The following is a 55064-nucleotide window of genomic DNA, read 5'->3' on the forward strand; positions in this document are numbered from 1 at the left end:
TGCTCCAGATCACACTCGACATCTTCCTCGCAAGAAAACGCCTCGCGAGTCCAACATGAACACTCCCCTCAAGGGGGGGGGGAGATTGAATCGTGGCTGCGTCCCGCCTCTCGCTACCGTTGCTGATTTAGCGATGCCCGCGCCCCTAGCCGATCTCCCCCCTTGTGGGGGAGATGTCCGGCAGGACAGAGGGGGGTATCTCCACCCGCCCCGTTGCCAATTCCCCCCAACCAATGCTACCCATACGCCCAGTTCGCAACACGTAAGAGAGGGGCTGCGCGTGAAGATCGACTTCCTGCCTAATCGCACGCATGGCCCTGGTCATGCCCTGCAGATGCGTTTGCAGGGCTGATCGGAACGAACACTTTTCCTTCTGGTCTGCCTTTCCGGCGACGCGGTTTGCCGCGTCATTTTCCCCTGAGCCTTTGTGCGTGACTGACGGCTGAATGCCGCGCCGCCCGAGGCCCTGAAAGACCAGAGAACTCCCATGTCGCTCATCACCATCCGTGCGCTCGGCGTCACGCTATCCACCCCCCTCTTTGCCAACCTCACCCTCTCCGTCGCCGCCGGAGACCGTATCGGGCTTGTCGCCGCCAACGGGCGGGGCAAATCCACGCTGCTGAAATGCATCACCGGCGATGTCGAGCCGACGACCGGCGAGATTTTTCGCGCCCGCGGGCTGACGCTCGGCCATATGGAGCAGAACCTGCCCGCCGGGCTCGACGGCCTCACCTTCCGCGAGGCGGTGCTCGCTGCCCTTTCCCCGGACCAGCAGGAAAGCGAAAGCTGGCGGGCCGATGTGACGCTGGAAGAGCTGGAGGTGCCGGAAGAATTGCGCGAACGCCCGCTCGGAAAACTCAGCGGCGGCTGGCAGCGCATTGCGCTGATCGCCCGCGTGCGCGTCGGCGAGCCGGACGTGCTGCTGCTCGACGAGCCGACCAACCATCTCGACCTCACCAAGATCGCCCGTCTGGAGGCGTGGCTGGCCGCGCTGCCGCGCGACATGCCGGTCGTCATCTCCAGCCACGACCGCGCCTTCCTCGATGCCGTGACGAACCGCACGCTGTTCCTGCGCCCCGAGCGCTCGCAGCTCTTTGCGCTCCCCTATTCCCGCGCCCGGGCGGCGCTGGACGAGATGGATGCGGCGGAAGAGAAGCGCTTCGAGAAGGACATGAAGGCGGCACAGCAGCTTCGCCAGCAGGCGGCCAAGCTCAACAATATCGGCATCAATTCCGGCAGCGACCTGCTGGTGGTGAAGACCAAGCAGCTCAAGGAGCGGGCGGAGCGGATCGAGGATGCGGCCAAGCCCGCCCATCTGGAGCGTTCGGCCGGCGCGATCCGGCTTGCCAACCGCGGCACCCATGCCAAGGTGCTGGTGACGCTGGAGGATGCTTCGGTCGAGACGCCAGACGGCACGCCGCTCTTCCGTACCGGGCAGAAATTCATCTGCCAGGGCGACCGCATCGTGCTGCTCGGCCCGAACGGCGCCGGCAAGACGCGGCTGGTGCGGCTGCTGCGCCAGGCAGTCGAGGCGGCGGGGGCGAGCCATCACGGCATCAAGGCGACGCCGTCGCTGGTGCTCGGTTATGGCGACCAGGCGCTTTCCGACCTCTCCGACAGCGAGACGCCGCATGGCACGATCATCCACCGCTTCGATGTCGGCGACCAGAAGGCGCGCAGCCTGCTTGCGGGTGCCGGCCTTTCGATCGAGATGCAGGGGCGGCCGGTCGGGCAGCTTTCCGGCGGGCAGAAGGCGCGGCTCGGCATGCTGGTGCTCAGGCTCACCAATCCGAACTTCTACCTGCTCGACGAGCCGACCAACCATCTCGACATCGAGGGGCAGGAAGCGCTGGAGCGGGAATTGACGGCGCGCGAGGCAAGCTGCCTGTTCGTCTCGCACGACCGCGCCTTCGTGCGCGCAGTGGCGAACCGCTTCTGGGTGATCGAGAAGCGGCGGCTGATCGAGGTGGAGGGGCCGGAGGAGTTCTTCGCCGAGGCCGCTTTATCCGCGTGAGGCGATGCGCGGGTCGGCGCGAAAATCTTCGCGGGAAAAGCCGATGCGGCGTGGCGGGTGATCGCACAGCGCCTGCACGCCGAGCGCCGACAGCCGGATGCGCCAGGTCTGGCGCTCCACCGGTTTCGGCTGGGCGAAGGCGGTGGCGGTGAGCAGCGCCATGTTGGTGCCGGCCGCAGGGTCGCGCACCGAGCGGTAGAGGATGGCGGCCACGCCCGCCGCCCGCGCGCCGTCCGCCAGCGACTGGCAGGCGGCGTAGTCGGTCGGGTGCGTCCAGAGCGTCGCATCGCGGTCGAGCGGCGGGGTAGTGAGGTCGATGGCGTGCTCCGTGCCGATCGCGGCGGAAAAGGCGGTGTAGTCGGCGGCGTTGGCCGGCAGCGGCGTCGCGGGCGATTCGGCGAAGAACAGCAGGCGGTAAAAGGCCATTTCGGAGAGCGCCGTCTCCACCGACAGCGCGGCATAATAGACGCCGAGCGTGCGCCCTGCCCTGCGGAAGCGCGAGCCGTGCGGATAGACCGCGCCGTAACGAAAGGGCGTGGCGAGCAGGTAATCGAGGCCGGCGCATTCCGGTGGCAGCACCGGCTTGCTTTCCTCCAGGATGTCTTCGAGCAGCGCCTGCTCCTCCAGCGTATCGACGAGTTTCAGCGTGGAGACGCGGTGCTGCGCCTCGACGAAACGCCAGACGGGGCCTGCAAAGGGCCGCGCCTCAGACGAGAGCGCGGCGGGCGTCCAGATAGGCAAGGACATCGACAAGACCGGAAATGGAGATGATACGATCGACGGGGCGGGCACCGAGTGCTGAATTCTCCGCCGCCATCCACGCACGCGCGACACCCTCGTCGCCGCCGGTAATGGCATCGAGCGAGCGGAACAGGCGCACGAGCAGGACGGCCAGCTCGAAGGGCTTGGTGCCGCGCTCCAGGAGCACATCCTGCCGCTTCAGCCGCGACACCGTCGCCTCCGAGACGCCGATGACCGCCGAGAGGATGCGCGCCGTCAGCCCCAGCCGGTCCGCCGCGCTGACGGCCGCCTTGGTGAGCACGGTGCCTTCGGCATTGGCCTGCGGTATGGGTTTGCGCTGCATGGGACCATTTCCTTTCATGAGAAAGAATATAACCTATATTTTTCTAATGACAAGGAAAAACGGCAGAAGGCCCGGAGGCTGGGGCTCCGGGCCTTCGCACAAGGTCTGTGCCTGGGACGCTTACTTGCAGACCTTGATCTTCTTGATGATGACGTTGCCGTAGTAATCGTAGGACTTCACCTTCTTGATGAAGCAGTGCGGCTTGTAGCCGTAGCTGTAATAGCCGGCCTGGGACGGGGCGGCGAAGGAGATGGCGGCGACGGCTGCGATGGCGGCGGAAATGATGATCTTGCGCATGAAAGTTTCTCCTGATCTCTGAGGGATGAGCCTCTCTCATCCAGTGATCAGACTTTCCCACATCGCAGGGATACGCGCTGTTCCGGATGGAACAGGCCTGCGCAAGGCATCCGCACCCCTCGCCTTTCTTCCAAATAAAAAGCCGCCCGGATCGCTCCGGGCGGCTTTTTCATTTCTGCCTCGTGACGATCAGACCACGGTGGTCTTGACGTCGAGGTTGTTGCGGGTGGCGTTGCTGTAGGGGCAGACGACGTGGGCCTTTTTGGCGAGGTCTTCGACCACGGCCTTGTCGACGCCGGGCACGGAGATTTCCAGCGAGGCTTCGAGGCCGAAGCCGCCGCCATCTTCACGCGGGCCGATGCCGACGGTGGCGGTGACCTTGGCGTCGTCCGGGATCTTTACCTTTTCCTTGCCGGCGACGAACTTCAGCGCGCCGAGGAAGCAGGCGGAATAACCGACCGCGAAGAGCTTTTCCGGGTTGGCGCCCGTGGCGCCGTCGCCGCCGAGTTCCTTCGGCACAGTCAACGTAACGTCGACGGTGCCGTCCTCGGTTGCGCCATGGCCGGCGCGGCCACCGGTTGCGGATGCTTTGGTCCTGTAGAGAATGGGCATTGGAATGTCTCCTTCCGAGTTTCGTTGATGATGGAAACTAGATAGCGTAAAATTAGATTGTGCGCAATATGATTTTGCACATTGCAAAAATTTTGTTTTCTGCGATACTGTCACCATGAGCGACAAACGTGACGAAGCTGAGACGGATGGCATTCCGGCAGGTACGCTGGCCCTCGACCAGCAGCTCTGCTTTGCCGTCTATTCCGCGGCCCATGCGCTGAACCGCACCTACAAGCCGCTGCTCGACCCTTACGGCCTCACCTATCCGCAATATATCGCGCTGATGACGCTGTGGGAGAAGGACGGCCGCACGGTGAAGGCGCTCGGCGCCAAGCTGGGGCTCGATTCCGGCACGCTTTCGCCGCTTCTCAAACGGCTGGAGGCGGCCGGCTATATTCACCGGGCGCGCGACAAAAGCGACGAACGGCAGGTGCTCATCACGCTGACCGAAAAGGGTCGCGCGATGAAGAAGGATGCCGTGGCGATCCGCATGGAGATCGGCAAGGCGACCGGCTGTTCGATCGAGGCGCTCCAGGCGCTGACCGTCGACCTGCAGGCGCTGGCCGGGCGGCTGGAGGCCGACCAAGCGCATGACGACGCCGCCTGAAAAAGTCGGATTTTACCGGATGCTTTCCCTGCGGGACCTGTTCGCCATGCAACCTTCGCGCTAACGTGCACGCGGCGGAACGGAACGCCGAAGGGGACAAGCTTGAACCTCACATGGTCCTGGCAGAAGGCGAACGTTGCGGCGAGCCTTTGGTGCATCGCCGTGGGCGTGGCGATGATGGCGCTCTGGCTGGCGGAACCTGCCGGCCTGGCGGCGCGCGCACCCTGGCTCTTCGGCATGAAGTTCAATGCGGCGCTGGCCTTCGTCGTCGTCGGCGCGGCGCTGGCGCTTTCCGCCCGCGGCGTGCGTACCCTCCCCGCGGCTCTGATGGTGCCGGTCTTCGTCTACGGCACGCTGGCGCTCTCCCAGCACCTCTTCGGCATCGATGCCGGCATCGACACGCTGCTCGACACGCCCTTCGTCGATATCGGCACCAGCCTGCCGGGGCGGATCGCGCCCAATACGGCGCTGTGTTTCATGCTGGTGAGCGCGGCTTTGGCGCTGCGGGCGCTCAGGCAGAAGAACGACATCCTCCAGGTGGCGCTCGGCTTCGCCACCTTCATCACCGCCGCGGCCGCCCTCATCGGCTATGCGATCGCGCTCGATTTCGCCCATGACTGGATCCGCTTCACGCGCATGTCGTTCCAGAGTGCGAGCTGTTTCGTGGCGATCGGCATCGCGCTCATCTTCGTCGGCACGGAGGCGATCAGCTACCACCGGCTGACGCTGGCCGGCGTGCTCGGGCTCGTCACCTACCTCATCCTGCTGACGATGGCCTATTACGAGCTGTCGCGCTACGAGGCGGCCTTCGGCATCACCTTCTCCTCCACCGGCCCCGATGCGCGCTCCACGCTCTCCTCGCTGGTGCTGATCTCCGGCACGCTCTATGGCGCGCTGATCATCCATCTCTACTTCTCCTCCCGCCGCGCGCGGGACATGGCGGCCGATCTCGCCGAAAGCCGCGGCCGGCTCGGCGCCATCATCGACAATGCGGTGGACGGCATCATCACCATCGACGACCGCGGCTTCATCCTCTCCGCCAACCCCGCCTGCACCCGCATCTTCGGCTACGCGCCCGCGGAGATGGCCGGACGCAACGTGAAAATGCTGATGCCGGAGCCCTATCACAGCGCCCATGACGGCTATCTCGGCAACTACAACCGCAGCGGCGAGGCCAAGATCATCGGCATCGGCCGCGAGGTGGAGGGCCGGCGCAAGGACGGCTCCGTCTTCCCGCTCGACCTCGCCGTCGCCAAGGTGGAGCTGAACGGCGCGACGATCTACAGCGGCATCGTACGCGACATTTCCGAGCGCAAGGCCAACGAGCGGGCGCTGATCGAGGCAAATGCGGAACTGGAGGAATTCGCCTACCGCACCTCGCACGACCTGCGCTCGCCGATCGCCTCCTCGATGGGCCTGCTCACCATTTCGCGCGAGATGCTTTCGGAAGGCGATCTCCCCGCGCTCGGCCAGACGCTGCAGCGAATGGAAAAGAATTTCCGCCGCCTCGACCACCTGATCCAGAACATTATCACCATCACCCGCACGCGGCTGATGGAGGAGGACGACCGGCCGATCGACCTTCGCGCGCTCGTTTCCGAGGCGATCGACGCGCTGTCGCATCTCGACGATACCAAGCGCATCCGCATTGAAAATCATGTGCCTGCGGAATTGACAATCGTCAGCAAGCCGTCGAAATTCCACGTCATTGTCGGCAACATGCTGTCCAACGCGGTGAAATATCATGATCCGAAGGAGGCCGAGCCGGCGATCGACGTCCGCGCCTTCCGCTATGCCGGCAAGATGCGGCTGTCGGTGGAGGACAACGGCCTGGGCGTTCCGCCCGCAAGCCGCCATTTGTTGTTCAAGATGTTCAAACGGCTGCACCCGAACCGGTCCTTCGGCAGCGGGCTCGGCCTCTACATATTGAGAAAGAGCGCGGAAGCCCTTGGTGGCGCCGCCCTTTATGAAGCAAGAGATAAGGGCAGCCGGTTCATCATCGAACTGCCCGATGGGGACCATCATGAAGATCAACTCGATCCTGGTCGTCGATGACGACGAGAACGACCAGTTCATCTGCGAATACACCATCCGCAAGTTCGACCCGACGATCCTTATCCTGAAGGCATTCGACGGCTCGGAGGCGCTCGACATCCTGCACCGCGAGACGCCCAACGCCATCATCCTCGACATCAACATGCCCGTGATGAACGGCTTCGAGTTCCTCGACCGCTATGCGCAGGAATTCGAGGTCCACGCCCCCGTCGTCGCCATGCTGACGAGCTCCCATCTCGGCAAGGACCGCGAGCGCGCGATGCAGTACAGCTTCGTGAAAAGCTATTTCGAAAAGCCGTTGCAGGCCGACCACCTGCGCGTCATGGCGGATCTTTTGCGGGGCTGAGGCCGGCCTTCGCGGTGTCGACCCCGTTTGCATACAATTCCGTCACCGTGTAGCGCTTTCGCCTCTCCCATTCCGCAAATCCTTCGCCATAGTGGCGCGCATGTCCACGATTCGTCCGCTGATTCCCCTTCTCATCACCGCAGGCATCCTGATCGGAGGGAACGGGCTGCAGGGCACGTTCATCGCGCTGCGCGCCTCGCAGGAAGGGTTTTCCACCTCCGTCATCGGCTTCGTCGGCGCGGGCTATTCGATCGGCTTTGCCATTGGCTGTATCTATGTGACGCGCGTGCTGCGCGCCATCGGCCATATCCGCACCTTCTCCGCCATGGCGGCGATCGCGTCGGCGTCCGCGATCGCCATGGTCCTCATCATCGATCCGATCTTCTGGTTCGCCATGCGGCTTGTCGCCGGCATCTGTTTTGCGAGCCTGTTCGCCACCGTCGAAAGCTGGCTGAACGCGTCCGTCACCAATGCCAACCGGGCGCGCACGCTCTCCGTCTACCGCCTCGTCGACCTCGGATCGGTCACGGCCGCGCAATATCTCATTCCCGGCATCGGCATCGGCGGTTTCGAGCTTTTCGCCATCGTCGCCATGGCGCTGTCTCTCTCTTTGGTGCCGATCTCGCTTGCCGACCGCTCCAGCCCGACCGTGCCGGAGGCGATCCGCTTCGACGTCAAGAAGCTCTGGAACATCTCGCCGCTCGCCACCATCGGCTGCATCGTCGTCGGCCTCACCAACGCCGCCTTCCGTAACCTGGGACCGATCTATGCCCACGATATCGGGCTGTCGGTGACGGCGATTGCGAGCTTCATGAGTGCGGGCATCGTCGGCGGCGTGGTGCTGCAATATCCGCTCGGCATCTATTCGGACCGGCTCGACCGCCGCCTGATCATCCTCGTCGCAACCTTCGGCTCGGCGCTGGCCGCCCTCTACCTCGCCTTCTTCGCGGGCGGCGACGAGCTCAAGAACCTCATCGGTATCTTCGTCTTCGGCGCCTTCGCCATGCCGCTCTATTCGCTCTGCTCGGCGCATGCCAACGACCATGCCGGCGAGGGCGAGCATGCGCTGGTGTCCGCCGGCATGCTGTTCTTCTGGTCCTGCGGGGCTATCATCGGCCCGCTCTTCGCCTCGGTGCTTTTGCAATTCTTCGGGCCGCAGGCGCTGTTCCTCTATACGGCCGTCATCCTCGTCGCCTTCATGGTCTATACCGCCGTGCGCATCAGCGCGCGCGCCGCGGTGCCGGCCGGCGCGCGGCGCAGCCGCTTCCGCAACCTGCTGCGCACCTCCTTCTTCTTCAACAAGCTCGCCGACAAGGACCGCAACGGCGAGCATTGATCTGCGGCAATCTGGTCGCGATGCCCTTATTGCTGAGCGCGCGCCTCAGGTTTAGAAGCGGGTGATGCACCGGAGGGACCGCCATGCTGACACGTCGCACGCTGATGAAGGGCGCACTCGTCGCCGGCGCCTATGCCGGCGGGATCGGCCTTGCGGGGCGTTTTGGCGGATCGGCGAGCGCGCAGGCGGCGACGACGCTGGTGGCCCGCCCCGGCGAGGCGATGATCACCGACAAGGGGCCGACCAGAGGCATCATGACCTATGGCGACGGCGAGGTGCCGCCGGTGCTGCGCATGCGGCGCGGCGAGGCCTTTGCGCTCAGGCTCGACAACAAGCTCGACGAGCCGACGACGGTGCACTGGCACGGGTTGCGCATCGACAACAGGATGGATGGCGTGCCCTTCCTAACACAGCCCTATGTCTATGGCGGCGACGGTTTCGACTATGCCTTCACCCCGCCCGATGCCGGCACTTTCTGGTATCATCCCCATTGCAACACGCTGGAGCAGATGGGCCGCGGCCTTGCCGGCGTCATCGTCGTGGAGGACCCGGCGGACCCCGTTTTCGACGCCGAGATCGTGCTCAACCTGCGCGACTGGCGGCTTGGCGGCGATGGCCAGTTCATCGCCCAGTTCAAGCCCCGCGATGCCGCCCGCGCCGGCACCTTCGGCACCGTGCGCACCGCCAACTGGCGGCAATCGCCGCAATATGACGCGCCCGCCGGTGGCCTCGTGCGGCTGCGGCTTGCCGCGACCGACGTCACCCGCATCCTGACGCTGCAAATCGAGGGTGCGGAGGCCGAGGTCATCGCGCTCGACGGCAATCCGGCGGCGACACGCTTTGCGCTCGACCACCTGATGATCGGCCCCGGCCAGCGGCTCGACATCGCCCTGCGCATGCCCGATACGGAAGGCGCCGTCGCCATGCTGAAGGACCTGCGCGGCACCAAGCCGGCCACGCTCGCCACCTTCCGCGCCGTCGGCGCCTCGCTGAAGCGCAACGTTGCCGACCTACCGGCGCTGGCGGCAAATCCCCTGCCCGAGCCGGACCTTTCGGCGGCGACCGAAATCCCCTTCATCCTCAGCGCCTCGGCGGAAGAGCGCCCGAAGGACGGCATCTGCGGTTCGCTCGGCTATAATTTCTGGGCCATCAACCGGGTGCCGTGGGCCGACGACAGCGGCGACCCGACAGCACCGCTCGCCGAGATGAAGGCCGGGAGGACCTATATCTTCAACGTCGAGAACCCGACGCCGCAGGTCCACCCCCTCCACCTGCACGGCCTCGCCTTCCGGCCGATGAATTCCAGCAAGCAGGCGATCCGCCCGCATTTTTCCGACACCTACCTCATCCTGCCCGACGAGAAGGTGCAACTGGCCCTCGTCGCCGACAATCCGGGCGACTGGGTGTTCCACTGCCACATCATCGAGCACCAGAAGACCGGCATGACGAGCTATGTGCGGGTAACGTAGGGCTTTTTCGGAGAGCGGGGTGCGGCCCCCACCCTCTGCGTCATCCTCGGGCCTGACCCGAGGATCCATCGGTCATCCGCGGCATGGATGCTCGGGTCAAGCCCGAGCATGACGGAGGAGAGGGAGTGCCGACCTCCAAGGTCAAGTTTTCGATTGTGGCAAAACCGTGGAACGTCTAAAGCTGCCCGATCAAAAATTTCAAGAAAAGCCCGCCCGAGTCCATTATGCAGATCATCGAGACCACCGCAGCCCTTCGCGACGCCTGTGAGACGCTTGCCCGTTCCGAGTATCTGACGATCGACACGGAGTTCCTGCGGGAGACGACCTTCTGGCCGGAACTCTGCCTTGTGCAGCTGGCCGGGCCGGAGCTGGAGGTCATCGTCGATCCGCTCGCCAAGGGCCTCGACCTCGCGCCCTTCTTCGAGCTGATGGCGAACACCGCGGTGCTGAAAGTCTTTCACGCCGCGCGGCAGGATATCGAAATCATCTTCAACCGCGGCAATCTCATTCCGCATCCGATCTTCGACACGCAGGTCGCCGCCATGGTCTGCGGCTTCGGCGACAGCGTCTCCTACGACCAGCTCGTGCAGAAGATCAAGGGCGTGCATATCGACAAGTCCTCGCGCTTCACCGACTGGAGCCGCCGGCCGCTGACGGAAAAGCAGCTCGAATATGCGCTGGCCGACGTCACCCATCTGCGTGATGTCTACCTCGCGCTGAAGGAGAAGCTGGACGAGGCCGGCCGCTCGCTGTGGCTGACCGAGGAAATGGCGGTTCTCGAATCGCGCGAGACCTATGACCTGCACCCGGACGACGCCTGGAAGCGGCTCAAGATGCGCGTCAAGAAGCCGATCGAACTGGCCGTTTTGCAGAAGGTCGCCGCCTGGCGCGAACGGGAAGCGCGCAATCGCAACGTGCCGCGCTCGCGCATCCTGAAGGACGACACGATCTACGAAATTGCCCAGCAGCAGCCGGCCGACGCCGAAGCGCTCGCGCGGCTTCGCACCATCCCCAAGGGCTGGGAGCGTTCGCAATCGGGTGCAGCACTTCTTGAAGCGATCGGCGAGGCGCTGGCGATCCCGAAGACCGACCTGCCGCGCCTGCCTCGCCAGAGCCATGTGCCGGAGGGGGCTGCCGCCGCCAGCGAAATGCTGAAGGTGCTGTTGAAGATCGTCTCCGAGCGCGAAGGGGTGGCCGCGAAAATCATCGCCAACACCGACGACCTCGAAAAGATCGCCGTCGATGGCGAGTCGGCCGAAGTCGCCGCCCTCCATGGCTGGCGCCGCGACCTCTTCGGCGACACCGCCCTCAACCTCATCGGCGGCAAGGTGGCGCTCCGCTTCGTCGACAAGAAGATCGAGGCGGTGGAGCTTTAAGCTCCTTCAAGCGTGTAGCTTCGCGCCCTTGGTGATGCGGTCGACGGTTTTCTTGTCGGCATGTAGCGCGATGCCGACGACCTTGGCATTGTCCGGGCCGAACTCGGCGAAGACGGCGCGGTTGGCGGCGTCGTGGCCGGTGGAAAACATTTCCTCGATATAGACGGAGGCCGCGACCTCGCGTTCCAGCACGCGGGCATGGATCTTCGACAGCGTCGCGCCATCGGTGGAGAGCACGATGATCGGCTGGATGCTCAAGGCATTGTAGACATTGCCGGTGGCATCGCGGTAGGATTCGCCGATCAGCTCCGGTTTCTGGCCGATGATGCCGCTCGACAGGAATGCGGTGACATTCAGCTTCTGCCAGACCTCCAGATCCTCGCGCAGGACCACGGCGAACTTGGTATCGAACATGCAGGTATACTCCCGGGAAACGACTGCGGATCATTCCGCGGCCAATGCGATAGCAGGCGCGGTCGAGACACCGCTTGAACGTTCGTGCGCCGGGCAGGACCGCATCGTCGTGGCGCCGGAGCTTGCCGGCATCGAGCGCATCGAGGCGCGGTTCCGCGGCAAGGGCTTCGAGCCGCACCGGCACGATACCTATGCGCTCGGCGTCACCATGGCCGGCATCCAGACCTTCCGCTATCGCGGTGAGGCGCGCTTCAGCCCGCCGGGCAACGTCATCGTGCTGCATCCCGACGAGGTGCATGACGGCGGTGCCGCCACCGACGACGGGCTGACCTACCGCATGATGTATATCCCTCCGGAGCGCTTCCTGCCGGCGACGGCGGCGCGCGGGCGCACGCTGCCCTTCGTCGCATCGCCGGTGGTGGACGACCCGCGGCTGGCGGGGTTGTTGCTGGAAGCCATCGGCAGCCTGGACGAGACGATCGAGCCGCTGAAATTCGACGAGCTGGTGGGCGAGATCGCCACCGCTCTGCTCGACCATGCCGGCGCGCCGCAGGCCCGGGCGGGACGGCTGGCGCGGCCGGAAGTGCTGCGGGCTTGCGATTTCCTGCGCGAAAACCTCTGCCGGCAGGTGAGCGCGGGCGACCTTGAAGCGGTGACGGGGCTCGACCGTTTCGCCTTGGCACGCCAGTTCCGCCAGCTTCTCGGCACCAGCCCGCACCGCTACCTCGTCATGCGCCGGCTGGAGCGGGCGAAGGGGCTGATTTCCGCCGGCGAGAGCATTGCGGAAGCCGCCTTTGCCAGCGGCTTTGCCGACCAGGCGCATCTCAACCGGCACTTCAAGAAGGCCCTCGGCATGACGCCCGGCCGCTTTGCCGCCCTTTCGGTCGCCTGAGCCGGAGCGTCACGAAAGCTACAAGCAACTGTCAAGCGACGGTCATCTCCGCCGCCTATCAACTGGCATCGTTTTGCCAATTGAGGGGCCGATCATGACCAAACACCTTTTCACCACCGCAGCGCTCGCGCTGCTGATGACGACCGGCGCAATGGCGCAGGAGAAGGAATTTCCGGCAACGCTGAAGGCCCATGCGATCCTCCCGGCCAACATGATCATCGCCGCCCCGGCGGATGCGGCCGACTACCTCAAGACCTCCGGCAAGTTCTCGACCGCCGACCGCAAGCGCGTCGAGGCGCTCGGCACCGTGATGGGCAAGGACGGCGTGCGCGAGACCGGTCTTGCACTGCCCTTCGACGGCCAGCCAATGCAGGGCTTTTCGGGCATCAAGTCGATGGAGGACGGCACGTTCTGGTCGCTCTCCGACAACGGCTTCGGCGCCAAGCTGAACTCGACCGATGCCATGCTGATGATCCACAATGTGCGCTTCGACTGGGACAAGGGCACGCTGGAGCCGGTCAAGACCGTGTTCCTTTCCGACCCGGACAAGAAGGCGCCCTTCCCCATCGTCATGGAAGGGGCGGCCACGCGCTACCTCACCGGTGGTGACTTCGACGTCGAATCCATCCAGCCGGTGGCCGATGGCTTCTGGATCGGCGAGGAATTCGGCCCCTACATCCTGAAATTCGACCTCGACGGCAAGCTGACCGACGTGATCGCCACGCAAGTCGATGGCAAGCCGGTGACCTCGCCGGACAACCCGACGCTCGCCGTCCAGGCCGATCCATCCAAGAAGATGCCGGCCTTCAACGTCAAGCGTTCCGGTGGTTATGAGGGCCTCGCGCTCTCGAAGGACGGTTCGAAGCTCTACGGCCTGCTGGAAGGCCCGCTCTGGGTGGACAACGAAACCGTCGAGCAGGCGGATGGCCGCCCGGCGCTGCGCATCATCGAGCTCGACGTCGCCTCCAAGGCGTGGACCGGCCGCAGCTGGCTCTATCCGCTGGCCGAAGGCGGCGAGGCGATCGGCGACTTCAACATGCTGGACGGCACGACCGCGCTGGTGATCGAGCGCGACAATGGCGTCGGCACCGCCGACAAGGCCTGCGCCGACCCCAAGGACCCGAAGCCGGATTGCTTCGCTGTGGCCTCCAAGGTCAAGCGCATCTACAAGATCGCCATGACCGACGAGAATGTCGGCAAGGCCGTGCGCAAGATCGGCTATATCGATCTCCTGAAGATCGCCGACCCGGACAACAAGAAGCGCCAGGGCGGCGGCGAAGGTTTTTACGACATGCCGTTCGTGACGATCGAAAACGTCGACCGCGTCGACGAGACCCACATCATCGTCGGCAACGACAACAACCTCCCCTTCTCCGCCGGCCGCGCGCTGGACAAGGCTGATGACAACGAGTTCGTGCTGATCGAAGCGGGCGACCTGCTGAAGGCCGAGTGATCAACTGCAAAAGGGGCGGCACAAGCCGCCCCTCCAGACGGCTCGAATAGGCGACCAACCTCTCCTCCGTCATGGTCGGGCTTGACCCGACCATCCACGCCCCGGGCGCCGGTGGATCCTCGGCTCAAGGCCGAGGATGACGTCGGGGATGGGGTGAGGTTTTTCAAAGCCAGGGGCGGCCTCGTGCTGCCCCTTTTGTATGTCCGGCAGTTTCAAAGAATGAAATCGCCCGCCTTGAAGCTGATGCTCGCGTCGACGAGGATCGAGAAATCGGCCTTGCCGTCGCCGTTCACGTCGCCGTGGATCAGCGTATCGCCGCCCTTCTTTTCGAAGCGCAGTTCGCCGGCCTTGTTGTGGAAGGCGTCCGTGCCGATGAACTTGAAGGCCTGATCCCCGCCGGCCTTCGTGCTGGCGTCGATGGCCGCGAGGTCGATCTTGTCCTTCTGCGACCGGCTGAAATCGAGGATCGTGTCGCGGCCGCTTGCCGCGACCGTCGAATCCTTGATCGACTCGAAGATGAACGTATCCGCGCCGCTGCCGCCGGTGAGCCGGTCGCCGCCGGCCCCGCCGTAGAGTTTGTCGTTGCCCGCGTCGCCCTTGAGAATGTCCTTGCCGCCGCCGCCGGACAGCAGGTCGTTGCCCTTGCCGCCCATCAGGACATCGGCATATTTCGTGCCGGAAATCTTGTCGTTGCCGGCGAGGAAATAGGCGAGCGCGCCCTTCGAATCCCCGTTGATATAAAGATCGAAGATCTTTTCGGCCGAGAGCTTCAGCCCGCTTGCGGCGAGCAGCTTGACGCCGTTGATCGCGATGTCGATCTTCGTGACGATGCCCGCCGTGACGTCCTGCAAGGCGCCGCCCGGCGCGTCGTATCGAATGCCGCTGCCGGAGAAGCTCGTATAGTTGCCGTCGTCGTTGTAGAGCCGGACGGAGGACCTATCCGCGCGCCAGAATGAATAGTCGCCGAGTGCGGCAATATCGATTGCCGAGAGGTCCACGCCACCCCCGCCAACCGGTTGCGTCTTGAAAGTCGCCATGTCGAACTGTCTCCCCAATAATGCGCGGAGACACTACCTGAGATTGCGCGGCAAATACATCCCCGCAAAGGGAACGTTCAGCGTGGATCGACCAGTTGCAGGATGAGCTGGTGCACGTTGCCGCCGTCGGTGAGCTCGACCTGGTCGAAATCGCGGCTGCGGGCGCGTTGCGCATTCGAGAGTTCGCCGAGCTTCGTCTGGAGTTGGCTGCGGATCTGCTTGCAGTTCGGATCGTTTTCGACCGTCAGGCCGACGCTCATCGTCTCGATCTGCCGCACCATCTCCTTGATGAAATCGCCATGGACCTTTTCATGCGCGGTGACGCCGATGATGAAGGTGTCCCAGCGGCCTTTCAGCGGCTCGGCGAGCTTCGATTTCAGCTTGGGCAGCGTGTAGGTGATGATGAGCTTCGGCTTGTTGACGGTGATGACGCAGGCATCGCCCTGGCGCTCGTATTTGCGCGTCCAGGTGAGCTTGAAACCCGTATGGGCGATGACGCGGCCAAGCCCGAGTTTCGGGCCGCGCGCGCCGATCGACTGGTAGATTTCAAGACCGGTCGAACCCTGCACGGTGTAGGGCTCGACGCGCTCCACCGCCTGCCAGTCCTGCGCCGCGGCATTGCCCGCAAAAAGCAGGCCGGCAAGGAGCAATGCGGCTTTCATCGCCCGCCTCACAGGAACCGGAAGGCGAGTTTTTTGCCGGTCAGCCGTGCGAGCTGCTGGAGGCGGCCGTCGAGGCGTTCGCCGGCAAGCTCGGCATAGTCCTGCGGGACAGCCAGTTCGAGGTCGGTGTCCGGCAGGGTGGACTTGCGGAAGGCGAGATGCGGCACGACACCGGGCATGGAGGCCGAGAACGGATAGACGACGCGCAGCAGCGCGCCGACGAGCTTTGCCAGTTCCCGCAGGCGCGGGGTCGCGATGCTGGCAAGCGAGCTGCTCACTGCATCGTCATTGAGGCCTTCGAAACGGTAGTAGTTGGTGAGCGCGATGAAGGCCCGGCCGGGATGCGTGATGCCGATGAAGGTGCCGTGGGCAATCAGGTTCAGCGCCTGGAGGCCGCGGTAATCGGGATGCGCGCGCCAGCTTATATCCGCGAGCAGGCAGGCAGCCTCGCGATAGCGGCGCTCTTCCTCGGTCTCGGTGATGCCGAAGAGCGGCATCATGCGGCCGGTCCATTCGGCAAGCTCGCGGGCGTGCTCGGGCGAGCGGGCGCGCAGGATGGCGAGTTCGCTTGCGGCGGCCAGCAGCGGGTCGCGCGCCTTTTCGCGGTCGGCCAAAAGCGAATAGAGATAACCTTCGCGCACGCCCTGGGCGGAGAAGAACACCCGCGACGGCTTCATGATGGCGATCGTCTCCTGCATGGCGACGGCGCCGAAGGGCAGCAGGTTGCGGCGACCCTTGGAGATCGCGGAATAGGCCGGATCCTTCTGGTCCTTCGCCGTCACGATGTCGGTCAGGAAATCCATCGCATCGGTGAAGCTGAGCTCATAGCCCTGGATCATGTGCAGCGGATAGTTCTGCATTTCCATGTGCAGGGCGCCGATGGAGCGCCAGGTGCCGCCGACGGCATAGAAGGCGCGGCCCGTGCCGTTCTTCAGGAGGTTGGCGGTGCGCAGGTATTTGCGGGCGACGATACGGGCCTGGGCGGGCGAACCGCCGGAGGCTTCCGACAGGCGGATGCCGCCGAGCGGCAGCGTGATGCCCTTGCCGATCGTGCCGCCGACCACGTCGACCAGTTCCAGCGAGCCGCCGCCGAGATCGCCGACGATGCCGTCGGGATCATGGAAGCCGCTGACGATGCCGAGCGCGGAGAAATAGGCTTCCTCCTCGCCGGTCAGAACGCGGACCTTCTGGCCGAGGATCATTTCCGCCTGGTGGATGAAATCGGGGCCGTTTTCCGCCTCGCGCGCGGCCGCGGTCGCCAGCGCGAACATGGTGGAGGCGCGGGCCTGCGCGGACAGCGCCTTGAAACGGTGGAGGGCTGCAAGCGCCCGCTCGACGCTCGCCTGGTCCATGCGCCCGGTCTTGGCAAGGCCCTTGCCGAGGCCGCACATGACCTTCTCGTTGAACAGCATGGCCGGCGAACGGCTCATGCCCTCGTAGATGACGAGGCGAATCGAGTTGGAACCGATATCCACGACTGACACCGGGGCAATTCCAGGCAACCGCCCCTGCGCTTCAGATTCGACCATGTATATCCGTTTTATTTCTTCCGGCGGCCTTGCCAGCCCGCGATCGCCTTCGGTGCGGAGGACTTCAGGGCTTCACCCCGGCCGGAGAGGCTGGGATTGGTCATGAAGTAGTGCTGAGCGTTGAACGGCTCGGCTCCGGGCTGCACTTCCATGCGCCGGGACGTTCCATCCGGAAGGATTTCGTAGCTCTGCTGGTTATCGATGAGATTGCCCAACATGATCTGCGAAATGACCTGCTCATGCACCGTCCGGTTGATCAGAGGCACAAGTGTCTCGACCCGCCGGTCCAGGTTTCGCGGCATCATGTCCGCGGAGCCTATATAGACCAGCGCTTTATCGGAGGGAAGCCCGTGGCCGTTGCCGAAGCAGAAGATGCGGGAGTGTTCGAGGAAGCGGCCGACGATGGATTTGACGTGGATATTGTCCGAAAGGCCCGGGACCTGCGGGCGCAGGCAGCAGATGCCGCGCACCACGAGGTCGACTTCCACGCCCGCCTGGCTCGCGCGATAGAGCGCGTCGATGATGTCGGGATCGACCAGCGAATTCATCTTCATCCAGATCGCCGCCGGCGCGCCGTTCCGGGCATGCGCGATCTCCTCCTCGATGTGGCGGATGATTCGCGGGCGCATCGTATAGGGCGAGAAGGCGAGCTTCATGCCGGCTTCCGGTTCGCCGTAGCCGGTGATGAAGTTGAAGATGTTCGCCATGTCGCTGGCGATCGTCGGGTTGCAGGTGAAGAAGGACAGGTCCGTGTAGATCTTCGCGGTGATCGGGTGGTAGTTGCCAGTGCCGAGGTGGCAATAGGTGCGAAGCCTGCCCTCCTCGCGGCGCACCACCATCGACATCTTGGCGTGGGTCTTCAATTCGATGAAGCCGAAGACGACCTGCACGCCGGCGCGCTCCAGGTCGCGCGCCCAGCGGATGTTGGCCTCTTCGTCGAAGCGGGCCTTGAGTTCCACCAGCGCCGTCACCGACTTGCCGGCCTCGGCCGCGTCGATCAGCGCGCGCACGATCGGGCTGTCGTTGGAGGTGCGGTAGAGCGTCTGCTTTATCGCCAGAACGTCAGGATCGCGCGCAGCCTGGAGAAGGAACTGGACCACCACGTCGAAGCTTTCGTAGGGGTGGTGGACGACCATGTCCTTTTCGCGGATGGCGGCGAAACAGTCTCCGGCATGCTCTCGGACGCGTTCGGGAAATCGGGCGTTATAGGGCTCGAACCTCAGATCGTCGCGCGGCGCCTTGGCGATTTCCGACAGCGTGTTGAGCGCGAGCAGGCCCGGCAGGATGGCGACGCGGTTGTCCGGCACGCCGAGTTCGCCGACGACGAAACGGCGCAGCGATTCCGGCATTTCCGAATCGGTCTCGATGCGGATCACCGAGCCGCGGCGGCGGCGCTTCAGCGCGGTCTCGAAGAAGCGCACGAGGTCTTCGGCCTCTTCCTCCACTTCGATATCGCTGTCTCGAATGATGCGGAACGTGCCCGAGCCGCGCACGATGTAACCGGGGAAAAGCTTTCCGATGAAGAGGCCGACGGCATCTTCCAGCGTGATGTAGCGGATCGCGCCCTTGGAATCCGGCAGGCGGACGAAGCGGTCGAGCGCCACAGGCAAGCGCAGCAGCGCCGTCATCGGCTCCTTGCCCGTCGTGCTGTCGAGCTGGAGGCCGATCGAGAAGCCGAGGTTCGGGATGAACGGGAACGGATGCGCCGGGTCGATCGACAGCGGCGTCAGCACCGGGAAGATCGACTGGGTGAATTCCTGCTGCAGCCAGATCTTGTCGTCGCTGGAGAGCGCCGTCGGGCGGACGATAAGGATGTCTTCCTTGGCGAGATACTGCTGGAGCACGGCAAGCGAGGCCTGCTGCTCCATCTGGAGATTGTCGATCTCCTTCAGGATGTCGTCGAGCTGCTCGGCCGAGGTTTTTCCATCGGGGCTGCGCACGCCAACACCCTGGCGCACCTGGCCTTCGAGACCGGCGACGCGCACCATGAAGAATTCATCGAGGTTGCCGGCCGAGATCGACAAGAAGCGCACGCGCTCCAAGAGCGGATGGGCGGTGTTCAGCGTTTCTTCGAGGACGCGGCGGTTGAACTGGAGCCAGGAGAATTCGCGGTTGATGAAGCGCTCGGGGCTCGCCATCAGGGCCGTAACATCGATGGTCGCGCCTTCCGGCAGCGGGGCGTGCTCGACAGGCTTTTCCTGGGAGAGGCCCGTCTTTTCCTGGGAGAGGTCCGTGTTCGCAGTATCCATTGGAATGTCCCGCCCCCTTTGCCGTCAGACCCGCCGCATGTTCGGCGCGGTCTCGAACGGAAGAACAATTTTCACTTTAACGCGAAGCGCTTAGCGCAGTTTGACGACAGAACTGTGACAGTCAATCCTTGGGCTGAAAACTAGCCGGAAGTTTCCTCCCCGCCCACCATTTCGCCCAGAACCTCCTGCGCAAGCGCGCGCGTGATGCGGCTGCCGCGGGCGAGCGCCAGGCGATCGAGGCGTTCCACGAGCGTCTGTGCCGCCTCCAGCGAGCGCTCCATGCGCGCCACCATGTAGGCCACCAGTTTCTCGTCGACGAAGAGCTGACGATCGGCGAACAGCTTAACGATGACCTGTGACAGCAGTTCGTCATCCGGCTCGCCGATCTCCACCACCGTTGCGGCCTTGAGGCGCGAGCGCAGGTCCGGCAGGTCGACCGCCCAGGACATCGGCCAGAGCCGGCTGGTGATGAGCAGCGTGTGGCCGTGCTGGCGCACATTGTTGATGATGTGGAAGAGCGTGCGCTCGTCGAAGCCGTTGCGGTCGGCATCCTCGATGAGCACGGGGCCATGCTCGGCCGCTTCCTCGGCGCCCATGCCGGCCTTCGCCTCGACGGCAATGGCGCCCGCCTTCTCGCGCCAGATGGCGGCAAGGTGGGATTTTCCCGAGCCGACCGGCCCGGCGATGATGACCACGGGTGCCGGCCACTGCGGCCAGGCGTCGATCATCGCGACGGCGGCGTTGACGGGCTCGGCAACCAGCAGGTCGTCGCGGCCCGTCGCGGGGTCGTGCCTGAAGGCCAGCGGCAACTGTTCGGCGGTCTTGCGCGATGTCATTGGTCTACTCGGGTACTAACTCTTTGTTCTGACGCGCTTTCGGGTGGAAGGCGCGCCATCGTCAGGCATGCTTTCTTCCAGGAGAACCGGCTTGCTGGTGCCGTGATAGAGGTCGCTGTCAAGGTAGCGCTCCAGGCCGAAGCGGACAAGCACGCCGACGGCGGCGGCGGCCGGCACGGCGATCATCAGCCCGACGAAGCCGAACAGCGCGCCGAAGGCGACCAGCGCGAACATTAGCCAGACCGGATGCAGGCCGACGCGCGAGCCGACGAGCTTCGGCTGCAGGATGTTGCCCTCGATGAACTGGCCGACGAAGAAGATGCCGGCGACGAGGATGACCATCCAGTAATCCGGCCAGAACTGCACCAGCGCCACGCCCACCGACAGGGTGAGGCCGACCAGCGAGCCGACATAGGGCACGAAGCTGATGAGGCCGGCGAAGAGGCCGATCAGCAGGCCGAAATTGAGCCCCGCGAAGGACAGGCCGATGCCGTAGAACAGGCCGAGGATGATGCAGATGGAGCCCTGCCCGCGCACGAAGCCGGCGACGGAGGCGTTCATTTCCGAGGCGAGGCGGCGCACATTGGCGACATGGTCGCGCGGCACCCAGCTATCCACCTTGGCGATCATGCGGTCCCAGTCGAGCAGCAGGTAGAAGGCGACGACCGGCGTGATGACGAAGAGCGAGGCGATGTTGACGAGCGCCATGCCCGAATTCCACACCTGCTTCATGACCGTGCCGAGCAGGCCCGCGCCTTCCGCGAGGATGGCGGAGAAATTCGCCTTGATCGTGTCCATCTGGCTGCTGATCCAGGAGGGCAGCAGGTCCGGGTTGAAGCCGGCGATCTGGGCTTGCAGGCTGGTGATGTAGCCCGGCAGTTTTTCAAAGAAATCCGCGGCCTGGGTGGCCAGCAGCGGAATGATGATCATCAGCGAGAGCGCGAGCAGGATGACGAAGACGATGAGGATGACCACCGTCGCCATCATGCGGCTCAGGCCCCAGCGCTCCAGCCGGTCGGCCACCGGATCGAGGAAATAGGCGAGCGCCATGCCGGCGATGAAGGGCAGCAGGATATCGCTGAACACCATGAGGAAGAGCACGAAGAAGCCGAGCGCGATGAGCCAGAAGACCACCTGCCGCTTCAATCCCGCGCCGCTGATATGGGCTGCCATAACGCTCGTTCCCTTTATTCCTTCGGTGCAGAGGAGATAGGATGCCCGTGGGAGACAGGTCAAGGCTCGGCGGCCGCAAGCGCCGGCATGACGGGTAAATCGGTGAAAAAATCCCGGTTTTCCCGGCATTGCGCTTGCACTTGCCGGCCCATCATGCCAATCGGGCGCGAACAGCGAGAAGTCGGAGACGAGAGCCATGAGCCAGTCGGAAAAGAACGGTCTGACCTACAGCGATGCAGGCGTCGACATCGACGCGGGCAACCTGATGGTGGAAAAGATCAAGCCGGCCGTGCGCTCGACGCGCCGCCCGGGCGCGGATGGCGAGATCGGCGGCTTCGGCGGCCTGTTCGACCTGAAGGCCGCCGGCTTCACCGATCCGGTGCTGGTCGCCGCAAACGACGGCGTCGGCACCAAGCTGAAGATCGCCATCGACGCCGACCGCCACGACACCGTCGGCATCGACCTCGTCGCCATGTGCGTCAACGACCTCGTGGTGCAGGGTGCCGAGCCGCTCTTCTTCCTCGACTATTTCGCCACCGGCAAGCTCGATCCGGACCAGGGTGCCGCCATCGTCGAAGGCATTGCGGAGGGCTGCCGCCAGGCCGGCTGCGCGCTGATCGGCGGCGAGACGGCGGAAATGCCCGGCATGTATTCGCATGGCGACTACGACCTCGCGGGCTTTGCCGTGGGTGCCGCCGAGCGCGGAAAGCTGCTGCCGGCCGGCGATATCGCGGAAGGCGACGTCATCCTCGGCCTCGCCTCCTCCGGCGTGCATTCCAACGGCTATTCGCTGGTGCGCAAGATCGTCTCGCTCTCCGGCCTCGCCTGGGATGCCGAAGCGCCGTTCGATACGTCCAAGAGCCTTGGCGAAGCGCTGCTGACGCCCACCAAGATCTATGTGAAGCCGCTGCTGAAGGCGATCCGCGAGACCGGCTCGATCAAGGCGCTGGCGCACATCACCGGCGGCGGCTTTCCGGAAAACATTCCGCGCGTGCTGCCGAAGCACCTTGCCGCCGAAATCGACCTCGACGCCGTCAAGGCACCGGCCGTCTTCTCCTGGCTCGCCCGCACCGGCGGCGTGGAAGCCAAGGAAATGCTGCGCACCTTCAACTGCGGCGTCGGCATGATCGCCGTGGTGCCGGCCGACAAGGCCGACACGGTTGCCGCCGTGCTGGCCCGTGAAGGCGAGACCGCCTTCCGCCTCGGCCGCATGGTTGCCCGCGAAGAGGGTGCCGCCGGCACGATCTACAAGGGCACGCTCGCCCTATGAGCCAGACGGCACGCAAGCGCGTCGTCGCCTTCATATCCGGCGGCGGCTCCAACATGCTGGCTTTGGCGAAGGCCGCGGAAAGCCCGGACTTCCCGGCGGAGATTGTCGCGGTCTTTTCCGACAAGGCGGAGGCCGGTGGGCTACAAAAAGCCGAGGCGCTCGGCATCCCGGCCCGCGCCTTCCTGCGCAAGGATTTTGCCAGCAAGGAAGCCCACGAGGCCGCCATCCTGGAGGCACTCGACGCACTGTCGCCCGACCTCATCTGCCTCGCCGGCTACATGCGCCTGCTCTCCGGCACCTTCATCAACCGCTACGAAGGCCGTATCCTCAACATCCATCCCTCCCTGCTGCCGCTCTTCCCCGGCCTGCACACGCACCAGCGCGCCATCGACGCCGGCATGCGCATCGCCGGCTGCACGGTGCATTTCGTGACCGAGGGCATGGATGAGGGTCCGGTGGTGGTGCAGGCCGCCGTGCCGGTGCTGCCGGGCGATACGTCGGATACGCTGGCGTCGCGCGTGCTGACTATCGAGCACCGCAGCTATCCACTGGCGCTGCGGCTCGTTGCCGAGGGCAAGGTGCGCATGGAGGGCGGCAAGACCGTCTCCAGCGGAGATCTGCCGCAGATCGATGGTGCGCATCTGATCTCACCGGCGGCGGTTTAACGCCCTCTTTCGGCCCAGACCTTTACCCACCCACCAACGTCATCCTCGGGTTTAACCCGAGGATCAATCCGCGCCCGGAACATGGATGGTCGGGTCAAGCCCGACCATGACGGAGGAGAGGTTGGCGGGAGACGGTGTCAGTGATCAAATGACGAGAATCGGCGCCTTGCCCTTCACGCGGTCGTAGAGGTCCATGACATCCTGGTTGAGCATGCGCACGCAACCCGATGAGACGGCTTTGCCGATCGATTTCCATTCCGGCGAGCCGTGCAGGCGGTAGAGCGTGTCCTCGCCGTTCTGGAAGATATAGAGGGCACGCGCGCCGAGCGGGTTGTTGAGGCCGCCGGGCATGCCGCCGTTGGCGCCGGAATATTTGACCAGTTCCGGCTGGCGCGCGACCATCTCGTCCGGCGGCGTCCATTTCGGCCAGGCCTGTTTCCACTGGATGACGCCGCGGCCCGACCAGGCAAAACCCTGCCGGCCGATGCCGACGCCATAGCGCATGGCGCTGCCGTTCGACTGGATGAGATAGAGGAAGCGGTTGCCGGTATCGACGATGATCGTGCCCGGCTTTTCGGCAAACGGGCTCTCGACCTCCTGGCGGTAGAAGCGTGGATCGATCTGCTGGTAGGGCACGGCCGGCACCTGGTAGCCGCCGTCCGAAACCGAAGCGTAGATCGAGGCGTAACGGGAGGATTCGGGCAGCAGGCCCGAGGGCGGCGTCTGGCCGTAAATGCTGATGGGACCCCTGCCGTCGATATACTCCGGACGGCCTTCCAGCGCGGGATTGCGGAAATAGGGCCGCGTCTCCTCGCGGAAACGGTCCGTATTCATGGACGAGGTGCAGCCGGCGAGACCCGTCGCCATGGCAAGGCCGGAGAACTGCAGGAAGCGGCGGCGGGAAAGCGCGGTGTCGGTCATGGGGGGCGTCGATATCCGTTTTGCGGAAGCCTAGAATGGCGCGAGAGGCTGAATCACTAACTAACGAAATGCCAATTAGGTCCACAACCCTGCCCCAATTGTGGCAATTGCGGCTGACCTCAGGCTTACGCGCGTTGTTTTCTTGCCGACTGTGGCTTGCCGCCACTCTACCAAAGTGGCGCTTTACGCTGTATCCCCGATGGATAGGAATGCCGGGACAGGGGAGTGCGCGACGGGATGGACGCGAGCATCTTGAAGAAAGCGGGGTTTGCGCCCGTGGACGAAGCGGCCTGGCGCAAGCTTGCGGAAAAGGCGCTGAAGGGCGCGGATTTCGAGGCGACGCTGGTCTCCCGCACCGACGAGGGCCTGGAAATCCGGCCGATTCATGCCCGCCGGCAAGGCGCTCTGCCCCTCGCCCACAACCACACCGCCACCCCGCATGCCGGCGATGCCTGGACCGTCAACCAGCGCCGCGACGACGCCGACCTGACCCGCGCCCGCGCGCAGATGGCCGACGACCTCGAAAACGGCGCGACCGGCATTTCGCTCGTCTTCGCCGGCAGCGCCGCCGCCCACGGAACGGGCATCCGCGCCGACAGCGAAACCGCCTTCCGCAAGACTGCCGCCTCGCGCACCGCGGCACCCTTCTCGCTGCGCCTCGAAGCCGACTACGCCGACCGCGCGCTTGCCGCAACCCTCGCCCGCGCGCTCGACGAGGCGGGAGCGCATGGCGTGCCGGTGCATTTCGGGCTCGATCCGTTCAACTCTTCCTCACCTGAAACAGGAGATTCCGCTGCCGCTGCCAAGACCTTGATCGACTTCGGCTTTTCCGGAACGATCTTGAATGCCGACGGCCGGCTGGCGCACAATGCCGGGGCGGGCGAAGCGCTGGAACTCGCCATCGTCGCGGCGGCGCTCGCGGAAAATCTCCGCCTGCTCGACGCGGCAGGTGTTGCGCCCGAAACGACCTTCGCCGCGACCTCGCTGTCGCTCGCCGCCGATCAGGACCAGTTCCTCACCACCGCGAAATTCCGCGCTGCGCGGCTGATCCACGCGAAGATGCAGGCCGCCTGCGGTATCTCCGCGCCGAAGCCCGCGCATATCCACGCCGAGACGAGCTGGCGCATGCTGACGCGGCGCGATCCGGAGACCAACATCCTGCGCAACACCATCGCCGTCTTCGCCGCCGGCACCGCGGGTGCGGACGAGATCACCGTGCTGCCGCACACGCTGGCGCTCGGCCTGCCGGACCCGTTCGCGCGCCGCATCGCGCGCAACACACAGGTGGTGCTGATCACCGAAAGCAACCTCGCCCACGTCACCGACCCGGCTGCGGGTGCCGGCGGCATCGAGGCGTTGACAGATGGGTTGGCGGAGAAGGCGTGGGAGGGTTTTGCCGGGATCGAGAAGATGGGCGGGCTTTCGGCTGCGGTTGCTTCGGGTGCGGTGAAGCGGCTGGTGGAGGCGGCGCGGGATGCGCGGCGGGCGCGGCCGATTGTGGGGACAACGCTGTTTCCGGTGAAGGCGGAGCGGGCGATGACGGTGCTGGGGCCACTTTCGGAGCCAGTAATCGTCGGCGGGCTTCGCCCGGTGCTGCTGGCCGATTTGGTGGAGGAGGCGGCGTGACGCGGGTGGCTTTCCCCCCTCTGCCCTGCCGGGCATCTCCCCCACAAGGGGGGAGATTGGCAAGACGCAAGGACGGCGCTCAAATTGCAACATTGGACATGGGCGAAACATTGCCCCATCCAATCTCCCCCCTTGTGGGGGAGATGCCCGGCAGGGCAGAGGGGGGTGCAGCGACAACACCTGTCCTCTCCGTGGCCCACCCAGAATGCCGCACCGCAGGAGCCGCCGCATGAGCCGGATCCCCGATTTCTCCGCCATCGCCTGGTCAAAGCCGACCACCCCCACAGCCCCCACCGGCGAGGCCGCATGGTGCACCCCGGAGGGCATCACCGTCGCGGGCGCCTATGGCGAGGCGGACCTTGCCGGGCTTTCCTACCTCGACACCTGGCCGGGTGCGGCACCCTATCTGCGCGGCCCCTACCCCACCATGTATGTCCAGCAGCCCTGGACGATCCGGCAATATGCCGGCTTCTCCACCGCAGAGGAATCGAACGCCTTCTACCGGCGCAACCTCGCGTCCGGCCAGAAGGGCCTCTCCGTCGCCTTCGACCTCGCCACCCATCGCGGCTATGACAGCGACCATCCGCGTGTGGCCGGCGATGTCGGCATGGCGGGAGTGGCGATCGATTCCATTCTCGACATGCGCCAGCTCTTCGACGGCATTCCGCTGGACGAGATGAGCGTTTCCATGACCATGAACGGCGCGGTGCTGCCGATCATGGCCCTGTTCATCGTCGCGGCGGAGGAGCAAGGCGTCTCCGAGGACAAGCTGTCCGGGACCATCCAGAACGACATTTTGAAGGAGTTCATGGTCCGCAACACCTATATCTACCCGCCGCAGCCCTCGATGCGGATCATCTCCGACATTTTCAGCTATACCAGCCGGCGCATGCCGAAGTTCAACTCCATCTCGATCTCCGGCTACCACATGCAGGAGGCGGGGGCGACGGCGGACCTGGAGCTCGCCTACACCATCGCCGATGGCATCGAGTATGCCCGCGCGGGCGTCGCCGCCGGGCTCGACATCGACACGTTTGCGCCAAGGCTCTCCTTCTTCTGGGCGATCGGCATGAATTTCTTCATGGAAGTCGCCAAGATGCGCGCCGCGCGGCTGATCTGGGCGGCGCTGATGAAGACGAATTTTGCGCCGAAGGATGCCCGGTCGCTGGCGCTCAGAACCCATTGCCAGACCTCCGGCTGGTCGCTGACGGCGCAGGACCCGATGAACAATGTCATGCGCACCATGGTGGAGGCGATGGCGGCGACGCAGGGGCACACGCAATCGCTGCACACCAATTCCTTCGACGAGGCGCTGGCGCTGCCCACCGACTATTCCGCCCGCATCGCCCGCAACACGCAGATCCTGCTGCAGAAGGAAAGCGGCACGACGCGCATCATCGACCCCTGGGGCGGCTCGGCCTATGTCGAACGGCTGACGCACGACCTCGCCGCGCGTGCGCTCTCCCATATCGAGGAGGTGGAGGCGCTCGGCGGCATGGCGAAGGCGATCGAGAAGGGCATTCCGAAACTACGCATCGAGGAGGCCGCCGCCCGCACGCAGGCGCGCATCGACTCAGGCCAGCAGACCGTCGTCGGCGTCAATTTCTCGCGGCCTGAACGCGACATCGAGGTGGACGTGCTGAAGGTCGACAATTCCGAGGTGCGCGCCCGGCAGCTCTCCAAACTCCAGCAATTGAAGGGCACGCGCGACACGGCGGCGGCCGAAAGCGCGCTCGATGCCCTGACCGGCGTGGCGAAGAGCGGCGACGGCAACCTGCTGGAGTTCGCCGTGAAGGCGGCCCGCGCCCGGGCGACGGTCGGCGAGATCGCCTATGCGCTGGAAAAGGCTTTTGGCCGCCACGTTGCGGAGGTGCGCACGATTTCCGGCGTCTACCGCAAGGAGATGGGCGCCAACGACCGGGCCTTCAACGCCGCCGTCGACAAGGTCGCGGCCTTCGAGACGCTGCGGCGCGAAAAGCCCTCCATTCTCGTCGCCAAGATGGGGCAGGACGGGCACGATCGCGGGCAAAAGGTCATCGCCACCGCCTTTGCCGATCTCGGCTTCAATGTCATTGTCGGCGCCATGTTCCAGACGCCGGAAGAGGTGGCGGAACTCGCCATCCGCGAGGGCGCGCATATCGTCGGCGCCTCGTCGCTGGCCGCCGGGCACCTGACGCTGGTGCCGGAGTTGAAGGCGGCGCTGGTGAAACGCGGCGCGCGCGACATACTGATCGCGGTCGGCGGCGTCATCCCGCCACAGGATTTTCCCGCACTGGAACAGGCCGGCGCCGATGCGATCTTCCCGCCCGGCACCGTGATTGCGGATGCCGCTTCGGCACTGATCGACCGGCTGCTCGCGTGAGTTTGTGAACGCTGTGTCAATCGGCGGCGGAATTGCCGTTTTCGTGCGCGGGCGATAGGTCGGGTCAACTGAAACCGAACGAGGTGACGCGATGCTGGTCAACGGCAAATGGACGGAAGACTGGCAGCCCGTGCAGGCGACGGACGCCAAGGGCGGCTTCGTGCGGCAGGTTTCGAGCTTCCGCAACTGGGTGACGCCGGACGGCAGCGCCGGGCCGACGGGCGAAGGCGGTTTCGAGGCCGCGAGCGGGCGCTACCATCTCTATGTCGCCCTGATCTGCCCCTGGGCCTCGCGCACGCTGATCACCCGAAAACTCAAGAAGCTGGAAGACGTCATCTCCGTCTCCGTCGTGGAGCCGGCGCTTTCCGAGCAGGGCTGGCGCTTCGGCGACTATCTCGGCGCCAACCGCGACGACCTGAACGGCGCGACCTATATGCACGAGATCTACACCAGTGCCGACGCCACCTTCACCGGTCGCGCGACCGTGCCGGTGCTCTGGGATAAGCAGCGCAAGACCATCGTCAACAACGAATCCGCCGATATCGTGCGCATGCTGAACAGCGGTTTCGGCGCCCTGGCGGACGAGAGCGTCGATCTCTACCCGGAAGCCCTGCGCGCCGAAATCGACGCGCTGAACGAGCGCATCTATCCGGCCCTCAACAACGGCGTCTACCGCGCCGGCTTCGCCACCACGCAGGTCGCCTATGACGAAGCCTTCCACGGCGTCTTCGCCATGCTGGACGAGTTGGAAGCGCGGCTTGCCGCCGGCGGGCCGTTCCTGACGGGCGCGACCTTCACCGAGGCGGATATCCGCCTCTTCGTCACCCTCATCCGCTTCGACGCCGCCTATTACGGCCTGTTCAAATGCAACCGCCAGCGCATCGCCGATTATCCGGCGCTCTCGGCCTATACGAAGCGGGTGCTGGACCTGCCGGGCGTGCGCGAGACGGTCAGCATCGACCATATCAAGAACGGCTATTATTCGATCAAGTCATTGAATCCGAACGGCATCGTGCCGGCGGGGCCGGACCTTTCGGCGCTAGGGTTTTAACCCCGCCACGCCTTGACGACGGGGGCGGGTTACGGAATGGTCGGCGCCGATGAGAGCACGGCCATTCCCCTTGGCAAGCCTTTTGGCGGCAGTCGTCTCGGCTGTCGTTCTCGCACTGTCCAGCATGCTCTCCGAGCGTCATTGCGCCTTCGGCTTCGGTGGTTTCCAGTGTAACGACCCTGTGGCCGGCTATGGCAGCGTCTTGTTTACGGCCACCCTTGCCTCCTTCGCCATCCTCATCGTCTCGGCGCTGATCGCGACGTGGAAACTGGTCGCCTGGTTCCGCGCGCGATAGGTCAGGCCTCCTTCGCCTCCACCATTGCCATCAGTGTTTCCAACCGATCGGCATTCGCCGGCAGCTTGTCCTGCCGCAGCCGCGCGATGCGGGGGAAGCGCATGGCGACACCGGATTTGTGGCGGGTGGAGCGGTTGATGCCTTCGAAGGCGACTTCCAGCACAAAGCCGTAGGCGGGTTCGGCGCGCACGGCGCGCACCGGGCCGAAACGGTCGGTCGTGTTGTTGCGCACGTAGCGGTCGAGCACTTCCAGCTCGGCATCGGTGAAGCCGAAATAGGCTTTTCCGACGGGCACCAGCATGTCGCCCTCCGGCCCTGCCGTCCAGACGCCAAAGGTGAAGTCGGAATAGTAGCTCGACCGTTTGCCGTGACCGCGCTGGGCATACATCATCACCGCATCGACATTGTAGGGGTCGCGCTTCCACTTGAACCACGGCCCCTTCATGCGGCCGGCCTGGTAGGGGCTGTCGAGGCGCTTGATCATGACGCCCTCGATGACCGGGTCGGGCGGTTCGCGGCGGATGGTTTCCAGCTCCTCCCAGGTGGCGAAGGGCACGAGCGGCGACAGGTCGAAGCGGTCGTGCGGCGCCTTTTCGATGAGGTGGCCGAGGCGGGCGCGACGGGCGGTGAAGGTCTCCGGGCGCACATCCGCCTCGCCGTCGAACAGCACGTCATAGGCGCGCACGAAGGCGGGGAAGTCGTCCAGCATCTTCGTGTTGACGGTCTTGCGGTTCAGGCGCTGCTGGAGATCGGAGAAGGTGCGCGTCGGGCTGTTCATCCGCGCCGTGCCGCCGACGAGCAGTTCGCCGTCGACCACGCCTTCGAAATTGATCGCGTCCAGCACGTCCGGAAAGGCGGCGGAGATGTCGTCGCCGGAGCGGGAATAGAGGCGACGCGTCGTGCCCGCGGAGGACATCTGCACGCGAATGCCGTCCCATTTCCATTCGGCGGCGAAATCGGCGGGGTCGAGATTGTCGAGGTCGCCCTCGCCCACCGGATTGGCGAGCATGACGGAGTGGAAGATCGCCGGCGTCGCCAATACCGGGCGGTCGGCGCGGCCCTCCAGCCAGGCGAAGAGCGGCTCGTAGGGCGGCGAGATGCCGTGCCACAACGTCTCGATCTCGGTGATGTCCTTGCCGGAGAAATCGGCGAGCGCCTGCTTGGCGAGGCGCGCCGAGACGCCGATGCGCAGGCCGCCGGTCGCAAGCTTGAGGAAGGCGAAGCGGGCGGAGGGATCGAGTTGTTCCAGCAGATCGCGCACGGCACCGCGCACCTCGGTACGGCCGAGTGCGTTCATGCGGGTGACGACGGCGCTCAGCCGCGGCTGCGCCTCGTCCGGCACGCGCTCCTTGCGCTCCTGGTCCCAGACGAGCGCGATGGTTTCCGCCAGATCGCCGACATAGTCGTAGGAATAGCGGAACAGCACCTCATCCATGCGCTCCAGCACGAGTTCGCGCAGCAGCGCCGGCTTGACGCTCTTCAGGTCCAGCGTGCCGGCGATTGCCGCAAGGCCGTAGCCGCGGTCGGGGTCCGGCGTGTCGCGAAAATAGTCGGCGAGGAGTTTGAGCTTGCCGTTGCGCGAGGGGGTGAGGACCAGGCGGTCGAGGAGGGTTGCGAAGGCTCTCATGACCGCAAGCCCCCTCGGATGAAAACTCGCCGGAGCGGCAAACTCCCACCAATCTCCCCCCTTGTGGGGGAGATGTCGCCGAAGGCGACAGAGGGGGGTGGCGACGGTTCGGCACCGTATGCGGCGAGAGGGCACCCCCCTCTGCCCTGCCGGGCATCTCCCCCACAAGGGGGGAGATCGGTCTGACGCGCCGGCCGCGCGCCAACACGCACCCACATCGGGCGCGGAACCGTCAGAAGGAGTGAAGGGTACAGGCTCATGCGCATCAATCCCCCTCATCCTCATAGCCCACCAGATGCAGCGGGCGGGCCGGCACGCCGGCGAGTTCGCACCAGCGGACCAGCGCTTCCTCGCGGCCGTGGGTCACCCAGACCTGGCTTGGCGCCAGTTCGCGGATCGTCTCGGTGAGTTCCGGCCAGTCGCAATGGTCGGAGATGACGAGCGGCAGTTCGACGCCGCCCTGCTTGGCGCGCTGGCGCACCATCATCCAGCCGGAGGCGAAGGCGATGAGCGGTTCGTTGAAGCGGCGCGCCCAGCGGTCGGCGAAGGCCGACGGCGGGCCGACGATGACGGCGCCGCGGAAATCGGTCGGGTCGCCCTTTTCCAGCGTGGCCGGCCGCAGGTCGCCGAGATCGATGCCGCGGCTGACATAATAGTCGCAGAGCCGCGCCAGCGAGCCGTGAATGTAGATCGGCAAGTCATAGCCGCAATCGCGCAGGAGCCGGATGACACGTTGCGACTTGCCGAGCGAATAGGCGCCGACAAGGTGACTGCGCTCGGGGAATTGTTTCAGCGAGGTCAGCAGCTTGCCCATCTCGGCCTTGGGCTCCGGATGGTGGAACACCGGCAGGCCGAAGGTCGCCTCGGTGATGAAGACGTCGCAGGGCACGGGCTCGTAGGCCGCGCAGGTCGGGTCGGCGCCGCGCTTGTAGTCGCCCGATGCGACGATGCGCAGGCCGTCCTTTTCCACCGCGATCTGCGCCGAGCCGAGCACATGGCCGGCGGGGTGGAAGGAGACGGTGACGCCGTTGAGATCGATGCGCTCGCCGAAGGCGGCGGCCTGCGAGGAGCCGCAGAAATCCTCGCCATAGCGGATCTCCATGATGTCGAGCGTCTCGCGTGTCGCCAGCACCGCGCCGTGGCCGGCGCGGGCATGGTCGGAATGGCCATGGGTGACGAGCGCCCTCGCCACGGGGCGGACGGGATCGATGTAGAAATCGCCGGCGGGGCAATAGAGGCCAGCGGGCGCCGGTTTGAGCAGTTGGTCGGGCTTCATGCCAGGGAAGATAGTGGCTTTCGCGCGCTCTGCCAGTGGGGGGCGAGGTGATGCCGGGCGGGCGGGCCGTGCCGGTGGATCCTCGGGTCGAGCCCGAGGATGACGGTGGGGAGGAGAAGCCGCAGGACCATCGACCGGCGCGGCATGCTGCAAAGGTGCTCTCGTCAACCGATCAGCTCTTCTCTTCCGTCATCCTCGGGCTCGACCCGAGGACACATCGCTCAGGCGAGCGCCAGCATGCCGGCGCGCAATGCGGTCATGTCGACGGCGGAGAGTTGCTGGTCGACCTTGGCATGCGTTTCCTTCCAGGTCGGAAAGGCCTGGGTCAGCAGGCGGCGGCCCTCGACGGTCAACCGCAGCAGGCGGCCGCGGCGGTCGCGCGGGTCGGCCTCGACCTTCACGAGGCCGCGGCGTTCGAGCGGCTTGAGGGCGGCGGTGAGCGTGGTGCGGTCCATGGCGAGCAGTGTCGCGACCGGCCCCATCGGCGGCGGCTCGGGACGGTTCAGCGCCATCAGCAGCGAGAACTGGCCGTTGGTGAGGCCATGCGGGCGCAGCGCATCGTCGAAACGCCGCGCAAGGGCGCGCGCGGCGCGCTGCACATGCAGGCACAGGCAGTTGTCACGCACGAAAAGCGTCGTCTCGTAGGGAATCAGCACGTCATCAAGCATGATTCTTACTGTTGATATCAACGTAACAATGTCAAGACCCGGCAGCCCGCACTGCGGGGAATATCAGAGATTCGGGATGCAGAGGATCGCCTGGAGCGCGCGGGCATCGATGGGGCGGCTGAGGTAATAGCCCTGGATCTCGTCGCATCCGGCCTCGCGCAAAAATTCCATCTGCTCGCGGGTTTCGACCCCTTCGGCGATGACGCGCAGCTGCAGCGAATGGGCGAGCGAGATGACGGCACGGGCGATCGCCGCGTCGTCGCCGTCGTCCGGCAGGTCCTGCACGAAGGAACGGTCGATCTTCAGGCGGCCGACCGGGAAGCGCTTCAGCGAGGCGAGGCTCGAATAGCCGGTGCCGAAATCGTCGATGGCCAGCGTCACGCCAAGCTGTTCCAGCCGAAGCATGGTGGCGACCGCCTGCTGCACGTCCTCCATGATCAGGCTTTCGGTCAGTTCCAGTTCCAGGTAACGCGCCTCCAGCCCGCTTTCCTCAAGGGCCGCGGCCACGCGCTCGACCCAGTCCTTCTCCTGAAACTGGCGGGCCGAGACGTTGACGCTGACGACGATGGGCGGCAGGCCGGAGACCTGCCAGGCCTTGTTCTGCCGGCAGGCGGCGCGCAGCGTCCAGTCGCCGATCGGGCCGATCAGGCCGGTTTCCTCCGCCAGCGGAATGAAATCGCCCGGCCCCACGAGGCCACGGTCCGGGTGCCTCCAGCGGATCAGCGCCTCGACGGCGAAGATGCGGCCGGTCTTGAGATCCATCTGCGGCTGGTATTGCAGGAAAAGCTCCTGCTGGGCGAGCGCGCGGCGCAACTCCTCCTGCCGTTCCAGCTTTTCATGCGCCCGGTTGGCGAGTTCGGCGGTGAAGACCTGCATGGCATCGCGGCCGATTTCCTTGGCGCGGTACATGGCGGCGTCGGCCCGGGCGAGCAGTTCGGTGGCGTTGCGGCCATGCTCCGGATAGGCGGCGACGCCCATGCTGCAGGTGACCTGGAAGGAGCGGCCCTCGATCTCGACCGGCTCGGCCACCGCCTCGCGCACGGCGCGCAGCCGGTCTTCCACCGTTTCGCCCTTGCGCGGCGCGCCGTTGATCAACACGACGAATTCGTCACCGCCGAGGCGCACGATGCTGTCGCTGGCGCGCACGCAGGCCAGCATGCGCGCGGCGACGATCTTCAGCAGCGCATCGCCGGCATGATGGCCGAGGCTGTCATTGACCAGCTTGAAATTGTCGAGGTCGAGGAAGGCGAGCGTCATGGTGCCGCCGCGCTCATCCGCCGCCTCGATGGCAGAAGCGACGCGCTCGTCGAGCATGCTGCGGTTCGGCAGGCCCGTCAACGTGTCGTGATGCGCCATGAACTGGATGCTGTCTTCGGCCTCCTTGCGCTCGATGGCTATGCCGGCAATGTGCGTCGCCATGCCGACGAGCTTCATGCATTCGGCGGAAGGTTCGCCCGGCGTGCGGGAATAGAGCGCGAAGGAGCCGAGCACCTTGCCCTGGTAGGAGCGGATCGGCGAGGACCAACAGGCGCGGAAGCCATAGGGCGCCACCAGCGCGCGATAATCGTCCCACAGTGGGTCGGTCGCGATATCGGACACGATGACCGGTTCGCCGCGCCACATGGCGGTGCCGCAGGAGCCCATCGCCGGGCCGATCTCGGCGCCCTCGATCAGCCGGCAATAGGCGGGGTCGAGGTTTGGCGCGGCCCCGTTGACGATGTGCTTGCCGTCGGGCGCCAGCATCAGGATCGAGCCGGTGACGTCGGAAACATGCGCCTCGATCAGCAGGATCAGCGAGGAAAACACCTCGACCAGCGGCGCGCCGAGCGCGATCATCTTGAGGAGATGCGCCTGGCCGACATGCAGGCTCTCGGAGCGCTTGCGCTCGGTGATGTCGCGCGCGATGCCGACGATGCCGATCACCTCGCCGGCGCCGTTGCGCACCGGCAGCTTGGAGGTCAAAAGCCATTTGAGATTGCCGCGGGAATCGCGGATCAGCTCCTCCATGTCGAGCATCGGCCGGCCGGAGCGGATGATCTCCTGCTCCGTCTCGAAGAAGCCGCGGGCGACATGTTCGGGATGGATGTCGAAATCGGACATGCCTTCCAGGCTTTCCAGCCCTTCGCGGTAATTGTCCTTGACGATCGCCCGGTTGGCGACGACGAAGCGGCAGTTGCTGTCCTTGAAATAGAGATAGTCCGGCACCTCGTCGATCATGGCCTCCAGCCAGATCGTGCGGTCGTTCTGCGCGGCGGCAAGCGGGAACAGCCTTGCTGCCTCGCTCATCAGGCGCTCGCTGGCGGACATCAATCGCGCCGTCGCGTCGGCGTCGTCGTTGCCAAGGTGGGACAGTTTCGTCGACATGAACCCCTGCAATTTTCAAACGCAAGGAAGGACACTGCCGGCCGCCGCCTCTTCCCGGTAACACCCAAAGGTACATGCCAAGTCGTTATCCAACCCTAAAGGAAACCAGCGAAATGCTGCCAATGCGGGCTTTCCGTCACATCTTTCGGCAACTTGGGCGGGCATCACCCCGATTGTTCCGTTTCGGCACAAAACCACTTGGCACGGTTCCTGCTCCTTGACCGGCAAGGAGCTATCATGGTTACCAGACGGTTATTCCTTTCAGGCCTGGGTGCGGCCGGCCTCGCCACCGCGGCGGCAGCCCAAAGCGAGCCGATGCCGATCCTCGACGTGGACCTGCGCGGCAGCATCGATGCCTCCGCGCACGGCATCCGCCCGGGGGCCGGCGACCGCAAGAGCAAGGCCTTCGCCAAGCTCCTGAAGGAGGCGGCGGGCAAGAACATGCCGGTCTTCCTGCCGCCCGGCGACTATACGATCTCCAACGTCACCCTGCCCGACAACACGCGCATCACCGGCGTTCCGGGCGCCACCCGCATCCTCTATGGCGGCGACGGCCACCTCTTCGCCGCCGACGGACTTGCCCGGGTCGAGCTTGCCAATCTCGTCATCGACGGGGCGAACCGCTGGCTGGACGACACGGTCGAGGGCCTGGTGCACCTGAGCAACGTCGCCCAGGTGACGATCGAGAACTGCGAGATCAAGGGCTCGTCGAAAACCGCGGTCAGCCTGCAACGCTGCGGCGGGCGCATCGAGCGCAACCGGCTTTCGGGGGCTGCCGACTATGCGCTCTACGCCGTCGAGAGCCACGACCTCTCCGTCACCGGCAACCATGTCTTCGACTGCGGCAATGGCGGCATCCTGATCCATCGCTGGCAGAAGGGTCGCGACGGCACGATCGTTTCCGGCAACCGCATCGCGCGCATGGCGGCCACGCGCGGCGGCACTGGCGAATATGGCAACGGCATCAACATCTTCCGCGCCGACGACGTGATGGTGACGAACAACCACCTCTCCGGCTGCGCCTTCTCCGCCATCCGCGCCAATGCCGGCTCGAACGTGCAGATATCAGGCAATACCTGCCTCGACAGCGGCGAGACGGCGATCTACTCGGAATTCGGCTTCGAAGGCGCGATCGTCAACGGCAACCTGATCGACGGCGCCGCCAACGGCATCCTCATCGTTAATTTCAACGAGGGCGGAAGGCTCGCCACCGTCACCGGCAATGTCGTGCGCAACCTCAAGCTTGAAGGCCCCTATGTGCATGACGGCGCGGGTTTCGGCTTCGGCATCGCGGTGGAAGCCGACACGGTGGTTTCCGGCAACACGATCGAGAACGCGCCGAAATGGGGCCTGATGCTCGGCTGGGGGCCGTTCATGCGCGGCCTCGTCGTCAGCGGCAACCTGGTGCGCAAGAGCCCGGTCGGCTGCGCCGTGACGGTCGTGGAGGAGGCAGGCTCGGCGCTGATCTCCGGCAACATCTTCGAGGACACCCCAGACGGCGCGATCGCCGGCTACCGCTGGAACGAACGCACCACCGGCGACCTCGCGACGGAAGGCGCCACCTACGCGCACCTGACGATCGAACGCAACCGGACGGGCTGAGCCCGTCCCGAAACGCGTCTCTCCTTCCTGCCCGAACGGAGAGGCGCCATGGTGGATGGGGGGGCGGGCTGTCCAGGTACCGCTTCCTCATCCGCTGTCTTGCAATGGCACGCTGCAAGCCTTATTCTAGCTAGACAGTCTAGCCAGGAGGCGCCCATGGAATGGCAGTTGCAGGATGCAAAGAACCAGTTCTCCAAGGTCGTCGACAAGGCCCGCACGGAAGGCCCGCAGGTCGTGACACGGCGGGGCCAGCAGACGGCGGTGGTTCTTTCGATCGAGGACTACAATGCGCTGAAGTCTGGCCGGCCGAGCTTCGTCGACGACCTTCTTGCCGGCCCCGCCTGGGATGACGCCCTTGTCGACGCCATCGAGGCCCGGCCGGAATGGCCCCGGCGCGACGTCACGCTCTGATGTACCTGCTCGACACGAACGTGCTGTCCGAAGCGCGGCGCGGCACGCCCCAGGCGCTCGACTGGCTGCGCTCCGCGGACCCCGACCGGCTCTATCTGAGCGTCATCACGCTCGGCGAGATCATGCGCGGCATTGCTCTCAAGGAACGCTCCGATCCGCAGACGGCCGCGCATCTCTCCGCATGGCTCGCCCGCCTCCGGCAGGACCACGCGGCACGCATCCTTCCAATTACCGACCGGATCGCCGTTGAATGGGGCCGCGTTTCGGCGCTGCGCCCCCGCGGCGGAGCGGACGGCCTGATCGCTGCCACTGCCCTTGTGCACGACCTGATCGTGGTCACACGTAACATCGCCGATTTTGCCGATACCGGCGCCGCCTGCCTCAACCCCTGGGAGCTGTAGCAGCCTCAGCCGCCATGGCCCTCATGGTTGCCGGATGCGGCGTCGCCCTGTTTTGCGCCGGGCTTGGCGGCTTCGATCTTGAAGTCGACGTCGATCGTGCCCGCCTTTTCGAAGGTCAGGGTCGCCTTGAAGCTTTCGCCTTCCTTGAAGGGCTGCTTGATGCTCATGAACATGACGTGCTGGGCGCCGGATTTGAGCTCGACGGTGGCGCCGGCGGGGATTTCGATGCCGTCGGGCAGCTGGCGCATCTTCATGATGTCGTTCTCGATGGCCATCTCGTGAAGCTGCACGTCGTCGGAAACCGTCGGCGCGGTGATGGAGACGAGGCGGTCGGCCTCGCTGCCCTTGTTGGTGATGGTGAGGAAACCGCCGCCGACCGGCTGGCCGGGCAGCGTCGCCTTGGAAGCCGGGTGGTGGATTTCGAGATTGCCGAGGGTGAATTCGTGGGCGAAAACGGCCGAGGCCGAGAGCGCCAGCGCGAGAACCGTTGCAAGCATGCGTTTCATGAAAATTCCTTTCTAGAGCATTTCCAGCCGAAGCGACTTCGCTTCGGCGTCGGATAATGCGGCAAAACAAAAACCTGGAGCATGTCCGGTGAACCGGAGTTCACCGGACATGCTCTGGTCACGAGAAGATGCGCCTGAGCGGCGGCACGAAGCGGATGACGAGCTGGTCGAGAAGGATCATGGCGAGGATGGTGATGCCTGTCAGCGGAAAGAGCACGCCGAAGATGGCGGCGATGGCCCAGAGGCCGAAATAGATGCGCTTTTCGCGCGGGGCCGGCGGCACGCCGATGCGGCCCTTCGGCCGGCGCTTCCACCACATGACGACGGCCGACACACTCATCGCGATGACGATGAAGGAAGTCGACAGCATGAGGAGCTGGTTGAACAGCCCCCATTCCTGGCCCTTGTGCACGTTGATGCTCCATTCGATCGCCTTGCCGGTCGCGGGATAGTCGGCAAAGGCGGTATCGACGAGGCGCTCGCCGGAATATTGGTCGATATGGATCGTGCGCTCGTATTCCAGATCGGCCGGGTAGATTGCCGCGGTGTAGACGCCGGTCTGGCCCGAGGGTGGCGACAGCTCGTAGCCGGGCAGCATGCCGGCGGCGTTGGCGATCGTCACGGCATTGTCGAGGCCGATCGGCGGCAGGGCCTTTTGGCCGTCAGCGGGAACGGTCGATTGCGGCACCGGGGCGTTTTCCATCAGCCAGGAGGCTTTCGGCAGCACGTCGGTGGTGATCAGCATGGAATGCGGTACGCGGTCCCAGAGTTCGACCGGATAGCCCATGCCGTTGGCCGTCAGCGTCGCATTGACCTTGGCGCCCCAGAAGCCGGACCAGAGCAGGCCGGAAAACGCCATGAACAGGATGACGACGCTTGCGAAGACGCCGGTGACGGCGTGGATGTCGCGCCAGAAGACGCGCCGGGCCGGCGTGCCGCGCACGCTGACGACGCCGCCGGTGGCATTGCGCGGCCACCAGAGATAGAGGCCGGTCAGCACCAGCACGATGGCGAAGCCGGCGACGACCTCGATGATGCGCTCCCAGGAGGTGCCGAAATAATCGAGGCTGTGCAGGTCCTCGACGACCTGGTTGAACTCCTGGTTCGCCGGGAGGGTATCGAGCACGGCGCCGTCATAGGGGTCGACGAAGACGAGCATTCTGCCGGCATCGCTGGCGAGCGTCACGCGGGCGGAACGATCCGCGCCGGCGGGCGTGCGGTAGGAGGCGAGCGTGCTGCCCGGTACAGTGGCGAGCGCCTTTTCGACGATTGCGGAGGGCGGCAGTTCCGCGGTGCCGACCGCGACATAGTTGCGGTAGCGGAACAGGCTCGCGTCGATCTCGTCGTTGAAGAGATAGAGCCCGCCGGTGATGGCGAGGCTGACCATGAAGGGCACGGCGAGAAGGCCGGCGAAGAAATGCCAGCGCCAGATGGCGCGGTAGAGGCGCTGGGCGAGCGCGGAAGGTTCGGCGGCGGCAAGGGCCGGCGCATCGGAGATAACGGACATGCAAGGGGTCCTGTCAGGCTGGATTTCGGGCGCGCGACGGCAGGCCGCGCGGATCACGGAAAATCAGGCGGACAGGAAGGGTGGTGCGCGCGGCGGGGCGCCGGGACGGTCGCGCTTGGAATGAAGCGCCTCTTCGACGAGCGGCAGGGCGGCGACCAGGCGGAAAGCCAGGTTGGCGCCGGCGAGATCGGCCGGCTCCGGCATCAGCATGGCACCGCCGATGCGGCAGGCCTCGCACTTGATGGGGGTGGCATGCCGGGCCTTACCGTCGACGCTGCCATTGAGACAGAGGTCCGGCACGGTGCCGTCCGGCAGGGTATATTGCACGAGTTCGAGCGCCGTCGGCTCCAGAGCCGAAGCCGGCTGGTGGGCGAAACCGACGAACAGCATGGCGACTGCGCAAAGCATGCGCAGGCAGGCAGCCCAGCTTGTCGTGCCTCGTGTCATCGGTCGTCCCTTCCGCAATCGCGCGGATATATCGGCCTTAATCTGATGGCGGCAGAACGTCAATGCGACAAAGCGGGCTCCCCTGCCCGGCCATCACGACAATTCATCGATCGATCAGGCAAGCGCTCTACCGTTCCGCAAGAACGCCCCCTAAGGTGCCGCCGCAATCAGGAGGATTCCATGCTTACCATCTACGGCGTCTACCGTTCCCGCGCCTCGCGCAACTATTGGCTGGCCGGCGAACTTGGCCTGCCCTTCACCTCCGTGCCGATCGTGCAGGCTTACCGGCTCGACGACGTGCAGGCGGCGAATGCGCCGCTTAACACCCAGTCGCCGGAATTTCTCGCCGTTAATCCGACAGGCCTCATCCCCTGCATCGACGACGGCGGCTTCGTGATGACGGAATCGCTGGCGATCAACCTCTACCTCGCCCGCAAGCACGGCGGCCCGCTTTCCGGCCAGACGGTGACGGAAGAGGCCGAGATGCTGCAATGGACGATGTGGGCGGCGACCGAGGTGGAGCCGCATGCGGTGAAGATCATCATGCTGCGCGATGTCCAGGCCGCCGAAAGCGAACAGGGGCGGCTGACGATCCGCGCCGCGAACAAGGCGCTGAAAAAGTGTTTCGCGCGGCTCGACCAGCACCTGGCCGCCACCGGCCATGTCGTCGGCGACCGCTTTACCGTGGCCGACCTCAACCTCGCGGAGGTGTTTCGATACGCGATGAGCCAGACGGCGCTTTTCGACGCCGCGCCGAACGTCAAGGCCTGGCTGGAACAGTGCCAGTCGCGCGCCGCCTTCAAGACCATGATGGAGACGCGGTCTAACGAGCCGGAATGATCGCGCCGGCAAAACCGTCCTCGCCATCTTCGGCGATGGCATCACGCAGCCAGCGCTTGAACAGCGAGACTTTGCGCGGCTCCGGCAGACCCGGGGCCGTGACGAAATAATAGCCCATGCCGGTATCCACCCGGATGGGGAACGGCGCCACCAGCCGCCCCTCACGCAGCGCCCAGGAGGCGAGCACCGGCCAGGCGAGCAGCACCCCCTGCCCGGCCAGCGCCGCATCGAGGCAGAGCGAGGCATCGGAGAAGACGTGACGGGCCTTCGGCGCGGGCACGTCGAAACCGGCCGCCTTCAGCCAGCGCTGCCAGGTGAAGGCATCGTTGCCATCGACCACCGCCGGCTGCGCCGACAGGTCCTGCGGCGTCCTGATACCATCCGCCAGCGCCGGGGCGCAGACCGGGAACATCACCTGCGGCATCAGGAACTCCGCCGTCACATCCGGCCAGGTGCCGGGGCCGACGCGAATGCCGAGATCGACATCGGAGCGCGCGAGGTCGACCAGCGTCGTCGTCGCCTCGATGCGCAGGCTGATATCCGGATGGGCGGCGGCGAAGCGATCGATGCGGTGGATGAGCCAGCGCGACGCGAAGATCGGCGCGACGGAAATCGTCAGGATCGCATCGTCGCGCCGCTGGGTGGTCGCGACCGCCTCGGAAAGCTGGCGGAAGGCGGCGGAGAGGCTCGCGAGGAAGGGCGTGCCAGAGGCAGTCTCGCGCAGGCCCCGCGCGGTGCGCTCGAAGATCGCCCGGCCGAGCTGCTCCTCCGCCTTGATGACCTGCTGGCTGACGGCGCCGACCGTCACCCCGAGCTCGTCGGCCGCCGCCTGCAGCGAGCCGAGCCGGCCCACCGCCTCCAGCGCCCGAAGGCCGTTCAGATGCACGCGATTGAGGTTCTTCATATAGCTTTTCTATAGCCTCTTCCTGATCTGCTCGATTGCCCGGAGGGCGTTTCGGCGCGATTATCAGCCATCGACAATGGTAACGAACCGCAAGGAGAAGGCAATGTTCAAGATTTTCTCCAGAGTGGCCGCGGCGCTGAAAGCCGGGGCGGACCCCGCGGACACGCCCGTCTGGATGCGCGATCCGCTCTCCCACCCCGATATCGAGACGATGGATTCGCGCGCGCTCGGCGACCTGCCCTTTGGCCTCTTCCGTCCGCGGGTGTCCGTCGAGGAAAGCTGCAAACACCCGGCCTGATCCTCCCTCGAAGTCCTCCCCGCGCCGGTGTATCCTGCCCGGGGAGGATTTTGCATGCCGGATGACGAGAACGACGCGCTGCTGGTGCGGCTCCAGCGCCTCTCGCAACACCTGCCGGGCGTCGAGACGGGCACCTCCTACGGCACGCCGGCGCTCAAGGTGGCGGGAAAGCTGTTTCTGCGCGTCAAGGATGCCGAGACGCTGGTGCTGATGGCGCCGCTCGACGAGAAGGAGCGCCTGATCGAGATGGCGCCCGACATCTACTACGAGACCGATCATTACCGCGGCTGGCCGGCCCTTCTCATCCGCGCGGCGGCGATCGACGACGCGGAATTGCAGCACCGGATCACCGAAGCCTGGCGCTACAAGGCGCCCGCAAAGCTGCGCAAGACGTTCGGCTGAACACCGCCCCCTCGCCCCACCTTTTTCGAGACGCTTGACACCCTTCCCGCCGCAAGGTTAAACCGGATTTGTAACGTAATAACATTACCAATTCGGAGACCAAAATGCTGAAACGGATCATCGCTGTTTCGGGCGCGCTGTCGTTCGCCCTCCTCCTTCCCGCAACGGCCGGCGCGCATGGCGCCTGGGTGGCGGAGCGCTGGGGCGAACTCGGCGTCATCTACGGCCACGGCGCCGGCGACGATGCCTATGACCCGGCCCGCATCACGCAGGCGATCGCCATCGCCGAGGACGGCACGGCCGCGCCTGTCACCATCGACAAGCGCGACAAGCACGCGATCCTGAAGCCGGAGGGCGAGCCGGCCGCCATCGCGCTGACCTTCGACAACGGCTACTGGAGCGAAAAGGCGGACGGGACCTGGGTGAACGAGCCGAAGGACAAGGTGGCGGATGCCAAGGCGACCGGCCATTACATCAAGAACAGCCTCTCGCTGCTGCATGTGCATGACGCCCTGCCCGATTTCCCGAAACAGGATCTGCAGATCATTCCGCTCGACAATCCGATCGGCCGCAAGGCCGGCGACCCGATCCGGCTGCGCGTGCTCCATGACGGCAAGCCGCTTGCCGGCGCAGTCGTGACGCTCGACTACATCAATCAGGCCGCGCTGAAGAGTGAGCCGACGGATGCGGATGGCGAGGTCGTGGTGGCGATCCGCAATGACGGGCTGAACGTGCTGTCGGTCGACCATGGCGTGCCGCTGGAAAACGACCCGAAGGCCGACACGATCGGCTACACCGCGACGCTGAGCTTCATCGCCGAAGCGCACAAACACGACGATTGATGCGAAAAGGCCCGCGCCACGGGGCGCGGGCCTGGCCTCGTCAGCCGATCGACTGGCCGCCGGACTGGTCCATGAACATGAACTCCCAGACATTGCCGTTGATGTCCTGGAAGGAGCAGCCGTACATGGGGCCGAATTCGATGTTCGGCTGCCATTCGCGCGCACCGGCGGCGAGCGCCTTGGCCTTGATGTCGTCGATCTCCTGTCGGCTTGCGGCCGAAAGGCAGGTCAGCACCTGCGTCTGCTTTTCCGGATCGCCCACCTCGCCCTTCACGAACTGGGCGAATTTTGCTTCCGTCAGGTGCATGACGAAGATGTTTTCGTCCACCACCATGCAGGCGGCGGTGTCGTCGCTGAAGGCCTCGTTGAAGCTGTAGCCGAGCGCGTTGAAGAAGCGGCGGGTAGCCGCCAGGTCCTTGACGGGCAGGTTGACGAAGATCATGCGCATGGAAATCCTCCTTTTTGCTTGCTGTGCGGGGTCCGCCACCGGCGGATCGCCCCGTCATGCCACAAGGACGTAAAGCGACGTCCGATGCCGACAAGCCCGCGCAGATTTTTATGCCGCCGCGCAGCCCGGCACGTCCTCCAGCCGATGCCAGACCGGAATGCCGCGTTCGCGGGCGATGCGCACGTCATTGTCCGCACCCTTGGACGCGCCGGGCAGCCGCAGCACGCCCTCACACAGCTCGAGCAGGCGGTGCGCAACGGGATAAAAGATTTCCTCGTGCAGCGCATCGCCGATCGTCTCGCCACCCGCCGCATGCCAGACGGGTAGCGCCACCCATTCGCCGATCATCGGCACATGCCCGGCCTTGAACAGCGCATAGGACGGCGCCTCCAACCGCTGCAAATTCTCCGCCATCTTTTGCGGGTCGTCTCCCGTGCCCGAGCGATAGGGGCCGGCAATCAGGATCAGCATGATTTACTCCTTACTATTTTCTTTGCACGAAATATCCGGAATTTTCTGGATATTTCACGAATATTCGTGTAATTTCGTGCAGAGTCAAGATGGAGCACAAAGACATGCTGACCAGCCAGCGAAAGGCCTTGATTGCCGAACGGCTGAACCGCGACGGCGAGATCGTCGCGAAGATGCTCGCGGCGGAACTGGACCTGTCGGAGGACACGATCCGGCGGGATCTCAGGGAAATGGCGTCAGAGGGCCTCTTGAAACGGGTGCACGGCGGCGCGCTGCCGCTCTCCCCGCCGCTGCCGGATTTTGCCGCGCGCCAGTCGCTCGCGACGGACGAGAAGGCCGCGCTCGGTGCCCGCGCGGCGGCGATGGTCGCGCCGGGACAGGTGATCTTCCTCGATGGCGGCACGACCACGGCGGCGCTCGCCCGCGCACTGCCCCGCAGCTTTCCCTTCACGGTCGTCACGCACAGCCCGACGATCGCCTGCGAACTCGAACGCCACCCGACCGCCGAGGTCGTGCTCATCGGCGGCAGGCTCTACAAACATTCTATGGTAACGACGGGCGCCATGGCGCTCGATGCGATCCGCGGCCTGAAGGCGGACATCTATTTCATGGGCGTCACCGCCGCCCACCCCACCCACGGCCTCACCACCGGCGACATGGAGGAAGCCGCCACCAAACGCACCATCGCCGAAAACGCCGCCGCGACCTGGGTCCTGCTCACGCAAGAAAAACTCGGCCGCGCCTCCCCCTGGAGGATCATGCCTCTCGCCACGGCCACCGGACTCATCGTGCCGAGCGGCCTCACACCGGAGGCGCTGGCGCCTTACCGGGAGACGGGCGTCGAGATCGCCGAGGCCTGATCAGGCGGCAAACGCTTCCGTCACGCGCACATCGCCGACGTGGATGCCGTTCCAGTTGGACATGGAGCGGTTGGCCTGGGCCATGAGGGCGGCGTGGAGGTCGGGTTCTTCGGTGAAGAAGCGGGCGAGCGTGGCGGCGACCATGCTTTCGGCGGCGCGGGTGGTGCCGTCTTCGCATTTCAGCGCGATGGCGATGCCTTTTTCGGGGATGGCGGCGCAGAAGACGCCTTCGGCACCGGTTTTCGCAAAGATGCGGCCGGGCGCGGTTTCCATGAGGCGGGTGCAGGCGCGTTTCGTGCCGGCGACGTAGAAGGGTTCGGCCATGCAGGCGGCGATCAGCCGGCGCGAGGCTTTGGCGCGCTCGGAACCGAGGCCCGTGCCGGTTGCCATCTTGGCGAAGCCGTGGGCGAGGTTTTTTAGCGGCACGGCGTAGGTCGGGATCGAGCAGCCGTCGGTGCCGCAATTGTCGGTGGCGAGCGCCGATCCCGTCAGGTTTTCCATGATGCCGCGGATTTCGGCCTGGACGGGGTGCTCGTAACGCACATAGCCCTCAAGGTCCTTGCCGGTGTGGCAGGCGGCGCAGATGAAGCCGGCATGTTTGCCGGAGCAATTGTTGTGAAGGGCGGTCGGGTGGTCGAGCTGGCGGGCCTGGCCGATCAGCACGGGCTGCTCGAAGGACCAGTGGGCGCCGCATTCCAGCACGCTCTCATCGACGCCGGCGGCGGCGAGCATGGTGGCGGCAAGGCGTGCATGGGCCGGCTCGCCATTGTGCGAGGAGCAGGCGAGCGCCAGTTCGCGGTTGCCGAAGCCGTGCGCGTCGGCGGCCCCGCTTTCGACGAGCGGCAGGCCCTGCATGGCCTTGCAGGCGGAGCGCGGGAAGACGACGGCGTCGATTTCGCCTTGTGAAAACACCACCTTGCCATCACCATCGACCGCCACGACCATGCCGCGATGGCGGCTTTCGACGAGATCGCCGCGCGTGACTTCGACAAGGACGGGGTTTGCCATATTCGTGCCCTCAAATTTCCGGTTTCGAATGCGGTATTATCCGAAATCCATGGATGTGGACACTCGGTTTGGAGAGACCTCGCATGAAATTCCTGAGGAACGTGTTCGTCCTCTTTCTCGTGATCTATCTCATGCCGGCGCTGGCCTCGGCGGGCTACTGGTACATCAAGGACCGGCCGCAGAACTGGCGGGAGGCGAACTGGAAATCCGCCGGTATCCTGCCGAGCGCCGAAGACACGCCGCGGGCGACGATCCACATCTTTTCGGCCGCGACCGGCGGCCTGAAGGGCGCGGTGGCAAGCCACGCCTGGATCGTTACCAAGGAGGCGAATGCCAAAAGCTACAACCGCTATGACAAGGTCGGCTGGGGCACGCCGGTGCGCAAGAACGGTTATGCGCCGGATGCCTTCTGGTATTCCAACACGCCGCGCGTGGTGGTGAGCGTCAGCGGCGACGAGGCGGCGCGGCTGATCCCGAAGATCGAGCAGGCGATCGCCAGCTATCCCTATTCCAAGCCCGGCGGCTACCGCATCTGGCCTGGGCCCAACTCCAACACCTTCGTCGCCCATGTGCTGCGCAACGTGCCGGAACTCGGCGTCGTGCTGCCGCCGGATGCGGTGGGGCGCGATTACCTGCCGGAGGGCAAGCTCTTCGCCATCGATGCGGACGGCAAGGACGTGCATGCCACGCTCTACGGCCTGCTCGGCATCTCGGCCGGGCTGCGCTCCGGGCTTGAGCTGCACATCATGGGCCTCGTCGCCGGCGTGGATTTCTATCGGCCGGCGATCAAGATACCCGCCATCGGGCGCATCGGGGTCTAGCGGTTTGCTGACAAGGCATGCCCCATCCCGCTGTCACCCTCGGGCTTGACCCGAGGGTCCATGCAGCACGCGCGGCGTGGATGCTCGGGTCAAGCCCGAGCATGACGGAGGAGTGGGTAGCCTCCTAAAGATACTCCACCTCGAAGGCGGCGATGCGAGCCGGGTCGGCGATCGAGTCGATGGCGGTGATCTGGTCGCCCGCAACCTCCATGCGCACGACGATCCTGAGTTCGCCGCCGAGGATGACGGCGAGGCCGAAATGGCCGTCGATGAGGGCGAGCCTTGCGGCGGTCGCCTTGCCCTTGAAGGTGGTGGCCACCGCCTGCGCGCCGTGGATTTCCGCAAGCGAACCGAGCCGCACCGCATCTTCATCCGCATGGAAGACGACCTCGGGATCGAGCACGGCGAGCAGACCTGAGAAATCGCCATCGCGCGAGGCGGCGAGGAAGGCCGCGACGACGCGCTTGCGGCGGTCGTAATCCGCAGCCGGCGTCTCCGGCAGGCCCTGCACGCGGCGGCGCGCGCGGCTTGCGAGTTGGCGGGCGGCCACCGGCGTCTTGTCGACGATGCGGCCGATCTCCTCGAAGGGCACGTCGAACATGTCATGGAGGACGAAGGCGAGGCGCTCGGCGGGCGCCAGGCGCTCCAGCACGACCAGCAGCGCGAGGCCGACGGAATCGGCGAGTGCGGCCTGTTCGTCGGCCGCGGCACTCGGGTCGGCGTGCTGTATTTCGCCATCGTCACCGTCGATGGGGTCTTCGCGGCGCTTCGTGCGGGCGCGCAGCATGTCGAGGCAGATGCGGCCGACGACGGTCGTCAGCCAGCCACCGAGATTGTCGATGCCGTCGCCGCCGGCCCGCTCCAGCCGGAGCCAGGCTTCCTGCACCGCATCCTCCGCCTCGGCGCGCGAGCCCAGCATGCGGAAGGCGACGGTGCCGAGGCGCCCGCGTTCAGCCTCGAAATGTTCGGCCCAGAATTTTTTCTCGCTCATCTGTCACACTCCCTCGCTCAGCGGCGTCATGGCCATGACGAACGAAGCAGGCCCGGTGTGACAGGGTTCGCATTCGTCGAACGCGAAAACATTGCAAGGAGCGAAAAAATGCAATCCCGTATGAACAATATCGTCGCCGTTCTCCCCGAAGTCATGGGCGCATTGCAGGCGTTGCAGGGGGCCGCGCAGAAAACCGGCCTGCCGGAGAAGACCGCGAACCTCGTGCATCTGAGGGCAAGCCAGATCAACGGCTGCGGCTTCTGCGTCGACCTGCATCCACGCATGATGAAGAAGGCCGGCGAGAGCGACCGGCGCATCTTCTCCGTCGCCGCCTGGCGCGAGGCGCCGTTCTACACCGATGCCGAACGCGCCGCGCTGGCGCTGACCGAGGCGCTGACCCGCATCGCCGACCGCGAGGAGCCGGTGCCGGACGCCATCTGGAACGAGGCCGCCCGCCACTACGACGAAAAGACGCTGGCCGCCCTCGTCGTGGAGATCGCGGCGATCAATGTGTGGAACCGGTTCAACGTGGCGACGCGGCAGGTTGCCGGTGAGTGGAACCCGTAACCTCGCCCACCCTCCGTCATCCTCGGGCTCGACCCGAGGATCCACGCGGCACCCGCGGCATGGATGGTCGGGTCAAGCCCGACCATGACGGAGGAGAGGCTGGCGCGGCTCTCTGCCCCTCCGGACACGCATTTTCAGTGAAAAGTCACGGCTTGCAGTCGGTTTGAAGCCGTGCGACGTCTGAAATCCATTCTTTTCGCATGCCAAGGCTCAATTCCATGTCCGATAGCGTCATCACCCCGAAGGAGGCCGCGCCGCGGCTTTCCAGCCTGTTTTCCCGCGCCTATCTGTTCGGGACGCTGATGCTGGGTGGCGGGATCATGCTGCATGCGGTGGAGACCTATATCACTGCGACGCTAATGCCCTCGATCGTGCGCGACATCGGCGGGCTGCCGCTGTTTGCCTGGGCGACGACGATCTACGTGGCGGCCTCGGTGCTCGGCTCGACCTTCGTGGCGGTGCGGCCGAAGAGCGTGACGCTCAATCGCTGTTATGTCTTCGGCGCGGTGCTGTTCGGCATCGGCAGCCTCGTCTGCGCCATCGCGCCGACCATGGAGACGGTACTGGTCGGCCGGGCGATCCAGGGGCTCGGCGCCGGTTTCCTGGTGGCGCTCGGTTATGCCTTCATCCGCTTCGTCTATCCCGAACCGCTGTGGAGCACGGCCTCGACGCTCTATGCTGCCGTCTGGGGCATCGCGACCTTCCTCGGCCCGACGATCGGCGGCATCTTTGCCGCCGGCAGCGCCTGGCGCGAGGCCTTTGCACTGCTGATCCCGCTGTCCATCCTGATGGCGGTCTCAGCGCCAAAACTGCTGCCCTCCGGCGAGGCCGAGCGGGTAACAACCAAGACGCCGTTTCTCCAGATCGTGCTGCTGGTCGCGGCCGTGGTCGTGCTGTCCTTCGCAAGCTCGGTGGATGCGCCGGCGCTGCGTAGCCTCTTTGCGGCCTCAGCCGTGGTCGCGGTCATCGCCGCCATTGCCATCGAGCGGCACACCGAAGCGCGGCTTCTTCCGGCCGGCACGATGCGCCTCACCTCGCCGCTTGCCCGCGTCTATCTCATCATGCTGATGCTGCTCGTCACCATCTGCTCGGATATCTACATCCCCTATTTCCTCCAGGTACTGCACGGGGTGACGCCGCTCGTTTCCGGTTATCTCGTGGCGCTGCTCGCGCTCGGCTGGACGGCCGCGGCCTTCGCGACGGCGAACATCCGGGGACGGCGCGCCAACCGGGTCATCGTCGGCGGCGCGCTGGTCGAGGCGGTTGCCACCGCGCTGCTCGTCGTCACGCTCGCGCGGCACAATCCCGCAGGCAGCCTGCCGCTGCTGGCGATCGCCACCATATTCATCTTCCTCATGGGTTTCGGCATCGGCCTCGGCTGGGCGCATCTCGTCACCCATGTGCTGCATCTGGCGCCCGCCGGCGAGACGGACAAGGCATCCGCGGCCATCACCACCATGCAGGCGCTGGGTGCTGCCTTCGGGGCGGCGATTGCCGGCATCATCGTCAACACGACCGGCCTCGTCGATCCCGGCGGCACGGAAGGTGCGGTGACGGCGGCGCGCTGGCTCTACCTGCTGCTCGCCATCCCGGCGGCCCTCGGCATGCTGCTTGCGACCACCCTTCCCGCGGGAAAGGCCGCAAGCGCGGATTGAGGATTTGTTAACGGCATCCGGCAGTCCTCGTTGCGACACTGCCTCCTTCTGCCACAAAAGGCCCCTATCGTGCGGCGCAACGCCCTGACGATTCGGCCTTGGAAGGAAAAACGGGTGAGACGCAGCAACGGGCACAGGGTGCCGGGCGAGAGCAGCAGGGCGCATGCCGATGCTATCCTGCCGCTTGCCGCCATCCGCGACCGCGCGACGACCGACCTCGTGCTCTCCGGGCTCGACGCCTCCGGCGTCGCCTTCGCGCTGTTTTCGCCGGACGACGAACTTTCCTACGGTTCCACGGCCTTCGCCGCCCTCTTCGACGTGCAGCCGGGCGCGCGCACCTTCGGCGACATCCTGCGCCATTGCCATGCCCATGGCGTCGGCCCGAAGATGACCGGGCCGATCGACGCCTTTCTCGCGATGGCGGCCGAAAAACGGCGCAGCAGCCCGCACCGCAGTTTCGAGATCGACATCAGTGACGACCGCTGGTTCCTGGTCAACGAGACGCTGCTGGCCGATGGCTGGCTGTGGAGCGTCTTCACCGACATCACCATGCTGAAATCGACCGAGCGCGTGTTGCAGCTCGCCCGCGATGCCGCGCAGCTTGCCGCCGATACGGACCCGCTGACCGGGCTTGTCAACCGCCGCGCAGCGATGGAGCGGCTGGATGCGGAAATGCGCGCGGCCTTCCGCGACTGCACGCAGCTCTCGCTGGTGCTGATCGACCTCGATCATTTCAAGACGATCAACGACCGATACGGTCATGCCAAGGGCGACGACGTGCTCCGGCATTTCGCCGCCGCCGGCCGCCAGCAATTGCGCGGCGGCGATGTTTTCGCGCGCATCGGCGGCGAGGAATTCATGGTGCTGATGCCGGGCACCGGCGTCCGGCAAGCCACGCAGGCCGTGGAGCGGCTGCGCAGCCATGTGCGCGAAGAGGAGAACCGCGCGGGGCTGTGCTGCACCTACACGATGTCCGCCGGCGTCGCGGAATATTGCGGCAATGCCGTGGAAGACCTGTTCGAGCGGGCCGACCGGGCGCTCTACAGCGCAAAGCACCTCGGCCGCGACCGCATCGAGCAAGCGCCGTAACGTCTAGCTTTTACGCAATTCCGGACGCAAAACCGCTACACACTTTTGCTGGAATTGCTTTCGACGGTCAGCATGATCTTTCCGATATGATCGCCGTGTTCCATCATGCGATGGCCGGCAGCGGCATCGGCAAAGGGCAGGACGGCGTGCACCACCGGGGCGATGCGCCCCTCCTCCAGCAACGGCCAGACCTTTTGCAGCAGTTCGTCGCGGATCGCCTGCTTTTCCGCCGCGGTGCGCGGGCGCATGGCGGAGCCCATCAGATGCAGGCGCTTTTGCAGGATGGGCGCGAGGCTGACCTTTTCGGCGAAGGTGCCGCCGAGGAAGGCGATGATCGACAGGCGGCCGTCGCGGGCAAGCGACTTCAGGTTCCGCTCGAAATAGGCCGCACCGATCATGTCGAGGATGACGTCGACGCCGGCCTTGCCGGTTTCTTCCGCGATGACGGTGCAGAAATCCTCGCTGCGGTAGTTGATCGCGCGGGAGGCACCAAGGTCGAGGCAAGCCTCGCATTTCTCCGCCGTGCCGGCCGTCGTGAAGACGCGGGAGCCGAGCGCTGCGGCAAGCTGGATCGCCGTCGTGCCGATGCCGCTCGATCCGCCGTGGATGAGCACGCTTTCGCCGGGCTTCAGGCCCGCCATCATGAAGAGGTTCGCCCAGACGGTGAAGAAGGTTTCCGGCAGGGCCGCCGCCTTCACCGCGTCATACCCCTTCGGGAAGGGCAGCGCCTGGGTTGCCGGCACCGCGCAATAGCGTGCATAGCCGCCGCCATTCGCCAGCGCGCAGACCTGGTCGCCGAGTTCGTAGCCGGTCACGTCGTCGCCGATCGCCACGACTTCGCCGGCGATCTCCAGGCCGAGGATGGGGCTTGCATCCGGCGGCGGCGGATAGTCGCCCTTGCGCTGGAGCACGTCCGGCCGGTTGATGCCGGCGGCCGCGACGCGCACCAGGATTTCGCCGCTTCGAAGCTGCGGCGTGCGGCCCTCCATCACCACCAGATTGTCCGGGCCGCCATGTTCGGTAAGCCCGATATAGGACATGGATGATGGAATGGACATGGGCTTCTGCCTCCCCGGGCGCTTTGGCGACGCGCAATCTGTAACGCTGATTCTAGCCTAAAGCGCGAACCATTTGAATCGGTTCCGCTGGCACCTGCGACATTTGCGATGGCGCGCAGACCGCCCACTTTCAGCCGCAAACCGCTGGAATTCCGGCCGTTTCGGGACGCGCAGAATTAAATCTTGTTAATTTGAAAACGGATTTTTCCGGGCCTAGCTTCTGTTGCGAAGCCGGGGAGCGCCGGCGGCTCATCCCCCTAGAGCCGCGACGCGACGTCTCCCGGACGGCTTCTCAGTGCCCCGCCCGGGGCCGCTATAGGACGACACAGATGCGTGTTCTTCTTTCCAATCTCGCCATCGTCACTGTTCTCACCACACCGGCTCTTGCCCTCGCCGCCCAGACGGCGACCGGTACGGTCAAGGATTACAACAAGGCGTCGATGTCTCTGACGCTCAGTGACGGCACCACCTACCAGCTTCCGAAGGGTTTTCACGATCCCGGGCTGAAGACGGGCGAGAAGGTGTCCGTCTCCTTCGACATGTCCGGCAAGAACCACGAAGCGAAGACCGTGAAGCTCATTCGCTGACGTGGCGGGAAGCGGGCTCCGAGGAGCCCGCTTCCGAGTTTTTTGTTTTGCCGCTTCGGCTGGAAACGCTCTAGTGCGCAGCCGAAAGCTGCGCTGCGGCGGATGTCGAGGACAGCACGAGCCCCCCGTCGCTGCCCTTGGCATCCGCCTTCAAGGCGGCGATCCGGCTGCTGATCAACCCCGCTTCGCCGATCACCTCGCCCTCCGGCACGATGACCACGGCAGCCGAGCAGCGCATCAGCGGAAACGTCGTCTGGTTGCCGGCGCGATCATGCCCGCGGATCTGGCCGGCGAGCTGGTCTTCCGCCGCATAGAGCAGGCGCACCTCGCGGCTGAAATCGGCCAAAAGCCGCTCCAGGATGACCTGAACCGCCTCCACCGGACGGCCGGAAATGCCGGCGAAAAAGTCATCCCCGCCGACATGGCCGATGAAGACGTCGTCGCCGATGAATTCGCGGCGCATCAGCGAGGCGAAGAGCGACAGCGCAAGGTCGCCCTTCTGGAAGCCGTAGTGATCGTTGAACGGCTTGAAATTGTCGAAATCGAAATAACACAGGCAGCGAAGCTGGTCGCCGTCGAGCGCCTTGTCCTGAAGATAGTCGCGGATCGAGCGGTTGCCGGGAAGCCCGGTCAGCGGGTTCTGGTCCTCCGCCGTCTTCAGGCGCTTCTCGTTGATGATCTTCAGCAGCGAGGAAGCGGAGAGGATGCCGGCATAGCGCAGGTTCTCCGTCAGGATCACGCATTCATTGCCGCCCATGCCGGTGAAGACGTCGAGCAATTGTTCGGCGGGCGTATCGAGATCGGCGATCGGCGCGGTGGTGACGAAGTGCGACAGGCTCTTCTGGTAGAGCTTGTTCTTCAGCAGATCGCGGCCGAACGGATGATAGCTCAGCTCCTTCACATGATATTCATGCAGGATGCCGCGCGGCTCGTCATTGGCGTTCAGCACCGGGAAGAAGGTGCGCTTGGGGTCGCGGCGGAAGAATTCGAAGACCGATTCCAGGCTCTCGTTTTCGCGCAGCACCGCAACCTGCTCGATCTCGCGGCGGATGAGGATGCTGTCCAGCGTGCGCGACGAGCGGCGCGTGCCGCCGGCCCGCGTCACCTGGGCATAGACCGGGCTGAGCATGGAAAAATCGGTGACCGGGCGGGAGACGAACCAGCCCTGCACGAGATCGCAGCCGGCCTCGCGGGCGGCGACGAACTCCGCCTCCGTCTCCACCCCTTCGGCGATGACGCGGATGCCGAGCACATGGGCAGCGTTGACGGTGTTGCGCACCAGATGGCGCTTGCGCGCATCGTTCTCCATGCCGGAGATGAAATGGCGATCGATCTTGAGATAGTCGACCTGATGGTCGCAGAGCAGCTTCAGCCCGTTGTGCCCGACGCCGAAATCATCGATGGCGAGCTTGAAGCCGGCAAGCCGGAGCTTGCGCACGAGGATGGCGAAATCCGGCAGCGTATCGTTGTCGAAGCGCTCGGAAATCTCGAAGCAGATCGAGGAGGCCGGAATGCCGGCGCGGAAGAGATGGCCGGCGAGCCGCTCGACGAGATCGGCCCCCTCGGGCACCAGGCGCGAATCGAGGTTGATGAAGAGCGTGCGCGAGCGGAAATCCGGCAGCGCGGCGAAGGCCGCGATCGCGCGGCTGTTGGCCATGTGCTCCAGCGCCAGAAGCTGGCCCGCCTCATGCGCGCGGTCGATCAGGTCGAGCGGCGAGCTGAAGCCGAGCCGGTCGAAGCCGCGCATCAGCGATTCGTAGCCGAACACCGCGCCGGTGCCGGC

General features: G+C 65.3%; 54 protein-coding genes (1 of these 54 running past the window's edge). 28 read left to right on the plus strand and 26 right to left on the minus strand.

What is annotated here, in order from left to right:
* Positions 1-487: 487 nt before the first annotated feature.
* Complete coding sequence (locus AC1RWL_RS23405) at positions 488-2014, plus strand: ABC-F family ATP-binding cassette domain-containing protein (protein ID WP_493095633.1); 1527 nt, start codon at positions 488-490, stop codon at positions 2012-2014.
* On the opposite strand, the gene AC1RWL_RS23410 is transcribed toward AC1RWL_RS23405, so the two are convergent.
* From AC1RWL_RS23410 to AC1RWL_RS23425, 4 genes are all read right to left on the minus strand, one after another.
* A complete protein-coding gene (locus AC1RWL_RS23410) occupies positions 2003-2761 on the minus strand; it encodes an RES family NAD+ phosphorylase (RefSeq protein ID WP_493095634.1) in 759 nt (252 codons plus the stop codon). The two genes, AC1RWL_RS23405 and AC1RWL_RS23410, sit on opposite strands and share 12 nt — an antisense overlap.
* A complete protein-coding gene (locus tag AC1RWL_RS23415) occupies positions 2721-3098 on the minus strand; it encodes an antitoxin Xre/MbcA/ParS toxin-binding domain-containing protein (RefSeq protein WP_493095635.1) in 378 nt (125 codons plus the stop codon). Before AC1RWL_RS23415 ends, AC1RWL_RS23410 begins: the two co-directional genes overlap by 41 nt.
* Positions 3099-3218: 120 nt before the next feature.
* Entirely contained in the window at positions 3219-3395 is a 177-nt protein-coding gene (locus tag AC1RWL_RS23420) for a hypothetical protein (RefSeq protein ID WP_256121560.1), read from the minus strand.
* A 189-nt stretch (positions 3396-3584) separates the two neighbouring features.
* A complete protein-coding gene (locus tag AC1RWL_RS23425; RefSeq protein ID WP_256118732.1) occupies positions 3585-4007 on the minus strand; it encodes an organic hydroperoxide resistance protein in 423 nt (140 codons plus the stop codon).
* A 115-nt stretch (positions 4008-4122) separates the two neighbouring features.
* On the opposite strand from AC1RWL_RS23425, the gene AC1RWL_RS23430 reads away from it, so the two are divergent.
* The 6 genes from AC1RWL_RS23430 to rnd all read left to right on the plus strand — a co-directional run bounded on the left by AC1RWL_RS23430 (position 4123) and on the right by rnd (position 11196).
* Positions 4123-4614: a MarR family winged helix-turn-helix transcriptional regulator gene (locus AC1RWL_RS23430; protein ID WP_493095636.1), complete on the plus strand. Its 492-nt coding sequence runs from the start codon at positions 4123-4125 to the stop codon at positions 4612-4614.
* A 102-nt stretch (positions 4615-4716) separates the two neighbouring features.
* The gene (locus AC1RWL_RS23435; protein ID WP_493095637.1) at positions 4717-6669 is read left to right on the plus strand and encodes a sensor histidine kinase; all 1953 of its coding nucleotides are present in this window, start codon (positions 4717-4719) and stop codon (positions 6667-6669) included.
* Positions 6638-7015, plus strand: a complete 378-nt coding sequence (locus tag AC1RWL_RS23440) for a response regulator (protein WP_439631577.1) — start codon at positions 6638-6640, stop codon at positions 7013-7015. Before AC1RWL_RS23435 ends, AC1RWL_RS23440 begins: the two co-directional genes overlap by 32 nt.
* 100 nt (positions 7016-7115) lie before the next feature.
* Positions 7116-8351: an MFS transporter gene (locus tag AC1RWL_RS23445; RefSeq protein WP_435267218.1), complete on the plus strand. Its 1236-nt coding sequence runs from the start codon at positions 7116-7118 to the stop codon at positions 8349-8351.
* A gap of 83 nt (positions 8352-8434) precedes the next feature.
* Positions 8435-9820, plus strand: coding sequence for a multicopper oxidase family protein (locus AC1RWL_RS23450; RefSeq protein WP_493095638.1), 1386 nt, complete (start codon positions 8435-8437; stop codon positions 9818-9820).
* A gap of 230 nt (positions 9821-10050) precedes the next feature.
* Positions 10051-11196: a ribonuclease D gene (rnd, locus tag AC1RWL_RS23455; RefSeq protein WP_493095904.1), complete on the plus strand. Its 1146-nt coding sequence runs from the start codon at positions 10051-10053 to the stop codon at positions 11194-11196.
* A 6-nt stretch (positions 11197-11202) separates the two neighbouring features.
* Here the strand turns inward: rnd and AC1RWL_RS23460 are convergent, their stop codons facing one another.
* Positions 11203-11610 (minus strand): DUF2000 family protein, encoded by a 408-nt coding sequence (locus tag AC1RWL_RS23460; protein ID WP_493095639.1) that lies wholly within the window; start codon positions 11608-11610, stop codon positions 11203-11205.
* Between AC1RWL_RS23460 and AC1RWL_RS23465 the strand changes: the two genes are divergently transcribed.
* Positions 11609-12502, plus strand: coding sequence for an AraC family transcriptional regulator (locus AC1RWL_RS23465; RefSeq protein WP_493095640.1), 894 nt, complete (start codon positions 11609-11611; stop codon positions 12500-12502). The genes AC1RWL_RS23460 and AC1RWL_RS23465 overlap by 2 nt on opposite strands.
* Positions 12503-12596: 94 nt before the next feature.
* Complete coding sequence (locus AC1RWL_RS23470; RefSeq protein ID WP_493095641.1) at positions 12597-13955, plus strand: esterase-like activity of phytase family protein; 1359 nt, start codon at positions 12597-12599, stop codon at positions 13953-13955.
* Between the two features lie 212 nt (positions 13956-14167).
* On the opposite strand, the gene AC1RWL_RS23475 is transcribed toward AC1RWL_RS23470, so the two are convergent.
* The 6 genes from AC1RWL_RS23475 to AC1RWL_RS23500 all read right to left on the minus strand — a co-directional run bounded on the left by AC1RWL_RS23475 (position 14168) and on the right by AC1RWL_RS23500 (position 21441).
* Positions 14168-14992 carry a calcium-binding protein gene (locus AC1RWL_RS23475; protein WP_493095642.1) on the minus strand — a complete coding sequence of 275 codons (825 nt, stop codon included), beginning with the start codon at positions 14990-14992 and terminating at the stop codon, positions 14168-14170.
* Between the two features lie 77 nt (positions 14993-15069).
* A complete protein-coding gene (locus tag AC1RWL_RS23480; protein WP_439618774.1) occupies positions 15070-15654 on the minus strand; it encodes a DUF922 domain-containing Zn-dependent protease in 585 nt (194 codons plus the stop codon).
* Positions 15655-15662: 8 nt separating this feature from the next.
* Complete coding sequence (gene ppx, locus AC1RWL_RS23485; RefSeq protein ID WP_256118721.1) at positions 15663-17183, minus strand: exopolyphosphatase; 1521 nt, start codon at positions 17181-17183, stop codon at positions 15663-15665.
* An 11-nt stretch (positions 17184-17194) separates the two neighbouring features.
* A complete protein-coding gene (locus AC1RWL_RS23490) occupies positions 17195-19321 on the minus strand; it encodes an RNA degradosome polyphosphate kinase (protein ID WP_439631608.1) in 2127 nt (708 codons plus the stop codon).
* Between the two features lie 251 nt (positions 19322-19572).
* The gene (gene hdaA, locus AC1RWL_RS23495) at positions 19573-20268 is read right to left on the minus strand and encodes a DnaA regulatory inactivator HdaA (protein WP_493095643.1); all 696 of its coding nucleotides are present in this window, start codon (positions 20266-20268) and stop codon (positions 19573-19575) included.
* Between the two features lie 15 nt (positions 20269-20283).
* Positions 20284-21441 carry an AI-2E family transporter gene (locus AC1RWL_RS23500; RefSeq protein WP_493095644.1) on the minus strand — a complete coding sequence of 386 codons (1158 nt, stop codon included), beginning with the start codon at positions 21439-21441 and terminating at the stop codon, positions 20284-20286.
* A 196-nt stretch (positions 21442-21637) separates the two neighbouring features.
* On the opposite strand from AC1RWL_RS23500, the gene purM reads away from it, so the two are divergent.
* Together purM and purN are read left to right on the plus strand one after the other, a co-directional pair.
* Positions 21638-22711: a phosphoribosylformylglycinamidine cyclo-ligase gene (purM, locus tag AC1RWL_RS23505; protein ID WP_493095645.1), complete on the plus strand. Its 1074-nt coding sequence runs from the start codon at positions 21638-21640 to the stop codon at positions 22709-22711.
* On the plus strand, positions 22708-23376 hold the full coding sequence (gene purN / locus AC1RWL_RS23510) for a phosphoribosylglycinamide formyltransferase (protein ID WP_493095646.1): 669 nt from the start codon (positions 22708-22710) through the stop codon (positions 23374-23376). Before purM ends, purN begins: the two co-directional genes overlap by 4 nt.
* A gap of 144 nt (positions 23377-23520) precedes the next feature.
* Here purN and AC1RWL_RS23515 read toward each other — a convergent pair whose 3' ends face one another.
* Positions 23521-24297, minus strand: coding sequence for a L,D-transpeptidase (locus AC1RWL_RS23515; RefSeq protein WP_256118717.1), 777 nt, complete (start codon positions 24295-24297; stop codon positions 23521-23523).
* A 237-nt stretch (positions 24298-24534) separates the two neighbouring features.
* Here AC1RWL_RS23515 and AC1RWL_RS23520 point away from each other — a divergent pair, with 237 nt between their 5' ends.
* From AC1RWL_RS23520 to AC1RWL_RS23535, 4 genes are all read left to right on the plus strand, one after another.
* Positions 24535-25923 carry a methylmalonyl-CoA mutase family protein gene (locus tag AC1RWL_RS23520; RefSeq protein WP_493095647.1) on the plus strand — a complete coding sequence of 463 codons (1389 nt, stop codon included), beginning with the start codon at positions 24535-24537 and terminating at the stop codon, positions 25921-25923.
* Between the two features lie 229 nt (positions 25924-26152).
* Complete coding sequence (scpA, locus tag AC1RWL_RS23525; protein WP_493095648.1) at positions 26153-28285, plus strand: methylmalonyl-CoA mutase; 2133 nt, start codon at positions 26153-26155, stop codon at positions 28283-28285.
* Positions 28286-28376: 91 nt separating this feature from the next.
* The gene (locus AC1RWL_RS23530; protein WP_493095649.1) at positions 28377-29336 is read left to right on the plus strand and encodes a glutathione S-transferase family protein; all 960 of its coding nucleotides are present in this window, start codon (positions 28377-28379) and stop codon (positions 29334-29336) included.
* 49 nt (positions 29337-29385) lie between these two features.
* On the plus strand, positions 29386-29631 hold the full coding sequence (locus AC1RWL_RS23535; protein ID WP_493158493.1) for a hypothetical protein: 246 nt from the start codon (positions 29386-29388) through the stop codon (positions 29629-29631).
* A gap of 1 nt (position 29632) precedes the next feature.
* Here the strand turns inward: AC1RWL_RS23535 and AC1RWL_RS23540 are convergent, their stop codons facing one another.
* The 4 genes from AC1RWL_RS23540 to AC1RWL_RS23555 all read right to left on the minus strand — a co-directional run bounded on the left by AC1RWL_RS23540 (position 29633) and on the right by AC1RWL_RS23555 (position 35566).
* Positions 29633-31258, minus strand: coding sequence for a cisplatin damage response ATP-dependent DNA ligase (locus tag AC1RWL_RS23540; RefSeq protein WP_493095651.1), 1626 nt, complete (start codon positions 31256-31258; stop codon positions 29633-29635).
* Positions 31259-31523: 265 nt separating this feature from the next.
* Entirely contained in the window at positions 31524-32534 is a 1011-nt protein-coding gene (locus AC1RWL_RS23545) for a ligase-associated DNA damage response exonuclease (protein WP_493095652.1), read from the minus strand.
* A 221-nt stretch (positions 32535-32755) separates the two neighbouring features.
* Positions 32756-33202, minus strand: coding sequence for a MarR family winged helix-turn-helix transcriptional regulator (locus tag AC1RWL_RS23550; RefSeq protein WP_493095653.1), 447 nt, complete (start codon positions 33200-33202; stop codon positions 32756-32758).
* 63 nt (positions 33203-33265) lie between these two features.
* Positions 33266-35566, minus strand: coding sequence for a putative bifunctional diguanylate cyclase/phosphodiesterase (locus AC1RWL_RS23555; RefSeq protein ID WP_439631613.1), 2301 nt, complete (start codon positions 35564-35566; stop codon positions 33266-33268).
* A gap of 237 nt (positions 35567-35803) precedes the next feature.
* On the opposite strand from AC1RWL_RS23555, the gene AC1RWL_RS23560 reads away from it, so the two are divergent.
* From AC1RWL_RS23560 to AC1RWL_RS23570, 3 genes are all read left to right on the plus strand, one after another.
* Positions 35804-37168, plus strand: coding sequence for a TIGR03808 family TAT-translocated repetitive protein (locus tag AC1RWL_RS23560; protein WP_493095654.1), 1365 nt, complete (start codon positions 35804-35806; stop codon positions 37166-37168).
* A gap of 156 nt (positions 37169-37324) precedes the next feature.
* Complete coding sequence (locus AC1RWL_RS23565) at positions 37325-37579, plus strand: type II toxin-antitoxin system Phd/YefM family antitoxin (RefSeq protein ID WP_439631617.1); 255 nt, start codon at positions 37325-37327, stop codon at positions 37577-37579.
* The gene (locus tag AC1RWL_RS23570; protein ID WP_493095905.1) at positions 37579-37980 is read left to right on the plus strand and encodes a type II toxin-antitoxin system VapC family toxin; all 402 of its coding nucleotides are present in this window, start codon (positions 37579-37581) and stop codon (positions 37978-37980) included. Before AC1RWL_RS23565 ends, AC1RWL_RS23570 begins: the two co-directional genes overlap by 1 nt.
* 5 nt (positions 37981-37985) lie before the next feature.
* On the opposite strand, the gene AC1RWL_RS23575 is transcribed toward AC1RWL_RS23570, so the two are convergent.
* The 3 genes from AC1RWL_RS23575 to AC1RWL_RS23585 form a co-directional block, all read right to left on the minus strand.
* On the minus strand, positions 37986-38486 hold the full coding sequence (locus AC1RWL_RS23575; RefSeq protein WP_256118706.1) for a copper chaperone PCu(A)C: 501 nt from the start codon (positions 38484-38486) through the stop codon (positions 37986-37988).
* A 118-nt stretch (positions 38487-38604) separates the two neighbouring features.
* Positions 38605-39984, minus strand: a complete 1380-nt coding sequence (locus tag AC1RWL_RS23580; RefSeq protein ID WP_493095906.1) for a PepSY-associated TM helix domain-containing protein — start codon at positions 39982-39984, stop codon at positions 38605-38607.
* A 72-nt stretch (positions 39985-40056) separates the two neighbouring features.
* Entirely contained in the window at positions 40057-40440 is a 384-nt protein-coding gene (locus tag AC1RWL_RS23585; RefSeq protein WP_493095655.1) for a hypothetical protein, read from the minus strand.
* A gap of 180 nt (positions 40441-40620) precedes the next feature.
* Here AC1RWL_RS23585 and AC1RWL_RS23590 point away from each other — a divergent pair, with 180 nt between their 5' ends.
* The gene (locus AC1RWL_RS23590; RefSeq protein WP_493095656.1) at positions 40621-41280 is read left to right on the plus strand and encodes a glutathione S-transferase family protein; all 660 of its coding nucleotides are present in this window, start codon (positions 40621-40623) and stop codon (positions 41278-41280) included.
* Here the strand turns inward: AC1RWL_RS23590 and AC1RWL_RS23595 are convergent.
* A complete protein-coding gene (locus AC1RWL_RS23595; RefSeq protein WP_493095657.1) occupies positions 41264-42184 on the minus strand; it encodes a LysR substrate-binding domain-containing protein in 921 nt (306 codons plus the stop codon). The two genes, AC1RWL_RS23590 and AC1RWL_RS23595, sit on opposite strands and share 17 nt — an antisense overlap.
* Positions 42185-42287: 103 nt before the next feature.
* On the opposite strand from AC1RWL_RS23595, the gene AC1RWL_RS23600 reads away from it, so the two are divergent.
* From AC1RWL_RS23600 to AC1RWL_RS23610, 3 genes are all read left to right on the plus strand, one after another.
* Positions 42288-42482: a hypothetical protein gene (locus tag AC1RWL_RS23600; RefSeq protein ID WP_493095658.1), complete on the plus strand. Its 195-nt coding sequence runs from the start codon at positions 42288-42290 to the stop codon at positions 42480-42482.
* A 54-nt stretch (positions 42483-42536) separates the two neighbouring features.
* Positions 42537-42884 carry an MmcQ/YjbR family DNA-binding protein gene (locus AC1RWL_RS23605; protein ID WP_493095659.1) on the plus strand — a complete coding sequence of 116 codons (348 nt, stop codon included), beginning with the start codon at positions 42537-42539 and terminating at the stop codon, positions 42882-42884.
* A gap of 104 nt (positions 42885-42988) precedes the next feature.
* Positions 42989-43726 (plus strand): DUF4198 domain-containing protein, encoded by a 738-nt coding sequence (locus AC1RWL_RS23610; protein WP_493095660.1) that lies wholly within the window; start codon positions 42989-42991, stop codon positions 43724-43726.
* Between the two features lie 40 nt (positions 43727-43766).
* Here the strand turns inward: AC1RWL_RS23610 and AC1RWL_RS23615 are convergent, their stop codons facing one another.
* Both AC1RWL_RS23615 and AC1RWL_RS23620 read right to left on the minus strand, forming a co-directional pair.
* Entirely contained in the window at positions 43767-44174 is a 408-nt protein-coding gene (locus AC1RWL_RS23615; protein ID WP_493095661.1) for a VOC family protein, read from the minus strand.
* A gap of 108 nt (positions 44175-44282) precedes the next feature.
* Positions 44283-44645 carry a DUF4406 domain-containing protein gene (locus AC1RWL_RS23620; RefSeq protein WP_435267243.1) on the minus strand — a complete coding sequence of 121 codons (363 nt, stop codon included), beginning with the start codon at positions 44643-44645 and terminating at the stop codon, positions 44283-44285.
* Positions 44646-44749: 104 nt separating this feature from the next.
* Between AC1RWL_RS23620 and AC1RWL_RS23625 the strand changes: the two genes are divergently transcribed.
* Positions 44750-45505 carry a DeoR/GlpR family DNA-binding transcription regulator gene (locus AC1RWL_RS23625; RefSeq protein WP_493095662.1) on the plus strand — a complete coding sequence of 252 codons (756 nt, stop codon included), beginning with the start codon at positions 44750-44752 and terminating at the stop codon, positions 45503-45505.
* On the opposite strand, the gene AC1RWL_RS23630 is transcribed toward AC1RWL_RS23625, so the two are convergent.
* Positions 45506-46513, minus strand: coding sequence for an asparaginase (locus AC1RWL_RS23630; protein WP_493095663.1), 1008 nt, complete (start codon positions 46511-46513; stop codon positions 45506-45508).
* An 83-nt stretch (positions 46514-46596) separates the two neighbouring features.
* On the opposite strand from AC1RWL_RS23630, the gene AC1RWL_RS23635 reads away from it, so the two are divergent.
* Positions 46597-47334: a DUF3750 domain-containing protein gene (locus tag AC1RWL_RS23635; RefSeq protein WP_439618750.1), complete on the plus strand. Its 738-nt coding sequence runs from the start codon at positions 46597-46599 to the stop codon at positions 47332-47334.
* Positions 47335-47458: 124 nt separating this feature from the next.
* Here AC1RWL_RS23635 and AC1RWL_RS23640 read toward each other — a convergent pair whose 3' ends face one another.
* Positions 47459-48325 (minus strand): sigma-70 family RNA polymerase sigma factor, encoded by an 867-nt coding sequence (locus AC1RWL_RS23640; RefSeq protein ID WP_493095664.1) that lies wholly within the window; start codon positions 48323-48325, stop codon positions 47459-47461.
* A gap of 108 nt (positions 48326-48433) precedes the next feature.
* On the opposite strand from AC1RWL_RS23640, the gene AC1RWL_RS23645 reads away from it, so the two are divergent.
* From AC1RWL_RS23645 to AC1RWL_RS23655, 3 genes are all read left to right on the plus strand, one after another.
* Positions 48434-48892 (plus strand): carboxymuconolactone decarboxylase family protein, encoded by a 459-nt coding sequence (locus AC1RWL_RS23645; RefSeq protein WP_493095665.1) that lies wholly within the window; start codon positions 48434-48436, stop codon positions 48890-48892.
* A gap of 200 nt (positions 48893-49092) precedes the next feature.
* Complete coding sequence (locus tag AC1RWL_RS23650; protein ID WP_493158494.1) at positions 49093-50547, plus strand: MFS transporter; 1455 nt, start codon at positions 49093-49095, stop codon at positions 50545-50547.
* A 114-nt stretch (positions 50548-50661) separates the two neighbouring features.
* On the plus strand, positions 50662-51636 hold the full coding sequence (locus AC1RWL_RS23655) for a sensor domain-containing diguanylate cyclase (protein WP_493095667.1): 975 nt from the start codon (positions 50662-50664) through the stop codon (positions 51634-51636).
* A 35-nt stretch (positions 51637-51671) separates the two neighbouring features.
* On the opposite strand, the gene AC1RWL_RS23660 is transcribed toward AC1RWL_RS23655, so the two are convergent.
* Complete coding sequence (locus AC1RWL_RS23660; protein WP_256118686.1) at positions 51672-52694, minus strand: NAD(P)H-quinone oxidoreductase; 1023 nt, start codon at positions 52692-52694, stop codon at positions 51672-51674.
* A gap of 329 nt (positions 52695-53023) precedes the next feature.
* Here AC1RWL_RS23660 and AC1RWL_RS23665 point away from each other — a divergent pair, with 329 nt between their 5' ends.
* Positions 53024-53281, plus strand: a complete 258-nt coding sequence (locus AC1RWL_RS23665) for a DUF1344 domain-containing protein (protein WP_256118685.1) — start codon at positions 53024-53026, stop codon at positions 53279-53281.
* A 70-nt stretch (positions 53282-53351) separates the two neighbouring features.
* Here AC1RWL_RS23665 and AC1RWL_RS23670 read toward each other — a convergent pair whose 3' ends face one another.
* Positions 53352-55064: the 3' portion of an EAL domain-containing protein gene (locus AC1RWL_RS23670; protein WP_493095668.1), read on the minus strand. 102 nt of this gene lie beyond the right edge of the window; only the last 1713 of its 1815 coding nucleotides appear in the window; its start codon lies off the right edge, out of view; its stop codon occupies positions 53352-53354.

The sequence above is a fragment of the Shinella sp. GW821-FHT10F02 genome (assembly GCF_058809275.1).

Coding starts and splice junctions, on each gene's coding strand:
- AC1RWL_RS23405 (WP_493095633.1), top strand. CDS start 488: ATGTCGCTCATCACCATCCGTGCGCTCGGCGTCACGCTATCCACCCCC.
- AC1RWL_RS23410 (WP_493095634.1), bottom strand. CDS start 2,761: ATGTCCTTGCCTATCTGGACGCCCGCCGCGCTCTCGTCTGAGGCGCGG.
- AC1RWL_RS23415 (WP_493095635.1), bottom strand. CDS start 3,098: ATGCAGCGCAAACCCATACCGCAGGCCAATGCCGAAGGCACCGTGCTC.
- AC1RWL_RS23420 (WP_256121560.1), bottom strand. CDS start 3,395: ATGCGCAAGATCATCATTTCCGCCGCCATCGCAGCCGTCGCCGCCATC.
- AC1RWL_RS23425 (WP_256118732.1), bottom strand. CDS start 4,007: ATGCCCATTCTCTACAGGACCAAAGCATCCGCAACCGGTGGCCGCGCC.
- AC1RWL_RS23430 (WP_493095636.1), top strand. CDS start 4,123: ATGAGCGACAAACGTGACGAAGCTGAGACGGATGGCATTCCGGCAGGT.
- AC1RWL_RS23440 (WP_439631577.1), top strand. CDS start 6,638: ATGAAGATCAACTCGATCCTGGTCGTCGATGACGACGAGAACGACCAG.
- AC1RWL_RS23445 (WP_435267218.1), top strand. CDS start 7,116: ATGTCCACGATTCGTCCGCTGATTCCCCTTCTCATCACCGCAGGCATC.
- AC1RWL_RS23450 (WP_493095638.1), top strand. CDS start 8,435: ATGCTGACACGTCGCACGCTGATGAAGGGCGCACTCGTCGCCGGCGCC.
- AC1RWL_RS23465 (WP_493095640.1), top strand. CDS start 11,609: ATGCAGGTATACTCCCGGGAAACGACTGCGGATCATTCCGCGGCCAAT.
- AC1RWL_RS23460 (WP_493095639.1), bottom strand. CDS start 11,610: ATGTTCGATACCAAGTTCGCCGTGGTCCTGCGCGAGGATCTGGAGGTC.
- AC1RWL_RS23470 (WP_493095641.1), top strand. CDS start 12,597: ATGACCAAACACCTTTTCACCACCGCAGCGCTCGCGCTGCTGATGACG.
- AC1RWL_RS23475 (WP_493095642.1), bottom strand. CDS start 14,992: ATGGCGACTTTCAAGACGCAACCGGTTGGCGGGGGTGGCGTGGACCTC.
- AC1RWL_RS23480 (WP_439618774.1), bottom strand. CDS start 15,654: ATGAAAGCCGCATTGCTCCTTGCCGGCCTGCTTTTTGCGGGCAATGCC.
- ppx (WP_256118721.1), bottom strand. CDS start 17,183: ATGGTCGAATCTGAAGCGCAGGGGCGGTTGCCTGGAATTGCCCCGGTG.
- AC1RWL_RS23490 (WP_439631608.1), bottom strand. CDS start 19,321: ATGGCGAGCCCCGAGCGCTTCATCAACCGCGAATTCTCCTGGCTCCAG.
- hdaA (WP_493095643.1), bottom strand. CDS start 20,268: ATGACATCGCGCAAGACCGCCGAACAGTTGCCGCTGGCCTTCAGGCAC.
- AC1RWL_RS23500 (WP_493095644.1), bottom strand. CDS start 21,441: ATGGCAGCCCATATCAGCGGCGCGGGATTGAAGCGGCAGGTGGTCTTC.
- purM (WP_493095645.1), top strand. CDS start 21,638: ATGAGCCAGTCGGAAAAGAACGGTCTGACCTACAGCGATGCAGGCGTC.
- purN (WP_493095646.1), top strand. CDS start 22,708: ATGAGCCAGACGGCACGCAAGCGCGTCGTCGCCTTCATATCCGGCGGC.
- AC1RWL_RS23515 (WP_256118717.1), bottom strand. CDS start 24,297: ATGACCGACACCGCGCTTTCCCGCCGCCGCTTCCTGCAGTTCTCCGGC.
- AC1RWL_RS23520 (WP_493095647.1), top strand. CDS start 24,535: ATGGACGCGAGCATCTTGAAGAAAGCGGGGTTTGCGCCCGTGGACGAA.
- scpA (WP_493095648.1), top strand. CDS start 26,153: ATGAGCCGGATCCCCGATTTCTCCGCCATCGCCTGGTCAAAGCCGACC.
- AC1RWL_RS23530 (WP_493095649.1), top strand. CDS start 28,377: ATGCTGGTCAACGGCAAATGGACGGAAGACTGGCAGCCCGTGCAGGCG.
- AC1RWL_RS23535 (WP_493158493.1), top strand. CDS start 29,386: ATGAGAGCACGGCCATTCCCCTTGGCAAGCCTTTTGGCGGCAGTCGTC.
- AC1RWL_RS23540 (WP_493095651.1), bottom strand. CDS start 31,258: ATGAGAGCCTTCGCAACCCTCCTCGACCGCCTGGTCCTCACCCCCTCG.
- AC1RWL_RS23545 (WP_493095652.1), bottom strand. CDS start 32,534: ATGAAGCCCGACCAACTGCTCAAACCGGCGCCCGCTGGCCTCTATTGC.
- AC1RWL_RS23550 (WP_493095653.1), bottom strand. CDS start 33,202: ATGCTTGATGACGTGCTGATTCCCTACGAGACGACGCTTTTCGTGCGT.
- AC1RWL_RS23555 (WP_439631613.1), bottom strand. CDS start 35,566: ATGTCGACGAAACTGTCCCACCTTGGCAACGACGACGCCGACGCGACG.
- AC1RWL_RS23560 (WP_493095654.1), top strand. CDS start 35,804: ATGGTTACCAGACGGTTATTCCTTTCAGGCCTGGGTGCGGCCGGCCTC.
- AC1RWL_RS23565 (WP_439631617.1), top strand. CDS start 37,325: ATGGAATGGCAGTTGCAGGATGCAAAGAACCAGTTCTCCAAGGTCGTC.
- AC1RWL_RS23570 (WP_493095905.1), top strand. CDS start 37,579: ATGTACCTGCTCGACACGAACGTGCTGTCCGAAGCGCGGCGCGGCACG.
- AC1RWL_RS23575 (WP_256118706.1), bottom strand. CDS start 38,486: ATGAAACGCATGCTTGCAACGGTTCTCGCGCTGGCGCTCTCGGCCTCG.
- AC1RWL_RS23585 (WP_493095655.1), bottom strand. CDS start 40,440: ATGACACGAGGCACGACAAGCTGGGCTGCCTGCCTGCGCATGCTTTGC.
- AC1RWL_RS23590 (WP_493095656.1), top strand. CDS start 40,621: ATGCTTACCATCTACGGCGTCTACCGTTCCCGCGCCTCGCGCAACTAT.
- AC1RWL_RS23595 (WP_493095657.1), bottom strand. CDS start 42,184: ATGAAGAACCTCAATCGCGTGCATCTGAACGGCCTTCGGGCGCTGGAG.
- AC1RWL_RS23600 (WP_493095658.1), top strand. CDS start 42,288: ATGTTCAAGATTTTCTCCAGAGTGGCCGCGGCGCTGAAAGCCGGGGCG.
- AC1RWL_RS23605 (WP_493095659.1), top strand. CDS start 42,537: ATGCCGGATGACGAGAACGACGCGCTGCTGGTGCGGCTCCAGCGCCTC.
- AC1RWL_RS23610 (WP_493095660.1), top strand. CDS start 42,989: ATGCTGAAACGGATCATCGCTGTTTCGGGCGCGCTGTCGTTCGCCCTC.
- AC1RWL_RS23615 (WP_493095661.1), bottom strand. CDS start 44,174: ATGCGCATGATCTTCGTCAACCTGCCCGTCAAGGACCTGGCGGCTACC.
- AC1RWL_RS23620 (WP_435267243.1), bottom strand. CDS start 44,645: ATGCTGATCCTGATTGCCGGCCCCTATCGCTCGGGCACGGGAGACGAC.
- AC1RWL_RS23625 (WP_493095662.1), top strand. CDS start 44,750: ATGCTGACCAGCCAGCGAAAGGCCTTGATTGCCGAACGGCTGAACCGC.
- AC1RWL_RS23630 (WP_493095663.1), bottom strand. CDS start 46,513: ATGGCAAACCCCGTCCTTGTCGAAGTCACGCGCGGCGATCTCGTCGAA.
- AC1RWL_RS23635 (WP_439618750.1), top strand. CDS start 46,597: ATGAAATTCCTGAGGAACGTGTTCGTCCTCTTTCTCGTGATCTATCTC.
- AC1RWL_RS23640 (WP_493095664.1), bottom strand. CDS start 48,325: ATGAGCGAGAAAAAATTCTGGGCCGAACATTTCGAGGCTGAACGCGGG.
- AC1RWL_RS23645 (WP_493095665.1), top strand. CDS start 48,434: ATGCAATCCCGTATGAACAATATCGTCGCCGTTCTCCCCGAAGTCATG.
- AC1RWL_RS23650 (WP_493158494.1), top strand. CDS start 49,093: ATGCCAAGGCTCAATTCCATGTCCGATAGCGTCATCACCCCGAAGGAG.
- AC1RWL_RS23660 (WP_256118686.1), bottom strand. CDS start 52,694: ATGTCCATTCCATCATCCATGTCCTATATCGGGCTTACCGAACATGGC.
- AC1RWL_RS23665 (WP_256118685.1), top strand. CDS start 53,024: ATGCGTGTTCTTCTTTCCAATCTCGCCATCGTCACTGTTCTCACCACA.